This window comes from Pseudoalteromonas sp. ATL1, from assembly GCF_058933015.1.
The window spans coordinates 807,400-865,070 of the sequence record NZ_JBZYXL010000002.1 but is presented as its reverse complement, the minus strand read 5'-3'; the positions used below and the strand labels follow the sequence as shown (position 1 = coordinate 865,070).

Annotated in this window: 45 protein-coding genes and 1 CRISPR repeat array (2 of these 46 only partly in view); of the genes, 17 read left to right on the top strand and 28 right to left on the bottom strand. The window is 42.9% G+C overall.

What is annotated here, in order from left to right; genetic code table 11:
* On the top strand, positions 1 to 319 hold the 3' portion of the coding sequence (locus AC5FX4_RS21790; RefSeq protein WP_493608518.1) for a GFA family protein. Its footprint begins 83 nt before the window's first position; only the last 319 of its 402 coding nucleotides appear in the window; the start codon falls outside the window, past its left edge; the stop codon is at positions 317 to 319.
* Between the two features lie 194 nt (positions 320 to 513).
* On the opposite strand, the gene AC5FX4_RS21785 is transcribed toward AC5FX4_RS21790, so the two are convergent.
* Both AC5FX4_RS21785 and AC5FX4_RS21780 read right to left on the bottom strand, forming a co-directional pair.
* Entirely contained in the window at positions 514 to 1,293 is a 780-nt protein-coding gene (locus tag AC5FX4_RS21785; RefSeq protein ID WP_493608517.1) for a helix-turn-helix domain-containing protein, read from the bottom strand.
* A gap of 26 nt (positions 1,294 to 1,319) precedes the next feature.
* Positions 1,320 to 1,769 carry a carboxymuconolactone decarboxylase family protein gene (locus tag AC5FX4_RS21780; RefSeq protein ID WP_493608516.1) on the bottom strand — a complete coding sequence of 150 codons (450 nt, stop codon included), beginning with the start codon at positions 1,767 to 1,769 and terminating at the stop codon, positions 1,320 to 1,322.
* A 145-nt stretch (positions 1,770 to 1,914) separates the two neighbouring features.
* Here AC5FX4_RS21780 and AC5FX4_RS21775 point away from each other — a divergent pair, with 145 nt between their 5' ends.
* Positions 1,915 to 2,526: a hypothetical protein gene (locus AC5FX4_RS21775; RefSeq protein ID WP_493608515.1), complete on the top strand. Its 612-nt coding sequence runs from the start codon at positions 1,915 to 1,917 to the stop codon at positions 2,524 to 2,526.
* A gap of 24 nt (positions 2,527 to 2,550) precedes the next feature.
* Here AC5FX4_RS21775 and AC5FX4_RS21770 read toward each other — a convergent pair whose 3' ends face one another.
* The 3 genes from AC5FX4_RS21770 to AC5FX4_RS21760 form a co-directional block, all read right to left on the bottom strand.
* Positions 2,551 to 4,251, bottom strand: coding sequence for an alkaline phosphatase D family protein (locus AC5FX4_RS21770; RefSeq protein WP_493608514.1), 1,701 nt, complete (start codon positions 4,249 to 4,251; stop codon positions 2,551 to 2,553).
* Positions 4,252 to 4,621: 370 nt separating this feature from the next.
* Positions 4,622 to 5,719, bottom strand: a complete 1,098-nt coding sequence (locus AC5FX4_RS21765; RefSeq protein WP_493608513.1) for a Fic family protein — start codon at positions 5,717 to 5,719, stop codon at positions 4,622 to 4,624.
* A 71-nt stretch (positions 5,720 to 5,790) separates the two neighbouring features.
* The gene (locus tag AC5FX4_RS21760; RefSeq protein ID WP_493608512.1) at positions 5,791 to 7,944 is read right to left on the bottom strand and encodes a hypothetical protein; all 2,154 of its coding nucleotides are present in this window, start codon (positions 7,942 to 7,944) and stop codon (positions 5,791 to 5,793) included.
* A gap of 221 nt (positions 7,945 to 8,165) precedes the next feature.
* On the opposite strand from AC5FX4_RS21760, the gene AC5FX4_RS21755 reads away from it, so the two are divergent.
* Both AC5FX4_RS21755 and AC5FX4_RS21750 read left to right on the top strand, forming a co-directional pair.
* On the top strand, positions 8,166 to 9,323 hold the full coding sequence (locus tag AC5FX4_RS21755; RefSeq protein ID WP_493608511.1) for a LamG-like jellyroll fold domain-containing protein: 1,158 nt from the start codon (positions 8,166 to 8,168) through the stop codon (positions 9,321 to 9,323).
* A gap of 139 nt (positions 9,324 to 9,462) precedes the next feature.
* Complete coding sequence (locus AC5FX4_RS21750; protein ID WP_493608510.1) at positions 9,463 to 10,362, top strand: hypothetical protein; 900 nt, start codon at positions 9,463 to 9,465, stop codon at positions 10,360 to 10,362.
* On the opposite strand, the gene AC5FX4_RS21745 is transcribed toward AC5FX4_RS21750, so the two are convergent.
* Positions 10,359 to 10,529 (bottom strand): DUF2986 domain-containing protein, encoded by a 171-nt coding sequence (locus AC5FX4_RS21745; protein ID WP_493608509.1) that lies wholly within the window; start codon positions 10,527 to 10,529, stop codon positions 10,359 to 10,361. The two genes, AC5FX4_RS21750 and AC5FX4_RS21745, sit on opposite strands and share 4 nt — an antisense overlap.
* Positions 10,530 to 11,012: 483 nt before the next feature.
* Here AC5FX4_RS21745 and AC5FX4_RS21740 point away from each other — a divergent pair, with 483 nt between their 5' ends.
* The 6 genes from AC5FX4_RS21740 to AC5FX4_RS21715 all read left to right on the top strand — a co-directional run bounded on the left by AC5FX4_RS21740 (position 11,013) and on the right by AC5FX4_RS21715 (position 17,559).
* Positions 11,013 to 12,143 carry a lactonase family protein gene (locus AC5FX4_RS21740; protein WP_493608508.1) on the top strand — a complete coding sequence of 377 codons (1,131 nt, stop codon included), beginning with the start codon at positions 11,013 to 11,015 and terminating at the stop codon, positions 12,141 to 12,143.
* Positions 12,144 to 12,335: 192 nt separating this feature from the next.
* Positions 12,336 to 14,225 carry a DUF885 domain-containing protein gene (locus AC5FX4_RS21735; protein WP_493608507.1) on the top strand — a complete coding sequence of 630 codons (1,890 nt, stop codon included), beginning with the start codon at positions 12,336 to 12,338 and terminating at the stop codon, positions 14,223 to 14,225.
* 102 nt (positions 14,226 to 14,327) lie between these two features.
* Positions 14,328 to 15,818 (top strand): dipeptidase, encoded by a 1,491-nt coding sequence (locus AC5FX4_RS21730; RefSeq protein WP_493608506.1) that lies wholly within the window; start codon positions 14,328 to 14,330, stop codon positions 15,816 to 15,818.
* A 190-nt stretch (positions 15,819 to 16,008) separates the two neighbouring features.
* Positions 16,009 to 16,401: a SpoIIAA family protein gene (locus tag AC5FX4_RS21725; protein ID WP_493608505.1), complete on the top strand. Its 393-nt coding sequence runs from the start codon at positions 16,009 to 16,011 to the stop codon at positions 16,399 to 16,401.
* 214 nt (positions 16,402 to 16,615) lie between these two features.
* Positions 16,616 to 16,957 (top strand): hypothetical protein, encoded by a 342-nt coding sequence (locus tag AC5FX4_RS21720; RefSeq protein WP_493608504.1) that lies wholly within the window; start codon positions 16,616 to 16,618, stop codon positions 16,955 to 16,957.
* Between the two features lie 50 nt (positions 16,958 to 17,007).
* A complete protein-coding gene (locus tag AC5FX4_RS21715) occupies positions 17,008 to 17,559 on the top strand; it encodes a heme-binding protein (protein ID WP_493608503.1) in 552 nt (183 codons plus the stop codon).
* Between the two features lie 73 nt (positions 17,560 to 17,632).
* Here AC5FX4_RS21715 and AC5FX4_RS21710 read toward each other — a convergent pair whose 3' ends face one another.
* The gene (locus tag AC5FX4_RS21710) at positions 17,633 to 18,256 is read right to left on the bottom strand and encodes a hypothetical protein (RefSeq protein WP_493608502.1); all 624 of its coding nucleotides are present in this window, start codon (positions 18,254 to 18,256) and stop codon (positions 17,633 to 17,635) included.
* 241 nt (positions 18,257 to 18,497) lie between these two features.
* Positions 18,498 to 19,019 carry a hypothetical protein gene (locus AC5FX4_RS21705; RefSeq protein WP_493608501.1) on the bottom strand — a complete coding sequence of 174 codons (522 nt, stop codon included), beginning with the start codon at positions 19,017 to 19,019 and terminating at the stop codon, positions 18,498 to 18,500.
* A 581-nt stretch (positions 19,020 to 19,600) separates the two neighbouring features.
* Here AC5FX4_RS21705 and AC5FX4_RS21700 point away from each other — a divergent pair.
* Positions 19,601 to 19,756, top strand: coding sequence for a hypothetical protein (locus AC5FX4_RS21700; protein ID WP_493608500.1), 156 nt, complete (start codon positions 19,601 to 19,603; stop codon positions 19,754 to 19,756).
* Positions 19,757 to 19,964: 208 nt separating this feature from the next.
* Here AC5FX4_RS21700 and AC5FX4_RS21695 read toward each other — a convergent pair whose 3' ends face one another.
* Complete coding sequence (locus tag AC5FX4_RS21695) at positions 19,965 to 20,264, bottom strand: DUF3088 family protein (protein ID WP_493608499.1); 300 nt, start codon at positions 20,262 to 20,264, stop codon at positions 19,965 to 19,967.
* Positions 20,265 to 20,404: 140 nt separating this feature from the next.
* A complete protein-coding gene (locus AC5FX4_RS21690; protein ID WP_493608498.1) occupies positions 20,405 to 20,893 on the bottom strand; it encodes a 2-thiouracil desulfurase family protein in 489 nt (162 codons plus the stop codon).
* Between the two features lie 98 nt (positions 20,894 to 20,991).
* Here AC5FX4_RS21690 and AC5FX4_RS21685 point away from each other — a divergent pair, with 98 nt between their 5' ends.
* Entirely contained in the window at positions 20,992 to 21,123 is a 132-nt protein-coding gene (locus tag AC5FX4_RS21685; RefSeq protein ID WP_493608497.1) for a hypothetical protein, read from the top strand.
* A gap of 112 nt (positions 21,124 to 21,235) precedes the next feature.
* On the opposite strand, the gene AC5FX4_RS21680 is transcribed toward AC5FX4_RS21685, so the two are convergent.
* The 5 genes from AC5FX4_RS21680 to AC5FX4_RS21660 form a co-directional block, all read right to left on the bottom strand.
* Complete coding sequence (locus AC5FX4_RS21680) at positions 21,236 to 22,351, bottom strand: alpha/beta hydrolase (protein ID WP_493608496.1); 1,116 nt, start codon at positions 22,349 to 22,351, stop codon at positions 21,236 to 21,238.
* Between the two features lie 80 nt (positions 22,352 to 22,431).
* The gene (locus AC5FX4_RS21675; protein WP_493608495.1) at positions 22,432 to 22,734 is read right to left on the bottom strand and encodes a YciI family protein; all 303 of its coding nucleotides are present in this window, start codon (positions 22,732 to 22,734) and stop codon (positions 22,432 to 22,434) included.
* Positions 22,735 to 22,957: 223 nt separating this feature from the next.
* Positions 22,958 to 24,760 (bottom strand): alpha-keto acid decarboxylase family protein, encoded by a 1,803-nt coding sequence (locus AC5FX4_RS21670; protein ID WP_493608494.1) that lies wholly within the window; start codon positions 24,758 to 24,760, stop codon positions 22,958 to 22,960.
* Between the two features lie 60 nt (positions 24,761 to 24,820).
* Positions 24,821 to 26,788 carry an FAD-dependent L-amino acid oxidase gene (locus tag AC5FX4_RS21665; RefSeq protein ID WP_493608493.1) on the bottom strand — a complete coding sequence of 656 codons (1,968 nt, stop codon included), beginning with the start codon at positions 26,786 to 26,788 and terminating at the stop codon, positions 24,821 to 24,823.
* Positions 26,789 to 27,172: 384 nt separating this feature from the next.
* The gene (locus AC5FX4_RS21660; RefSeq protein ID WP_493608492.1) at positions 27,173 to 27,958 is read right to left on the bottom strand and encodes a hypothetical protein; all 786 of its coding nucleotides are present in this window, start codon (positions 27,956 to 27,958) and stop codon (positions 27,173 to 27,175) included.
* Positions 27,959 to 28,478: 520 nt separating this feature from the next.
* On the opposite strand from AC5FX4_RS21660, the gene AC5FX4_RS21655 reads away from it, so the two are divergent.
* Positions 28,479 to 29,267, top strand: coding sequence for a PhzF family phenazine biosynthesis protein (locus AC5FX4_RS21655; protein WP_493608491.1), 789 nt, complete (start codon positions 28,479 to 28,481; stop codon positions 29,265 to 29,267).
* A 115-nt stretch (positions 29,268 to 29,382) separates the two neighbouring features.
* Here AC5FX4_RS21655 and AC5FX4_RS21650 read toward each other — a convergent pair whose 3' ends face one another.
* The 7 genes from AC5FX4_RS21650 to AC5FX4_RS21620 form a co-directional block, all read right to left on the bottom strand.
* Positions 29,383 to 30,480: an ISAs1 family transposase gene (locus tag AC5FX4_RS21650; RefSeq protein ID WP_493608490.1), complete on the bottom strand. Its 1,098-nt coding sequence runs from the start codon at positions 30,478 to 30,480 to the stop codon at positions 29,383 to 29,385.
* A gap of 277 nt (positions 30,481 to 30,757) precedes the next feature.
* Entirely contained in the window at positions 30,758 to 31,129 is a 372-nt protein-coding gene (locus AC5FX4_RS21645; protein ID WP_493608489.1) for a hypothetical protein, read from the bottom strand.
* A gap of 556 nt (positions 31,130 to 31,685) precedes the next feature.
* Positions 31,686 to 34,286, bottom strand: coding sequence for an ExeM/NucH family extracellular endonuclease (locus AC5FX4_RS21640; protein WP_493608488.1), 2,601 nt, complete (start codon positions 34,284 to 34,286; stop codon positions 31,686 to 31,688).
* 275 nt (positions 34,287 to 34,561) lie between these two features.
* On the bottom strand, positions 34,562 to 35,362 hold the full coding sequence (locus AC5FX4_RS21635) for a putative porin (RefSeq protein ID WP_493608487.1): 801 nt from the start codon (positions 35,360 to 35,362) through the stop codon (positions 34,562 to 34,564).
* 327 nt (positions 35,363 to 35,689) lie between these two features.
* Positions 35,690 to 36,520 (bottom strand): putative porin, encoded by an 831-nt coding sequence (locus tag AC5FX4_RS21630; protein ID WP_493608486.1) that lies wholly within the window; start codon positions 36,518 to 36,520, stop codon positions 35,690 to 35,692.
* 145 nt (positions 36,521 to 36,665) lie between these two features.
* Positions 36,666 to 37,871, bottom strand: a complete 1,206-nt coding sequence (locus AC5FX4_RS21625; RefSeq protein WP_493608485.1) for a hypothetical protein — start codon at positions 37,869 to 37,871, stop codon at positions 36,666 to 36,668.
* An 87-nt stretch (positions 37,872 to 37,958) separates the two neighbouring features.
* The gene (locus AC5FX4_RS21620) at positions 37,959 to 39,608 is read right to left on the bottom strand and encodes a trypsin-like serine protease (protein WP_493608484.1); all 1,650 of its coding nucleotides are present in this window, start codon (positions 39,606 to 39,608) and stop codon (positions 37,959 to 37,961) included.
* A 341-nt stretch (positions 39,609 to 39,949) separates the two neighbouring features.
* Here AC5FX4_RS21620 and phnW point away from each other — a divergent pair, with 341 nt between their 5' ends.
* Entirely contained in the window at positions 39,950 to 41,047 is a 1,098-nt protein-coding gene (gene phnW / locus AC5FX4_RS21615; RefSeq protein ID WP_493608483.1) for a 2-aminoethylphosphonate--pyruvate transaminase, read from the top strand.
* Between the two features lie 70 nt (positions 41,048 to 41,117).
* Here phnW and AC5FX4_RS21610 read toward each other — a convergent pair whose 3' ends face one another.
* The 6 genes from AC5FX4_RS21610 to AC5FX4_RS21585 all read right to left on the bottom strand — a co-directional run bounded on the left by AC5FX4_RS21610 (position 41,118) and on the right by AC5FX4_RS21585 (position 52,457).
* Positions 41,118 to 41,804 (bottom strand): UTRA domain-containing protein, encoded by a 687-nt coding sequence (locus tag AC5FX4_RS21610; protein WP_493608482.1) that lies wholly within the window; start codon positions 41,802 to 41,804, stop codon positions 41,118 to 41,120.
* A 121-nt stretch (positions 41,805 to 41,925) separates the two neighbouring features.
* Entirely contained in the window at positions 41,926 to 43,353 is a 1,428-nt protein-coding gene (locus AC5FX4_RS21605) for an FAD-dependent oxidoreductase (RefSeq protein WP_493608481.1), read from the bottom strand.
* The gene (phnX, locus tag AC5FX4_RS21600) at positions 43,353 to 44,162 is read right to left on the bottom strand and encodes a phosphonoacetaldehyde hydrolase (protein WP_493608480.1); all 810 of its coding nucleotides are present in this window, start codon (positions 44,160 to 44,162) and stop codon (positions 43,353 to 43,355) included. Before phnX ends, AC5FX4_RS21605 begins: the two co-directional genes overlap by 1 nt.
* Positions 44,163 to 44,183: 21 nt before the next feature.
* Positions 44,184 to 45,491: a DUF5690 family protein gene (locus AC5FX4_RS21595; protein WP_493608479.1), complete on the bottom strand. Its 1,308-nt coding sequence runs from the start codon at positions 45,489 to 45,491 to the stop codon at positions 44,184 to 44,186.
* 72 nt (positions 45,492 to 45,563) lie between these two features.
* A complete protein-coding gene (locus AC5FX4_RS21590; protein WP_493608478.1) occupies positions 45,564 to 48,362 on the bottom strand; it encodes a TonB-dependent receptor in 2,799 nt (932 codons plus the stop codon).
* 372 nt (positions 48,363 to 48,734) lie between these two features.
* Positions 48,735 to 50,837: a CRISPR direct-repeat array (repeat unit 29 nt; unit sequence GTGTTCCCCGTACTCACGGGGCTAAACCG).
* A gap of 264 nt (positions 50,838 to 51,101) precedes the next feature.
* The gene (locus AC5FX4_RS21585; protein ID WP_493608477.1) at positions 51,102 to 52,457 is read right to left on the bottom strand and encodes an alkaline phosphatase family protein; all 1,356 of its coding nucleotides are present in this window, start codon (positions 52,455 to 52,457) and stop codon (positions 51,102 to 51,104) included.
* 565 nt (positions 52,458 to 53,022) lie between these two features.
* On the opposite strand from AC5FX4_RS21585, the gene AC5FX4_RS21580 reads away from it, so the two are divergent.
* The 3 genes in view from AC5FX4_RS21580 to AC5FX4_RS21570 are tightly spaced (each overlapping or abutting the next) and all read left to right on the top strand, a layout consistent with a single transcriptional unit that may run on beyond the window.
* Positions 53,023 to 54,555, top strand: coding sequence for a tyrosine-type recombinase/integrase (locus AC5FX4_RS21580; RefSeq protein ID WP_493608476.1), 1,533 nt, complete (start codon positions 53,023 to 53,025; stop codon positions 54,553 to 54,555).
* Positions 54,552 to 56,396 (top strand): hypothetical protein, encoded by a 1,845-nt coding sequence (locus tag AC5FX4_RS21575; protein ID WP_493608475.1) that lies wholly within the window; start codon positions 54,552 to 54,554, stop codon positions 56,394 to 56,396. The genes AC5FX4_RS21580 and AC5FX4_RS21575 overlap by 4 nt, the downstream gene beginning before the upstream one ends.
* A protein-coding gene (locus AC5FX4_RS21570) for a hypothetical protein (protein ID WP_493608474.1) crosses the window boundary here: on the top strand, positions 56,393 to 57,671 show its 5' portion. Its footprint extends 713 nt past the window's final position; 1,279 of the gene's 1,992 nt are visible here — the first part of the coding sequence; it begins with the start codon at positions 56,393 to 56,395; its stop codon lies off the right edge, out of view. The genes AC5FX4_RS21575 and AC5FX4_RS21570 overlap by 4 nt, the downstream gene beginning before the upstream one ends.

Here is a 57,671-nt window from a genome sequence, read left to right as displayed (position 1 = left end):
AATTTGCCAAAGTGTCAGTGGCGCTGCGGTGGTTATTGTGGCAAAAGACTTATTTAATTGGGTGAAAGGAGTGGAGATGCTTCGCCATTGGCGAAAGCCTCAGCACGATTGGCATTGCTATTTTTGCGAAATATGTGGCACCCCAATGCCCGGTGAAAATGACGAGCAGCGTATGTATATCCCTGTGGGCTCAATTGTTCATGGGGGTGAAAATCTCAAAGTGGCTCATCACTTGTTTGTTGATTCAAAAGCACCTTGGGATGAAATTGGTGATGCAGGGGTTCGGCACCCCAATGAGTTTGGCAGTGGTGATGAGTAAATTAATGTATTGACTTAGGAATTCAATAAGTCCTTATTTATAAATGCACTTTTGGTTTTGTGGTACCGCATCGCAGCATCTTATAGATGGCATTGCTCATATGCCCTAAAACTAAGTGCGTTTTTATTGCCTTTTCGACACAAGAGGCACCATGCCAAATATATAAATTACCAAAATACAATGAGTTAAGTTGGCTAGCTATTATGACTTAACGAGCGATACTGCTTAGGTGTAATTTGTGCGATTTGCTTAAGTTCTCGGGTCATATGAGCTTGGTCGGTAAAGCCATGTAAGTTGGCAACATGGGCGAGTGACAAAGCAGGAAATTGCCGCAATGAAATGAGCGTATGATGTACGCGTATGACTCTTTGAAAATGTTTTGGGGTGATCCCCAACCACTTTTTAAATTGCCTTTCTAGTTGTCGCTGACTAATCGACGAATCTGTACCGAGTATTTCGTTATGGATAGATGTTTGTATTGCTTCAATCGCTTGTGTGAGGGAGCGGGGTAATGAATTGAACAGCGTGAGATTATCCGATAACCATCGGTACGTTGTGGCTATCTGTGCATATGGCTGAGTAATTTGTTTGAGTGTGTTATAGAGTGTTCCAAAAATTTGGTTTTGCTCTAACGTGGGGTCAATTTTAGTGGGTTGTTGGTAGTGATTACCAACAATGGCGTGGCCGATTGCTGGATGAAACCGAATACCAACGACACAACACTTTGCAGGCACAAGAATAGACTCAGTTTTAGTACTAATGGGTTGAGCGATGACCCCACCAGGTAGACTGTTTTCACTAAGTTGGATTGGACCGCTAAGGTTAAAGAGTAACCCTGTACAGCCGTCACTATTGAGGTAGCGATGTATAGGCTCAGCAATTGTTTCGTTGGTGCGCACAACCCAAATGGCTTGTATATAGTCTGCTAACCGCCTTTTAGGTTTGAATATTTTGAAATTAAACCCTGAGCCCACTTAATTATCCTTTTAATCAGCGCATTTTACTTGGTAATACCTGGGTTAAATGCTCTAGTCATTCGGTTCCAACTATTGATCGCATTTACGGCAATTGTCAAATTCACAAGGTCTTTCTCAGACAGAATTTTTCTGGCATTTTCAAACTCTTGCTCACCGACGTGTTGTTCCAAAGTCAGTAACTCCGCCCATGAAAGCGCGCAGCGTTCAACTTCGTTATACAATGGCATACCACGCCATGCACTTAACCCTATGATCCGTTCTGCACTTTCACCTTGTGCCATCGCATCTTTACTATGCATATTGATGCAAAAGGCACATTGATTGATTTGCGAAACACGCAGTTTAACCAGTTCAAGTAACGTCAATGACAAAGTTTCACTGCTCTCAAATTGTGCTTTCAAATAACTCTCTTGGGTCATTAAAATATCCATCGCACCCGGTACAAGGTCAAAGTAATTTATACGTGTGGTCATCGTGTTTCTCCTTTTGTGTTAACCACATCAGTCTAGGGTTTTTGCCCATAAAAATTATTGAAAAAAAACGACATGTTTTAAATAAAATCGGTTTTATGAACAATTTTGTTAGTATGCCAATCGTTTTATTTAAAGGGATAAATAAATGTTGTATGTGGTTTTGACGCTGGTGTTGGTGATAAGTGGTGGTTTTGCTTTTTTACCTCGTTTTTCAAAAGTCATTGAGCGTCACAATGTGGGGGTTAATTATGTGTTGACCTTACTGGCGACGTTAGTCGGGGTGCTCGTTGCGATTAGCATTAGTAACTATCACGCACAGCAAGCTGAAAAGGCTGATGTCATTAAGTTGCTCAATGCCGCACAAGAAACAGTGGACACCAGTTTTGATTACTCAAAAGGGCTGTTGGATTATATTGTTACTTTGCAAGCGAAAACGGAAGTACAAAGCGCCTATAAAAATAATCCTCCCCCTATGCCGACATACCTTGATGAAATCATTGTGATGCCCATTGTGAGTAAGAACATTTCATCGGACAGTTTGAGTAAAATAGCTAATTTAAGCATTGTTGCTCAAAGTCTCTCAAAAAATTCGGGTAGTCTTGCAGGTTACGTCGCAACCTTATCGACATTAAAACAGGTACTGACACTGGAAATTGCGTTTCAAAAAGGTTTGTTGATGGAGAAACAGCTCGACGCCCAATTGGATGAACTGATGGCTGAGTTAAATACTATACTGCGTGGTAAAAGGGAGCCTTAATTAAGGCTCCTAAGAGTTCTTTAATTAGAACGTAATAATGGTTGAAACCGCTTCTTCATCAGCCGTTTCAATCGACATTTTTATGGTGCGGTTTTTCCAGTCAATATCTAACATGCCATAGTTGCTACCAGACTTATTGATTAAGTGACGGTTGCTGGTCGTTAGATTACGCATATCTGCACTGACTTTGCCTACGTACCCAGTCGGGATCTTAGCGCCATCTGCTGCGCAGTTACCCCATTGACCTGCAACGCCTTTGCCATTTTCGTCCACTTCCGTGTAGCACCATGGTTTGTCGTGATCGCGTGTGATACAGCCTTGATAAGTGACCCCTGCATAACTGAATGGTAATTTACACTGCTGGGTAAATTTTCCATCGCCCTTGGTATCGGCGTAAACGGGTAAACGCAGTGGGTTTTCAATGTGATAAGGCCAATTTTGACCAAAGCCTGAGGCGGTGATTTCATAAACAGTGGCTTGCTTACCAAACTCGCTGCTTGCAGGAATGTCTTTTTGCAATAGTTCACCCCAATGCTGATCGCCAGATAAGAAGATCACCGCTTTGGTCTTACCCGAATTGATAGACTTTTGCACCATGCGCAGCAGACGTTCTCTTTCGCTTGGGATCTCCGCCCATGACTCATAACTGGTGCCCGACATATCGGCTTCATCTAGAGACTCGATGGCTTGTGTGAATGTTTTACCGTCACCATAAGCACAGTAGCTTGACATGCTGCGCCCTTGATAAAGAGGAGGGAGCACTTGGATACCGCTGGCAATCAGCTTGATCTCAGATGGCTTTGCAAGCTCCTTTTCAAGCCATTGCCATTGTGTTTCACCTAACATGGTACTCTGATCGCCTTCACATTTACCGTAGTTATCAAATGTTGGTGAGCGGAAGTAACGCGCATCTAGCGTGATCACATGGGTTTGCTCACCTGCTCGGCCTAACATTTTGGCTTCGTAAATACCGGCTTGACCATTTAAACGCGGGTCATTCTGTGGCACGTCAAAATGACGCAAATACTCTTTTTGTGCGTTTTCGCGTTCAGGGTAATGTTTTCCATCGTTGTTGCGACCATAGTCATGATCGTCCCAAGTCGCCATTACAGGGATCTTAGCTTCGAGGAAGGCATGATAATCTTCGTTCTGCTTTTTCTCGTTATACTTTCTGCGCATAATACCCATGTCCGTGGTATCCGCGTAGATATTGTCACCTAGCCATAAGAATAAATCCGGTTGCTGACCAATTAAGCGAGCAAGCGCCTCGGGCATATCGCCTTTGGTTTTAAAACATGAACCGAGCGCAACTCTATCTAACCGCTTAGTAGGGTTTGGATGAGTGTGGCTTAGCATTTCAGCGGGTTCAACAACGTCACATTCTTCCCACTCGCTTTCGCTTGTATAACACCATGGGGTAGTGTGATTACGCGAGCTACAGCCATAAAACTGCTCACCTTGATAGCTCGATGGTGCGCGACAGGTTTTACCGCTTTTGGTTTTAAATTCAGGAATGGTTTCTACTTTAACGTTACCCCAGTAGTTGCCTGCTTGTGCGTTTTTAAGGTAACACCACTGACTACCGTCGTTATTTTTATTGGTTGTCCCTTGATAATCAGCACCTAAGTAATTAAAGCTTGTTTTACATTGTTCGTAATGCACATCGACTTGCGCTGTGGCTATTATTGGCAATATAGCCAAAAGAATACCGCTAAGATTTTTCATGTTTATTCCCAAATAGTAACAAACCTGAACTTGATTGAACCGCCACCTTTTTTAAGTCTTAAAAATAAAGTCAGTGAACCGATTTGGCATTTTCTAGTTTTAAAAACACGCGCACTAGCTAACGCCAAGTTCAGGCAAAAAGTTCATCCTGATAAGTCATATCTTCCAAGCTGAAGGCGATATCTTAGAGTGATGGTGTGATCGAATGCTTGCAGAACTATTTCAGGTACATGACTTGAGTCGTATATTTGTCATGTCTGTAAAGTAAGCGGATGAATGTGGGCGGATTGTCATCGTTTAATGTAGACGTTGACCGGTAGTGAAGCAATGAGAGACCACTAATCAGATAGTTGCATATAGGCGAGCGTGCTTACGCAGGCTCGCTTGCTAACAAAATATCTTCCCACCGTTGCCAAAGCTTAAATACGAGCGGGCATTCAAGCACCGGCATGTTGTTCATGGCGTGCACGTGCTTCACCACAAGCAAACCCGATTGCAACATCATTGTTGCTGCATCTAGGTGTTGATGTGCGGTTTCCAAACGAATTATCGGTGTACTGAAAAGTTGTTGCATAAGCTTATCCCAACCGATTGGTTTTAAACTACAAGCAAGTGCATTTTGAAATTGTTGCTCGCACTGTGCTAGCGCGAAATGAATTTGTTGCTGTTTTTTAAAGAGCCACTCGAACGCGCTTTCCCAGTACAGTAACCAAGGTTCTAATTCATCGCGTTCAAAAGCATTGTGCGCATCAATATACTGCTTAGAGGAATTTGCTAAACGGTAAAATAATGGGTGTAACCAGTACTCATTTCGTAACTGAGAAAGTGCCGCTTCCATAAACACACGCGATACTCGACCATTTCCGTCGCTAAATGGGTGTATGACTAAAAATTGATCATATAACATCAATGTTTTTTCAATGCTCATTGGTGATTGCGATTTAAGCGCCATAAGCCAGTCAGCCATTAATGTCTTAAAATGGCTGACATCAGCGGCAACAAAGCGCGCTTCGGTGGGCGTTTTTCCGCCAATCCAACAGGCGGACTTTCGAAATCGGCCCCTGTTGGTCACCTCTGGCGCGAGGATCTTGTGTAGAGGGTAAAGAAAGCTTTCAGCCGTGCAGTCTGGGTTAGACAGTTGTGTGGCTGCAAAATGACAGCCACGTTGAAAGTTGTATATTTGTGACCAGAGTTGTTGAATGACCGGTTTATCTGATGGTATCGCAATGGAGCACAGCGCTAGTTGCTTATGAGAGACCTGTGTACCTTCCCTTAAGCTGACATTACCAGCTAGATAGCGCGTAAAAAATCGTGTGTGTACTTGTGGTATCGCGTATTGGTTCAATGTAGAAACCATAGCGTGTAGATTTATTGATGTAAAATGCGGCTTATCATGCATTAAATCAGGTACATATGATTGATATGGTTTGTTATCAGCATGCCATACACGCGTTTCGAAAGTGGCCATGGGTTAGTCCTTTTGTAAAAAAGGACAAATAGCGTAGTGCTCTTTGTCCTGTGTGGCTAGATTGGGGGTTACTATCGATATGGCACTCGATGGGTAAATTCAAATCCGTGAACAGAAAGGTCGCCACGATATCTTGATGTGTTTTTCCACAGAGCTTTCGATACTAGTTCTGCAGTGAGGCGAGCACATTGTTTGCCGCTTAGCTTAAATTGGTCAGTTTTAACCCAGTTTACATACCAGCTATCGTACTCAGTGATGGATAAGCCTTCAGCAATTCGTTGATATGGCCCGATAGGTTTAGAATCATGATTGACTCGATAATCAAGAATGTATTCGGGCGAGTTTAGGCAGGTTTCTTCCCAGAAAGTTTCTATACAATCAGAAGTCGCGCCACAGCTACCTTTATTTGCATTCAAAGTCTTAATCGATTTTACAGGTGTCCATTGATGGATATCCATCGCGTAATCAACACAGTTTTTGCTGCCTATCTTACAATTACTAGCGCTAGGTCCAGAGACGCAAGAGTGCCATGCGCTTTGTGCCAAGCAGTGGCTGTACTCTTTTTGGATAGTGTTACGCACCGTATTACATAAGTCATATTGTGTGCGTTTAAGTCCATCTCGATAAAGTTTGCCGACATCACTACTGATTTTTTTGCCTGAAGCGGTGACATAATCATAACCTTCACCGTAAATTTCGCAGCGGTCTTCAACTTGCCCATTAAACAAAGACCAATCCGCTATATTATCTAAAATAGGTATATAATCTAAGAATACTTCTCGAAGTGGCTTGTGCGCCAACGGCGCAGGTATTGGATAGTCTTGTGTGGTTAATCCTACAGCGGTGTAGTTGGCAGCACTCGAATTCAGGTCAGAAAATTGCTCAAGACTACTTAAAAATGACTCTAAAGAGCTATGTGCTGTTACTACGCCTGCAATATTTGCTCCTGCAGAAACTGATCGAATTTCGAGTTCAAAATGGCCAAACTCACTCAGTAGTGTTTGTTTTTTATCACTGGTAAACCCTAAGTTAATTAACTCTTTGAGCTTCAGTTCAAAATTAGTGTTGATGTCTTCTTGAGATAAGTTATACCCCTTTGTATCTAAGATACGAATGTAGTAGTAAATCTCCTTGCCTAAGTCGATAGACGAAATGTACTTGTCGCCACAGTTGCTTCTAAAGCTGGTCTTATTACCATCTACTAGCATCTGATAATATTGGTTTTTAAGATTTAACTCACTGTTTGGGCGAGAGACAAGTGTTTTATTGATGTGTTTAAAGAAACCCATAAATAGTGACTTATCGCGCTTTTTCATTGCAGATTGGTAGAGCTTATTTTTATAGTAATTGCCTTGGGAGTTGATTAGGCCAAATGCCAATGAGCCTTTTAATGTGTTCTTTTTATCGAGCATCTCGATTGCTAAATCACGAGATTTTATGAATTTAAAATCTTGCTCGACTTTCGTTCTAGTGACAAATGTATGGTTTTCACCTGGTGGCGTTGTAAAGCAATGAGCATTTATCTTTATGCCATCGCTGACCATGTCAAAGCCTTTTTCTAGCAGCTCGCTGACGCCGGTAATTCTAGACGTAGATGAGTAGGTAGGAATTTGAGCTTGAATGATGTCGGTCGGGCCTTGCTGTTGAGAGGTAGGCACTTTATACGTGATACCCGCGCTTATCTTATCATCACAAACCATAGTGCCATTGGCATCGATGACACAGGGTTCAACAGCAAATTCAGCATGGTCGGAAATAGAAATATCTTCTAAATCAATTTCGCCCGTACTATTGACGGTAGCGATGGTGCGCCAACCATTGTTATCTTCATTAACGAACACATTGAACCGTTGGTTTGGTGTACTGTTCGCATTAATGATCATATTCATTTCGGTTAATGTTTGATCATTAAAGAATTGATTGATCTCAACATGCGACACTTTAGGTGGTGTGGTATTTTGAGTGGCGTTCGAGTCCTCCCCGCCTCCGTCATCCGTGTTATCAACAATACTAAAGGCACCAGCTTTATCATCTTTGCTGGATGATTTTACTTTTTGCTCCCATCCCCATCCATTTAAGTTTTTATTCTTTTTATAATCAGCATCTTGTTCAATTGCGCTGACCGGTTGTTGCTCAACGAGCTTCTCAAAGGCAGCTAGTTGACCACTGGTTACACTCAGTGCAACGCCCAGCAACGCGGCGTTTTTTGCTTGTTGCAAATTCATATATTCATTCCTTTAAATTCTGTGTGACGTGAAGTCGCAGATAATTGAGTTTTGTTAGCACACCCAAATCTGGATGGCGGGGAAAGTGTGCTTTTGATTGTTCGATTTTTACTAGTAAAACTCAGTGAAATTTCGGTAAAACCTGATTTTACTTATTGATTGTATGGTAAAAATAGGTAAATAATTGGTTATGGTTGGGTTTCTAAAAGGTGGACAGGGTTGTGCTTAATGTATCTAAAAAGGATCGCTCAGGGGCTGGTAAAAATCCAAGTGATTGTCATATAAGCGTAAATTTTTTGGATTTATGTGTTTGCTTTGAGACAAACAAAGTATATCGCGGTGATCTGGACTTGGGACTATCAGAGCTATCCTTTCGTTTACTCGTCGCCTTGCTTGATAACGCTCCCAAGCCATTGCAAAGTGCGCAATTACTTAAGCTAGTGTGGCAAGACATTGTCACAGGAGACGAAAATGTAAAGCAGCGCATTTTTATGTTGCGATTAGCATTAGGTCAAAGCCAAGAATACAGCTACATAAAAAACTTGCGAGGTAAAGGTTATTTCATCGATGCGCCATTAAAGTGGCAAGAGCGCAAAGAGAAGCGTATATCAAAAGAAAAATTGATCACGTGTTTATGTATGATTATATTCATGTTATTCGCCGTATGGGTTATTCCGCCAACTGAAAACATCGAAGAAGTGCAGGCGCACAAAGTGGCCTTGAGTAAAGAGCAATCTATTCGACTTAGTAAAGAAGTACCTGATCTGGCATTTTGCTTGGATGGTTATGATGATTACGTTGAAATTGACGATGATGATGCGTTGGATGTGACGTTAGGGGATTTTTCTTTAACAGCATGGATCCGCACAACCGCGATGGGACAACGTGTAATAGTCGACAAGCGCTATGAGAATCAGATGGAAAATGTGCAAGGGTATGTTTTGTTTATAGATGAAGGGAACCTTGGTTTTCAACTCGCCGACGGCAATGGTAGCTGGTACTGTGAACAAGAAGGCGCTTCATGCACCACATACTATGCACAAAAAAATATCGCTGATGGACTTTGGCACCATGTTGCTGTTGCGGTAGATAGGGATGATGCCAGTGGCATACGATTTTACATTGATGGAGCGAAAGTGTGCAGTCACGATCCTACAGTTCGAAAGGGATCATTAGCCAATGACATGCCTTTGCGAATTGGTAGCCGCTCGTCTTATCAAACGGGGTTATTTCAAGGCGCAATAGGTGAAATTGCGTTACATCATCGCATGTTGAGCCACGATGACATCCAGCAAGAGTACAGGCGAGGCAATCAGCGTCATTGTTACAGTATTGCCACCAAGGGGGGAACCACAGTAACAGTGACTGATAACAAATAGATAGCATGTAGTGTTTGAGAAGCCGAACTCTCAAACTATATTGTTCACATTGGCTGTTTGACTTCGATGACGTGTACCCTGATCTTCAGTTCAGGTATACTCACTTTTCTTTAAAAATCCGCTTTTCATAGGAATGATCATGTCCAATCGAACTTATTACTCGACAATATTTTTCTCGGTTAGTGCTTTAGTATTGTCATTGTATAACTTCGTTCAAGACCCTCCACAAAGGCAAGAGCACGTCGAAACTGAGGCTGCTCAAAATAGTTCATTGCCAGACAATAACCGTGATAACTCATCCAAGGTTTTAGAGTTGAATGAGCATATTGCACGTCTGGAACAGCGTATTTTTGAATTAGAGCAGCAAGCATTAGAAAGTCCAGCTGTGAGTAGTGGCAATAACCCTGATCTTAGGCAGCTAGTACTCAACGTTATTGAGCAAAAAGAAGCGCAAGAACGTGAAAAAATGCGCAATCAAGATCCTGCTTACGCATTTTATGAGAGCTTACCGCAAGATTATGAAATCAAATTAAAAACAGACCCAGAGTATGCAGAGCAAGTGAACAAATCGTTGAGTGCAAAGGTGTTAAATAGTGGTTTGTCGGCGGTGGAGCGATTATCTGCAATGGGGCAGTTACAGATGAATATGTATGTGCTGAATAAAACGCAAATGAGCCATTACAACTACGATACGGTGGATGCCATATTAAAAATTGCACAGCACAGTACCGATGAAAAAGTGAAAGTGCAGGCGTTGGAAGTCATCACAAATACACCGCTGGCGGATGCCCGTATCGCAGATAGTTTCGTCTCTATCATGGAGAAGGAACAAAATGAATACGTGCGTAGCATGGCTGCAGATGGCCTCATGTTGCAGTATTATCAGTCAAAGTCTGCGAAATTAGACCTTCAACGACAGTTAGCACAACAAATTTTAGCGGTTTACAACAATGCGGACCAAAAGCTAAAAAATTTGTTGAAGAACAATACCTTTAATGACGATGTGTTGGCTGAACTGACGCAAAATGCAGGCAATTAATGGCTGGTGTTTTCGTCAGTTAATTCTTCGTTGACTGATTGCTGAGCAGCCATTTTTTCGCGTTCAGCTTTTGAGATATAGCGGGGCTTATTGCTCTTATGGAGTTTGGCGTTAGCGCGCTTGTCTTTTTTCTTTAAGGTTTCGTAAATTTTCTTTTTGCGGTTCATTTTCAAAGCTCATTATAAATGAGGCGCTAGTTTACCCTAGTACAAGTTAGAACAACACTGAAAAACGTTTTAGCACTGAACTAAGCATATGAGCAATACTACTTGGGGTTACAAGAGGTACGATGAGAACTGTGCTTGTAGTTGTTTTGTTGCCAGGGTGTGATGTTGGTGTTATGTTAGTTCCTGTTTTAGGTGGTAAGTGGATAGCCTTGAAGCAAGAAAAAGTATTTTAAAGCTTCTCATTGTGGGTATTTATAGACACGCTCAACATAACAGTTGGCTGAGCACTTATGCACTATAAAACGATTAATCTCAAATACCAGCGGTTGGTATATGGATGTGCGACCGCTCCATCTCTTTGTATTTTATAATATACTCATTTTTTTCAATCGTTAACTTATTACTCAACCCATATTTTTCAATTAAGTTCGGACTCATTATTATATGTTCAGTAGATGCCTTACCCTATGTCTTATCTTGTTTTTGACACTGCCATTAGCAAATGCCCATAGCTCAGAAGTGTCGATGCTTGAGGTGCTACAAAGCTTAACCGATGGCGTAGATGATGTTGATGGCCTAGATAACCCAAGAGCTATTGTGCTTTCTAAAAGTAGTGACAAGGCTTATGTACTCAGTGGTGATGATAATTCCCTCGCGGTTTTTAACGTGAATCAACAGGGTTATTTAACCCCTTGGCAGGTTATAAAAAGTAGCAAAGACAAAGGGTTATATCTTGAAGGCGCAGCCAGCCTCATTGAGTTAAGTCATTTACAGCGTTTGGCAATGGTGAGCTTTTATGACGGTGCGTTGAGTGTTTTTGCCAGTGATAAGGCTAAAAAGTGGCAGCAAGTCCAAGTGATAAGTAATTTCTTGCCCTTTGAACAAGTATTTAAATCAGATCATGACTTTAAACGTGCCGATACATACGGATTATTGGGAGCTTGGCAAATCGCAAAGTCATTGGACGAAAAAGATATTTTTGTCGCAAGTTATAAAAGTGACGCGGTTGCTAGGTTCAGGTTGCAAGACAATAAACTGGTGTTTGTGTCAAAGCTGCCAGTACACAAACAACCATTCGGTAATCCAGTTGGTGTAGTTATATCACCAGAAAACAACTACTTATTTGTGCTTGGATTTGAAGGTAATCGATTGACTATTTATCGCAGAGATACACAGGGGGAGTTCACTTTTTTACAGCAAATTGGCAATCGAGATACAGCACAGCCTCTATTCGCAAACCCACAAAAAATGATATTATCAGCCGATGCAAACACCCTATACGTGGCGAATTCCGCCAATGCATCAATCAGTGTATTTACCCTGCGAGCGGATCGTTATGAGCCTATTCAAACGGTGACTAGCGACGCATTAAAGGGCGCAAGTAGCTTGCTGTTATCTAGCGACAAAACGACATTGTTTGCCGCTGGAGAGCAAGGTGAGGGGATTGTTCAGTTTAATATTGCTAAGGATGGACAATTAAGCGTCAAGCAAACACTGAATACCATCGACAAGCAAATCAAAAATGTCAGCTCAGTTGCATTGGGTAAACGACCAGATACGCTTTTGATCACGCTTGCTAAATCAGACACCATTTTGTTAGTAAAAACGCCATAAACAGGCTTAAACCTTATAGGCGCGTTTATAGCTAAACCTTTTTTATTAATGCGCCAAATAATATGAGTTGTTAAGCGCATCCTACTGTATATTTTACGCAAAAAATGCTATTGCTTTGCTAAAAGCATCACAACCGCACAACACCTATCAAAATAAGACGGTTGACGTTCACGTTACTTATGGAGTCATATCATGAAAAATGCAGGTTTTCTTAAGCCTAGCCTAGCGAGTCTCGCTGTTATTGTTGCGTTAACAGGTTGCTCATCAGAGAGCACAACATCCGTTTCTAATTCTTCGGCCTCAAAAGCAATAACTGCAGATGCAAAATTGCAGTCGGTCGATACTGTGGTGGATAACTACACAAAAGCATTCATTGCTCACGAACCTGCGCTTGCAACTTCATTGAAGCTACCAGTTGAACAATACGGAGAGTACGCTGCCAAGTTACCTAACTACTCGTTAGCGGGTATGCAGGCCTTACAAATTGAAATGAGTAAAGCGGCGGAGCAGCTCAAGCAGTTACAACAATCACAATTAAGTGATGAGCAGCGACTGCATGTTGAAGTGAATGAAGTTTTAGCTCGTTACTATGCAGGTGACAGTCAGTTTTCTGCCGGTTACATCGATACGTGGGGTGGTCACCTACCTTATATCGTCAATCAATTATCAGGTCCGTTGGTAGATATTCCAAATGTATTGAAAGATCAGCATGGAGTAGAGTCGGAAAAGGATGCTGAAAATTATTTAAAACGCTTAGATGTATTTGCCACTATGGTTGAGCAAGTTCGTTCGAAAGTCGCAGCGGATGCGCAAAAAGGGGTGATCTTACCTAAGCCATTATTCGCTAATACATTGGGGTATTTGAATAACTTTACAGCGCCAAGTGCAAATGAGCACCCGTTGGTGAGTTCATTTGCTGAAAAACTAGCGTCGGTTGATGCCATGTCAGATGAGCAAAAAGCAACGATGGTGCGCGAAGCGGCGAGTTTAGTGGCTGATAAAATTTATCCGGCTTTTGCAAAAGTGACAGCAGATATGCAAGCGCTTGAAGAGAAAGCACCAACAGATGTAGGCGTTTGGGCACAACCCAATGGTGAAGCATTCTATCAACATTCAATCACCTACTTAGCTGACTCAGATATGAGCGCAGAGCAGATCCACAATATTGGCTTGCAAGAAGTTGAACGTATCACCAAACGTATGGACGAAATTCTAAAAGCGAATGGCTACAGCGAAGGTAGCGTTGGTGACAGAATGAAGCAGCTGAATGAAGAAGCGCGTTTTTTGTATGAAGACAGTGATGAAGGACGTGAAAAGTTATTGGCATTCTTACGCGGTGAAATTGAAACCATTAACAAGAAAGCGACTTCATTGTTTTCAACTTTGCCGCCTCAAAAAGTAGAAGTTAAACGTATCCCGAAAGCGGTTGAAGCAGGCGCGCCAGGTGGTTATTACAATGGTCCATCGCTAGATGGTAGCCGCCCGGGTATTTTTGCTATTAACCTTAAAGACATGAAGGCAGTACCGAGCTTTGGATTAAAAACACTGACTTATCATGAAGCTGTACCAGGGCACCACTTCCAAATTGCACTTAACCTATTGCAAACTGATATTGGACTCATGCGTCAAAACGCGTCTTTCAACGCGTATATTGAAGGGTGGGCGCTATACTCTGAGCTGGTTGCCTATGAAATGGGTATGTACGAAAACGACCCATTTGGTGATTTAGGACGTTTACAAGCGGAAGTGTATCGTGCTGCACGTTTAGTGGTAGATACAGGTCTACATCATAAAAAATGGACTCGTCAGCAAGCGATTGAGTATTTTGCGCAAGCGACGGGCACAGCAATGAGCGATGTAACTGCCGCGATTGACCGTTATATCGCATGGCCTGGACAAGCACTTGGGTACAAACTAGGCATGCTTAAGCTGGTTGAGTTGCGTACTATGGCGCAAAAAGCGCTTGGCGATAAGTTTGATATTAAGGCATTCCACGACCTCGTTTTACTTAAAGGTGCACGTCCGTTAGTGATTGTGGAGCAAGATGTGAAAAACTGGGTAAGTGAGCTGAAAAAAGCCTAGCCCCAAAGGTTTTTCGGTTTTTACATTGGGGTATTAGCCCCTTTGTTGTTTTATGACGATGAATTCGTCATTGGCTAGATGTTCAACATGACAGGAACAAATATGAAACAACTCTCTTTGCTTAGTGCACTTTTTATGGCGATGAGCAGCCATGCCAATCTTGATCAAACGAGCGTGAGTGTTGCTCAGTATGCGGTGGATAATTACCAACAAGCGCAAATTCATACCTTGGCAAACTTAGTGTCGTTTCCAACTGTGAATCAAGAAGGGCTAGATACACGAGAAAATCCGGCATTTATTGGTTTTAAGCACTTATTGCGTATCAAGGCGGCGCAACTTGGCTTAGATTATCAAGACAAGGGCCATACCGTGCTAATCGGTCTAGGTGAACAACGGGATAAAGTTACGGTAGTAACACATGGTGATGTTCAGCCTGCCGATGCCAGTAAATGGCAAAAAAGTCCGTTTATGTTAGACGCAAGCTCTGAGCCCGGTAAGCTGATCGCCCGTGGTACTGAAGATGATAAAGGCCCCATTGCCACCGCTCTCTATGCAATGAAAGCGATTAAAGATCAGGGCGTTGTATTGAACAACCGCATAGAGCTGATGATCTATTTAGCCGAAGAGTCGGACTGGGAGCCGCTCAAAGCGTTTATGAAAACTTATGAGCAGCCTAAGTATGCGATCACCATCGATGCAAGTTACCCCGTTGTGGTGGCAGAAAAAGGTTGGAGTTTAGTTGAGCCAACTTTTACTGGCGAGTCAGCGCATACCGGTGTGTATGTGAGCGACTTAAAAGGCGGCGCATTTAAAAGCCAAATACCTGAAGATGCCAGCGTTGTGCTGCACAATGCCTCGTCAACCTTACTGGCTCAAATCAAAGCAAGCGCACAACAGTTGAACCAAGTGAAGGTTGAATTTATGCCTAAACAAGGTGCAGTAGAAGTTAAAGTAAAAGGAGTGTCTGCTCACTCTTCCGAGCCAGAGTCAGGGGTGAACGCAATTGCTTATCTCGCTGAGTTGTTTAAGGGTGTGAAGCTTGAGAGCAATGCCGATGGACAAGCACTACAGTTTATAAACCAACTCATTGGCACAGGCCTCTATGGTGAGCAGTTTGGCGATATTGCGTATAGTCATGACTTTATGGGCCCTATGACTGTTGCACCTACGTTGCTCGCACGAGATAACGGTTCTATCACTTTATCGGTGAATTTACGCAGGCCAGTAGGGAAAGAGGCACAACTGCTAGAGTCGCAAATTGGTGAAGCAATTAAAACATGGCAAAGTGACAATCAATTCAACTTGGTAGGGGTTAAAGTGGATATTGGCGAGCCCATGCTATTAGATGGTGCACCACACGCGCAAAAACTCTTAGATATTTTTAAGCATTACACCCAAGATGAGAGCGCAGGGTTTGTTTCAATTGGCGGCGGCACCAATGCTAAACTGTTTGATAATGCAGTCAGTTTTGGCCCGTCGATGCCGGGCAAAAAGTATACGGGCCACTCGGAGCATGAGTTCATTACGCCTGAGCAACTTCAGCTCAACTTACACATGTATACGGCGATGATGATTGAGCTTGGTAACATGTAATTTGTACTTCATAGCCTCGCGTTCATGCGAGGCTTTCTTACTATTTGTTCTTTTCACTCTCTTTTTAACGTAAAACTTGTCTAAAGTTTGTGCTATGTCAACGTTGTGTGCGTTATGACTTGTGCAACTCTGCGCGCTTGTCTACCTAAAACGCAGATTCACTAACTGGTATTTAAATCGGAGAAACTTTATGTCTCAGCAGCACGGATTTTCCTTAGGTATTGAGCGTATATATGATGACTTTTTAATGCATATCAAGGCGTTTGGTAAGTTGACACATGAAGACTACCAAACCATGACGCCTATTATAGATGCCACTTTTGCGCACGTTAAACACCCGCGTATCAAAGTGTTGGCCGATGTGACTAAGCTAGACGGTTGGGAGCTTCAAGCTGCTTGGGATGACTTAAAGTTGGGCGTTAAATATGGCGCAAATTTTGAGCGTGTCGCAGTAGTTGGCTCAAAAGGCTGGCAAGAATTGTTGATGAAGGTGGCAGGATGGTTTATTGGGGCAGAAGTTGAGACTTTTACCGAAATCAACGAAGCAAAAACGTGGTTATTAGGGCGTCCAGCAAAAGACTAACGGGTATTGAACAACACCTCATATGTGCCTACCTAGCGGTGGGCATTTTTATGCCTTATTCACAAAATACGCATTTATCACGATGCCCAGCGACACAAAATATGACATATCGATGAAGTATCCAATTTGTAACGCCACGTAATTCGCAATCCTCCACTTTTCGACTACACCTAAAGGGCCTATGTAGCAAGACGCACTTTTATTAGAAGGGAACATGTCTAACGCAGGTAAAATAGAACAAAAAGTTTCAAAACGTGCTTTTGAGATTGCATCTACCACCGAGCCCGTATTGGGCCCCTTGGCACAGTTACCAGGAGTATGGGAAAACACCGGGCAGTTTAAAGGCCATGGCTGGAATATGATAGCTTTACCTTTTCCAACCGGCGCTCACGACTATCGCCTTTTAAACAACCAATACAATGAAGTGTTAACATTCCAATTGGTTGATAAGAATGTACCAAACCGAGGCCTCAACGGCGACCAAGAAGTATTTACGGTTGATTATGTACAAGCTATTGACCAAATTGCTGCTGCCGTTCACCAGAGTCAGGTTTAGCAGGTGGTGCGGGTTTAGCGATTCACCATGAGCCTGGTCTATGGCTTCATATGAAAGATCACATTACAGGGGACTTGGATATTGCCCGTTTATCGAGCATTCCACATGGTGACTCTGTGATGGCATTGGGCCACAGTGCTAAAAGTAAAACAGGGTTTGATATTCCAAATATCAGCGGTTTACCAATCGGTGTTAATCAGGATCTTGCTAATCCTTACTTACATCCATATTTACATTTTCATGAGCACCCATTTCAAAATGTGTTTGACCCGACCAAACCAAATGACCTTTTAAAGCAGGCGATCATGCCATTTTACCAACAAGGTAAAATCGCCAATGTCACCCAGCTTAAAGTAGATTCTGCGCTGGCAAGTGGTGGTGTAAACAACATTCCATTTGTAACCAGACAAGCAAATGCGACTGAAGTAAGCTCTATTTTCTGGATCTACGAGTTAAATGAAAAGCTACCCAATGGTGAGCCAAAGATGCTGCTGCAATACACGCAAACTGTAATGTTAGAGTTCTTTGACAGACCTGACGGCCAAGGTTTGATCAAATGGCCACACATCAGTATCAATACGCTTGAAAAGCAATCAAGCTAACGGATTAATAAACACAAAAAAGGCAGCGTTAAGCTGCCTTGCCTTATTTTAAATACTCATTTAAAGCCCGGCTTTATTTTTCGACTTGACCCATTGGTGAAAGGAAATTCCCTTCAGGATCAGTGGGCTGATCTAAGTTTCGGTATTTCTCAAGTGCTTGCTCGGATAATTGCAAACCGATGTCGTCATCATATGATTCACCGCTTGCCTGCATCGTTGACTTACCACTTTGACGGCTGATACTACAATAGCCTTTACGCTCAAAATGGGCATTACCAAAGTACCAAAAACTGCCAAATTTGGTGTTTTCTACCCACTCATGCCAATGACCAGCGCCCATTTCAGCGCGGTTATCCCTGACTTGAGTCACCATTTCCCACTCCATGCCATCATGGCCTCTTTCATTCCAAAAGTCGCCGTACATGAAGACTTGGTCGCCCTCTTTTTCTGCAACACCATTCCAATTTGGATAGGTATTTGATACCCAGCGATAGACTTCGTGGGTGCCATTCATGCCTACGTAGTAGAAGCATATGCCTTGAGTTGCCCATCGGGCATGATTAGACGCGCGATCATCATGAAAGGTGATCAGCCATTGGTTACCTTCTTGGGTTAAAGTCGGTTTGTATATTTGCGCTTGAACAGCCGATGCAGATAGTGCGCATGCCGCTAAGCAAAAAGTTAATACATGTTTCATAACGTTATTCTCCTTATACCTGTAAATAAACCTCCTTGATGGAGTCCTGTGTGCTTAAAGTTGCGCTTAAAAGCACAGGCTAAGTATGGTGAGAACGACCCAATTTGATGTATGAGGCTGCATGTACTTTTATCGGAAATATGTCGAAATGGGCAATAATCTTTACTCGATAACGAGCGTGCATGTGCGTTCGTGCAAAGCGGCAAAAGTTTAAAATTAGTTATTGGCGCCATAGCCTCTGTTATGCACGTGAAAAACCGCTTTCAGTTCGTTTTTTTACTAATACATCCCAAATAACCTTGTCTTTAGTTTTCTTATGAAGAACATCAGGAAAAGAAAGCTCACTCCCAACCTTATGAAACCCATACACATTAGTATTAAAGCTATATGATTTTTTAAACTTTGAGTCGACTATGCAAAAAATTTGAGTTATTCCTCTTTTTTCTAGTTCCTTAAACACCAAATCGATAAGCGTTATTGCTTCAGTCGTTTCTTGATAAAGAAAATTGTTAATTTCACAAACTTCAGCAGATATTGGAATAATTGATTCGTTGCCTTTATCTATAGGTATAGCATGAGGTCCTTTGTATGTTACACGACAAAATACATTCTTATCCGGTAAACAAAACCAATCTGAGTTTTTGTCAAACTGCTTATCAAACTCATCACACCAGCCAATATACCGCCTATTAAAATAAGTACTTGTGTAAAGTTCTCTTAATCTTTGTATCTCTGCAGTGTTCTTTATCAAACAAATATCCATGTATAATTACTCCGTAAAAAGGGTCTAACTATTCAAGAAGGGTTGCTGTTTACTGCATCCCACTCAGTTGATTTTTATAGCTATTATCTCCTCTATTCGTCTAGTCCCATATTAATCACTACCAGCCCAATTTTGGGGTGAATCGTAATAGAACCGAGCATTGAGGTAGATTCTTTCTTTAAAGTCCCGCTTATAGGATACAGATAACCGTTAGGAAGAATATATGTACCCCAAAACTTTCCTTTTGGTCAAATGAAACCATCAATGAAGAGCATCATGGTAGGTCGTGATAAGCGAAGCGCCATCCGAAAGTGATGAGTCATATCGTGAAAAATCAACACGTAAAGTAAGGCGGCCTAAAAAACCTGATGGTTGGATATGTGGCAGAAGCGGGTTTTCAATGCGTGCGCCTGACACACTGTAGGATGGCGCCTTCGGCTTAACCAACCTACATTTTGAAGTTGGTCGGCATAAGGCGCGCTGCGCTGTTTTTTAATGCTTACTTTGTTTGAATTTTATTCATTTTATGAAAAGCGTCATTTTTCTTAAGATGGGTTTTCAACAAGTCAAAGGAGAGAAAAATGAACATAAAACTAAAGAAAAAAGCAGTCAAAGCGCTAAGCAATAAAGCAAATCTACCTGTAGTTCAAACACCTCAAGTCGGAGGTGGATACACAGCGCCATGGATGTGTCAGTACAGCTATCCTGTTTGTTATACCGAGCAGGTTTGTCCGTAAAATAAATCGAGGAAGTAAGCCCCAAGGGTTTACTTCCCATGTAACTTTTAATAACTCAATTTTGAATAGACCAAACGACCCAAAACAACTTCAAGTGCTCGTGTAAATGCTGTTTGCATAATGTAGGGCGTGATAAGCGAAGCGTCATCCGACAAGACGCAACCCGACTTACCTCGTTTACGACCCTGCTAGGCTCACTTTACTCGAACTACGGGTGTGCTGCGGCCCCACCAAATTCATTTGCTAAATAGTTAATAATTTCCACAGGTTCAGTGATCGTCTTATTATTTTCGAGTATAAGTACAGGAAGCCATTGGTTATCTTCACCCAATATATCCACTACTTCTTTTCTTGGTTTTGGAAACTCTACACGGCGAACTTCCACCATATCCTCCCAGTGCGTGTTTACTGACAATGCACCTTCAATAAGTGCACAGTGTGAACAGATCCACATTTTTCCGGGACCATCTTCAAATGGCATTTTTAAAACAAATAATTTAGGTTTCACCAATTACTACTCCATGTTGATATGCACAAATTTTCTGAAAGCTTAACGCAGACCGCTGAGCGCAAAGCATTGTACCGTAAACGCTTAACCTGAATAAAACTGAAATCGCCAAGCGTTTTGAATCCGTCTAGAACGCCTTGTTAGCTATTTTTTTCCAACGCTTTTCGGAGTTTAGCTATCGTATTCTGACTGTAGACTTTAATGTCATTGCGCTCTAACAATGCAGTAGCTACTCCTGAGCCATCGATTTTAACCCCGTTGAATGTGCCATTGTAAATTTTTGAACTACCGCAGGAAGGACTGCCCTCTGCGAGTACTGCGTACTTTATTTGCTGTTTTTTGCATAGTTCCAAAGCTCTCTCTGCACCATTTACAAATTGTTTAGTAACATCAACGCCATCATTTGTGACAATATTTGCCAAACCATCTAGTACATCAACACCGTTCCCTCTGATGATTTCAGCAGGTGCCCTTGGAATAGGCAGACCTGCTGACACCTCGGGGCAAAAGATCACGAGTTCTGTATTTGACTTAAGCCAAAGCAACTCAGACTCTGGCATTGATAAACAACTCGCATTGTATCTAACGTTGTTTCCAACCAAACACGAACTGACGAGAACTTTTACCACCGAAACTCCTTTATATACCAGAAATAGCTAACAGATAATTAGACTCCCTCCTTCCTGCTACGCTTATTAGAGCTAGCTTTTATGATTGGAGCCATACAATGATGAACAATACTACAGTGACCGATGTTGATTTGGCAAAAGATGTTTTGCAGGTTTACGTGCACGCAAACAATCAGGTGCGTTCAAGAAAACAACGGGTGTCAGGTTTTGCATTTCGTACATTGATATAAATTTTATCAAAGCCCAATCCTCACTCATACCTGCCTATCATCTTGAGCAATACAACTCATCAACACGATAAAAGCAGATATGAGCGACGACATTAAAAACTATCTTCTATTTTCAGTCACTTAACAATTTTTTGGTGAGCTGTTTGTTTTGGCTAAGTATTTCATTTAAAAACATCGATGAATTTACTTTGGCGAGCTTCACGGCTGTTTTGGATGCGTCTAATGCCTGCTGGTGTTGTTTGTTTAGGGTGTATGCGGTTGCTAAGCTGTCCCATAGAATTTCAGATTTATTAAACACTTGTACACCTTTTTCTAAAATTTCGACACCCCATTGTGTTTTTCCTTCGTACGCGGCTTTTAGTCCGTATACGTTGTATTGGTGTACACCTAGGGGCATGTTGTAGCCATATTGTTGGCTTTTTTGCTGATAAAACGTGTGTATCTGGCTGAGTGACATCACGTCTATTTCAGGTACTGCATTCCAATCACTAAAGAGGGTTTTTAGTGCGCTCATATTGGCGGGTAATGGCGTACTATCGTGCGTGTCATGAACAAAGCGTTCAGTGTGCCAAGTCAGATTGGCAAGTGATTTAGCATTTAACGCGTCAAGCATTTTAGTGTAGTTATCAATCATCTCTCCTGGCTCGCTTGCCATGCTAAAAAACCATGAGCGAGCAGTATTAAAATGTTTATTGGGCAGCGTTTTATAGTCTTTAATCAGACTGCCATCACCCCACCAAAAGCTCGGACTGGTTGATATATAGTTATGAAAAATGGCATCTTTTTGAAGTGCCAGATAGCTGGTAAACAGCCCGCCTAGCGAGTGGCCAGAAATGCTGTAATAGGGCGCTATGCGATATTTTTCTTTGAGTTTGGGGATCAGTTCTTGCTGCAAAAATGCTTTGAATAAATGCGCTTGGCCGGATCGGCCAATAAACTGTTCATGCTCTGTCGGCGTGAAATATTGCATGCGCTTCAGTACGCTGACCCCAACCGTGATCATCTCAGGCGTGATGGCGTAACTGCTTAAGAACTGATTGCTTGCGGTAATATGGTTAAATTGCATTGACCCATCGAGGGTTAACAGCAAAGGGTATTTAAAAGAATCTGAATGGTGGTAGGTGTCAGGTAAGGATATTTGTACGGTAACGGTTTCGTCGATAAACTTTGAGGAAAAAGACAATCTCTCGGTATCTGCGTAAGAAAAATGTGCAAAAACTAAAAACATTAAAGAGGCTATTCTCATGACAATCCTGTTTTAACTGCGTTGAGTGTTGAAAATAATAATGGGTTGTTACATCTAATTTCTTAAAATTTAAATTCTTCTACCGGCACTAAACGCGCTTCACTCACTTCTATTTTTCCCCAAACTTGGTTGGTGACATAAGGATCGCTGTCAAGCCATGCGTTCAGTACAGCCCTATTTTCAAATTCGACATGAACGGAAGAACCAATCATCTTGCCGTTGCTATCAAGCATGGCGCCACCGCTTAAAAATGAGCCGTTTTTGACCATCCTCTTAATGCCAGCCATGTGTTCTTCTCTGCACGCTAAGCGTCTGTTTATCGCATCTTCGTCCGTGTAGTCATAAGCGGTGATGATAAATTGCATATTACATCCTTTATTTTGTTTGAAACATAGAAGTTAGCTCTTTGATATTACAAATAATTTATATCACACAATGGCATTGAGATATAGCAAGAGCAGTGGTTTATAGACTGGTTTGACGGAAGATGATTTGAGTATTGGTGTGTTACTTTAAAGCACACTGGTGTGACGGTGTATAAAAGCCCTGCGTGGTGAGCAGGGCTATGAAAGCTTAAAATAAATGTGGCTAAAATTTTCCCGCTGGTGGCCAGTTTGGATTGTCAATTTCATCCTCGCCCACGGCGGTGCCGGCTTCTTGCGCGATAGATGAAGGAACATTCTCCTTCGGAATACAGACTTCAACCAAATAGTTTGTATCTGGATTACAGCGAATTTCTTCCATCACCGCAAGTAGTTCACTCATATGTTGAACCTTGCGCCCAACACCACCAAAGGCGTCGGTTAGCTTGGAAATGTTCCAGCTCGGTAACTCGTTGTAAGCATAAACGCTGTCGAGAAGTGGATCTTGATAGTCAACGGGTGGTGTTCTGAATGGATTTGGATTAACCAGATATTGCTCGATACCGTAAATGCCGTTGGCAATTACAAATACCACCGTATTTTGCCCATAAGCATGTTGATCGGCGACCGCTTGGCAGGTTTCGTGGAATGCACCATCACCCACAACGACGATTGAACGTTTGTCTGGGTAAGCACATTTTACCCCTGTGCCAGCAGCGACAGAGTATCCGATTGAAAGCCATGCAGCTTGTGCCACAAAGCCATTGCGGCTTGGGATCTTAACACCTTGTGCTCCAATCAGTGGAAAACCAGCATCAACAACCATCACATCATCTTCGGTTAGCCATTGGCTCATTGTATGGAAGAAGTTGTCATACCCTAAAGTGCTATCAGAATTAGGTACTGTACAGGCTCTTAATTGGAGTTGTTTGGTTAAACGCAGCCCCTGCATTTGAGCAGGGTTGGTTTTTGCTAGTTCGGCAAACTGTGCGATAAGTTGATCCAAGTAATCTTTTAGATGCACCGATGGGTAAAAGTTAGCGCCAACAAACACGCCATCATGAGCGGCTAGCACGGTTTTATCACTGCGGATGTCTTCGTTCCCGGTATCCTTGCCTGTTGTCCACGCACCAATACCAATAAGTGCGCCATCATCACCCACCAATGCATCAATCTCTTCGTTTTTGAGTGTTACACAACCTTCGAACCAAGGGTGTGTTTCTTCAATAACCGACTTGCTCAATGCTGAAGTAACAAAGTGAATATGTTGGTTTGGTAGTGTGTGTGAATGATTAAGTAAAGCGAGTAGTTCTAAGAATTTATCTTGTAAGCCAAATCGCTGTAATTCAATACCAGCCCAAAATATACTGTTCGGTTTGCTTAGCATAAGGTCGATAGTCGCCTTAGCCGCATTTTTTGCTTCACTGACCGTGATTGTAGCGTCGATACCTGACTTGAGTTTGCCATGAGGCTTTTCACACGGTGTACGCCATACATCCTCTGCCACTTCAAAATAAATGGGGCGCTTTTGAGTCAGCATCGCCGTGATGGCTGAATCAATTTGAAAAGGGGCTTGCTGCGCATTGGTGATACGCTCTGCTGCAACCGTGATTGGTTTAAACATGTGAATATCAACAAAATCATAACCTGTTGTATGTGAGTAAAGCAGGCCAGCTTGCTTTGAGATCTGATCTTCTTTATTCGTTGGCGCGCCGTTTATTAAAATCACAGGTACTTGCTCAACAAACGAACCTGCAATGGTATTGAGTAAGCTAAATGCGCCCACACTGTAGGTTACGTAAAGTGCGCTTACGCCTTTTAAGCGAGCATACGCGTCTGCTGCAAACCCTGCGCAAATCTCATTAGCATTACCTGAAATTTTGATGGGTGAATTGTCGTCAGACAAGATCACGTCAAGTAATGCAGCGGTATAATTGCCCGCAACGCCAAACAGTTGTTCTACGCCAATTTCTTCTAGTCGTGCTTTCAAATAGTCAGCAACGCAATATTCATTTATGACACTGTTCATAATTTTTCTCGGAATGTTGAAACTGAGAAGGAGGTGCAATGCACCTCCATGAGGGAGAAGTTAAGCTTTATCGAAGTACGTTAAGTTAACACCCAGCACGCTGGTTAGATCGCGTGTTTTGTCGATTGGCGCGTCACTTAGGCTTAACTGTGGATCAATATATTCATTGATAAGCTTGGTGGCGTTTTCTTCGTAAACGGCTTTAATGGCAATTGAAGGCGCTACACCGGTTTGTTGTTGGTAAACTTCGTTCATAGGTTCTAAACCAAAGCCTTGTTTTAATACAAGGTCTGTAGAGCGTAATGCACCTTCAACCCAGCCTTGGTAATCAGAGAATGCTTCACCACAAGTGAACAGGTTAGGGAGTGGCTCTGTCAACTCTGCCATGACTTCTCTATCGTCAGCACCCACCGCCCACTGGTGTACGCCATAACCAAACTGCTGGCTCGCAGGCAGACTAAAGTCAACGCTGCCTTCCCAAATACGTGCGCTGGTAAGCACGGGTTGCGGTACATAATGCGTGTCAAAGATATTTTTGAAAAAAGCAGTTGCTTGTTCAACCACCGCTTCTGATGCTGGGTAAATATCAGAAGGCACACTTTCAACATATTTATCTTGATGCGGGTTGTGATATAGCTCTCCCTTGTTCTGCAAAGCACTCCAGAAATTAATATTGAGATAGTCACAGTAAATTGTGAGCGCGGCAGGGCGATCATATTTTTGCGCATCAATTATATCGAGCTTTGCTTGTGTTTCTTTGCTTGGTTGTGTTTTGCGCTCTTCATACATAAGCGCCGCAACCAGTGGTTCGTTTACCGCATAGAATGGATAAACTGAACCGGTTGGTAAATCCGCAAAGTTAGGGCCAAACTCGACAGAAGGACGGCCTGTAATACCCGTTGCCCACCAAGCTGAATCATAATACAAATTGATTTTTAGAAGTGGCTGGTTGGTCGCAGTTTGTAATGTGTTCCAAATTTTTTCAGACTCTGGTTTCGGCAAGCGCTGGAAAGCATTCGAGCCAATGAACAAGCGCTCAAGTGCGATTCTTGGTAAGCCTAAGATCACTTTATCAGCATGCACGTGGCCGCGATGTTCTTTGTTATTTTCGTCAATGTGAGTGTAGCGAAGAATGTATTTTTTGTGCTCTTCGTCGTAGTCGATTGCTTCAATTTCCGTTTGTAAGTGGATTTTGTCAGTACCAATTTGTTCTACTAATGCATTAGGCAAGGTACTGAAACCATCTTTGAAAGTACGGAAGTTTGCGTCTGCAGGGAAGTCTTCTAGTAGTTGATATGCGACCCCAGCATTCATTTTTGATAAGAACGTACCATTGAAGCCCAGTGCGCGATACAGCATGGAAATACATTCTTGCGAGTAGCCCATATCTGAGTAGAGATCCCACAATGTCCATTCGTTTAGCGCTTTGCCTTTCCATTGGCAATCTAAGCGGAATGCCTGCCAAAACTCAGGACCTTTCACTTCTGGGCGGCTATTAAATTGTGGGTTGGCTTGTAAAATACGGTTGAATACCACATTCACAATTTCAGTTGGGTTCATACCTTGCTCTGATTGATCAAGGTTATATAGCTGTGACCAAATAGCAAAGTTGTCTTGTGATGCTTGGCTTACCGAGAAGCTTTCACCACGGAAGAATAATCGGTTGTTACCGCCTCTGTTCATTGGAAAAGGCACGATTTGATCTTGAAGATCAAGCTTTAAGAACAGTGCCATTAAGTCATCCATACCATCAAATAAGAAACGCATACCACCTTGTTCTTCTTTTACTGTGATGGTTTGTGGTTGCTCTGGTCCCGACTTTTGGTTTTTAAAATTAATTAGATCTGAATCCAAGCGACCGCCAGTGCGGTTAGCACGCTCGAAAATGGCGAAATTTTGAGTACAGGTTTCATTTTGTAAGCGCCAAGCACTGTAAAGACCTGACATGCCAGCACCAACAATCGCAACTTCAACATGGTGTGGGAGGGATTTACTCTTAATCTCATTGCCAAACTTATAATGGGTCATGATAATTCCTTGATCTAGTTGCCGCTTCATACAAGAAGGAAAGTAAACTCACTTGAAGTTGCCACGAGTGCCTTCCTTGCTTGCGATGCGAATAAAAGTTTTTTGCTTGTTTACGTACTTTGGTTAGCGACAGTTGTTAGTGTCGTCGAACTTGAGTGACGCTCAACATAGTCTGCAAAGCACATTCAATTAAATGTAGCAGATGTGTAAATTAATGTGTGTTACAACGCATTACAGATTGGAGTTTGGCCGCAGAAGAAAGTTTAGCGTATGAAATAAAAGACTTTTTATTTCGATATTTTTTGAAAATGGTAATTACAAGCATGAAATAAAAAAGCCCTCCAAACAGGAAGGCTTCGTGATGTAAACAATACTATTTAGTGCTTATTTTATGATTAACTCATCTTCTAATGCATAGATGGTATCTGGGTTAGTCAACGTAAGCACTTTTACTGCCAGTGTTTTACCAGCCGCATTTGAGCATTCGATGATTTGATAAAGCACAGGTTGTCCCGCTTGAGAGTTGTCAACGGTAGTGTCAGTCATGAATACATCAGAATGGAAAGGACCTTTTCTACCTTCACCGTGGAATAATCCAAGCTCAACGCCACGATTTGATAAAGTAACACAGCGACCGCTATTACTTTGATTATTAACTCTTAAATGACTCGTAACTTGATATGCACTGTGATAACCGTAAGTATTTGGGCGGTGTACAAATTCACCACGCGGTTCAGCCGTTAACTCCCATTCAACGATAGGTGCACCAGGTATATTAACTAATACGTCGTAGTCTTCACCTTCAACCGTCGTACACGATACTTTTAAACGTTTATTTGTGGTGAGGTACTGCTCAGGGATCTCAGCATCAGCCTGCTGAATGAAAACTTGAGCGGGTACTTCTGATATATAAGCATGTGCTATCTGTTCACCTGTTTCATGGCTGTACACGTTACCATAACTACATGAGTCACCTTTAGCGCGTGGGTGTAGGTAAACGTTAAGATGATGTGCAAACTCGCTGGTGATAATAGAGGTTGCGATTGGACCTTGACTATACTCCGTAACACGCTCAAAACCATCAGTATCAAATGCTTGGTTAGGTAATGCCATGCTGTTGGTAGAAGCGAGTACTGTTACTAAAGATAAAGCCATATTGAACTTTTTCATTACAAATTGTCCTTTTGTTTTCATTTAAAGTTGACTAGTAAATGCGGAAATGGGCCCTTCCTTGCTAGCGAGTTGACAATATCTATCAATGACAGCGTTGTTAAAGTCATTTTTGTGAATTTTGATGATTTAAATCAATAAATTGTTTTAAACTAGATTTTGTGAATTTTTACGATCTAATAATATGAATTATAAGCTAGTAAAGTTTGATTAAGATCAATATTGTTTATTTCAAATAGCTGTTAATCATTGTTAAATTGTCTAAAATATAAAGTTCACCAAAATATTATGGCTTCACTTACAAAGTTAATGTTTCAATGATGTTTGTTGCATTTGAAAAATATTCAAGTTATTAATAATTATAAAAATAAGTTGCTTATCGATGCTTTGTGTTGATTTGTGTGAATAAGGCACAAAGCGTGTTTGTAGGAAAAGCCTGAAATCAGCGTGGGAATACCAATTAGCTATTTGTTTTATAAATGGTTAAATTATCAATTCACATTAAAACTCAGGAGCTTCAATGAAATTACCCATTTATCAAATCGACGCATTTGCCAGTGCGACTTTTCAAGGTAACCCTGCAGCCGTTGTACCTTTGCCCTATTGGTTAGACGACGCGCTACTACAAAAAATTGCTCAAGAGAATAATTTGTCGGAAACGGCGTTTTTTGTAAAAGGCACAGATGGGTATGAGCTTCGTTGGTTTACACCGATGGATGAGGTGGACTTATGTGGACATGCAACTTTGGCAACCGCCCATGTGCTGTACAAACATCTGGGTTATGCGCAACCCAATGTGCAGTTCCAAACTAGAAGTGGCGCTTTAATCGTCACGCAACAAGATGATGTGTTTGTTATGGACTTTCCTGCATCAGTACTAGAGGAGATCCCAGCGCCATTGGCTTTGTTGGGTGGATTGAAGGATATGGAGCCGCAACTGGTGTTAGCTGCTTTTGATTATGTTGCTGTGTTGGAAAATGAAGCGCAAGTTCGTGCGTTGCAACCTGACTTTTCAGCTTGGCGTAAGCTAGATAAAAGAGGGGTGGTGGTCACCGCCAAAGGAGAGCATACGGATTTTGTTAGCCGCTGTTTCTTTCCTAAATTGAGTGTGGATGAGGATCCAGTCACTGGATCTGCGCATTGTGAACTCGCCCCTTATTGGGCGAAGCGGCTTAACAAAAGTAGCTTGGTCGCGCAGCAGTTGTCTACACGCAGTGGTACAGTTTTGTGCGACGTACATGAGCATCGTGTGCTGTTGAAAGGCGCTGCGGCAGATTATATGAAGGGAGAAATTACGGTCAGTGAATGACAAGTCATGCACTTGTCTGTGGCTTATTGTGTATAAGTTAGCTGCTTTTAAGCTATCGAAAATCACCTTGTGGCTATATCTATGTCAGGGTGAGAGCATACTTCGTTAACAACCATTAACCGAAGATAAGCTCTGCCCTAAATTCATCGTCAAAACTAGCCCGAACGCATTTACCACGTATCGAATCTTTACGGCCTGTGTGCTGTTTTACCAGATTGCGAACAACCCGTCTGAATAGCGCCATATTTTCCGCAGAAATCGGCTCACTTATCTGACAGGCATCTTCTTTAAACACCACGTCCAACACCCAGTGCTGTTGGTTCTCGATGTGCCAATGATGGTGGATGGCTTTTTGCAACATCTGCGCATCTGGCTCGACAGAAGTAACATAAAAGTGCGTATCTATTTTTGTTGTTGAGCCGGACTTGTTGTGTCTTTCAACCGCAACCAGTGAAGTGAGTCCAGGCCATTTTGCTTTTATCTCTTCAGGCAGTTTATCTGCTTTCAGTGCATAAGTGATGCGCGTTTCCTGACGCCCATGACCACTGCTGACTTGTACATCTTCAGGTAAATTCTCCTCTTGGGCAAAGGCAGTTTCAAAACACGAAGTGACTGCTTTATAGAGTGTTTTCTGGTTTGCTTTAACCTGAACCAGATAATCAGCCCCTCGTGAGGTAAGTTTTGATAGCATCGCTTTTTGACAATGCAACGCATCCAATGTGACGATTGAATCTGAAATATCTAGTACATCCAATAGTACTCTGACTGCGGGAATTTCATTGGATTTATTCTCAACCGTGCGCTGGTATAAGGTTAGGCCGGACTCACAATCAAAGGCGGACACCAAGTGTAAGTTATCCTCACGTTTTTTACTGGCACCGCGCAAGGTTTTACCATCAAACGCAATGATTGGCTTATCAGATTGAGACCGTTGCTCGTTGACCCAACTGAACAAGGCCAAAACCAATGAATCAGTCTCCACTGTTTTAAGAATTCGTGCAATGCTATGTCGCGTTGGAATACCGTGTTTAAAGGCTCTGAACTGTCTGAGCCAAGGGAGTTTACTGTGCCCGAACACTTCAATATCTTTCCAGCCCTCACAACCGGATAAAACCGCCGAGATGATAAGAAACAAAACATCAGTAAGATCATGATGTTGATTGATAGAAGAACGCTTATCTTCAACAAGTTCAAGGTGGCTAAATAACGACATAATTAACAAGTAGATAGTGACAATGTGGGCGTTATTAGATCAGAAAAGAGGCGGGTGTTAAAGCCTTTTTACAAAGTGCGATCCCGCCGTGATATCTATGTGAAGAGATAACATAAGAGGTGGTTTAAATTTCTAGCTCAAATATGCTTATTTAGTTTGCAATGTCTGAATTCAGATAATAAATAAAGTGGATTCTAAATGCGGATACCTGCTTATTGCTGCGCACAGATATCCACTTTTACTGGCTCAAAAAATACTTTTTGAGTGGGGGCTTAAATTAGTAGCCTGTTTCGTAATCCATTGTTGCAGAGACGTGCTCTATCGAGCCGTCTTTGTAATGGATGTAAGCTTCGCCACGATCCACACTGTAAGCGCGAACAGTCACATTACATGAAGTGCCAGAAGTACAACCATCAATCCAGCGGATTGAGTTATAAGGCTTTGAAATGTTCTTGATCGTGTAGCTACCTGTTGTTGAGTTGCTAAAGCTAAAATCAAACGCACTACAGTTTGACGTGCCATTGCCCCATGTTTGCCCACCTCTTTTAGCTGAAATATGACAAACCATATCCGCAGCCATTGCAGGAGTAGCGATTACAGCACCTAAGGCAAGTGATACAGGAAGGGCGAGTTTTTTTATTAGTTTCATAATACATTCCTTTTTTAGTTCCTAATAATTTTTTATTTTTATTACAGCAACATGGTAATGAGTAATTACCTTGCCAAAAAGAGGCTACCATTATAATTTAAAATTGTAAAATATTATTTTTTCTAGAGTGTGTGTGCTTTTGGGTGTGCGGTGATAAGTATATTTTTCAATATGTTGTAAAATTTAAAGGGGTATTTTAAGACTTGATTATTCGATTAATTGCCATAATAAAAGAAGTTTTGGTCGCTTAAATTGAGCATTAAATTAAGGACTAAAGTAGTTAGAATATTCAATAATATCTAGTCGATTCTTAATATGGACGTTATGGTGCACAGGCTTTACTATCCTGGGTGTTTCCCAAAGTGCGATCCCGCCGTGAGTGGGCTGGAGTATTCAGGTAATTATAGATTTAGGTTTATTAAAATCGGATATATCAATGTAATTTTGTATCAACGAGTCGTTAAAAGTTATTTACTTTAACTAGGCTGAACTGTCAAAGCGTCATATATTAATAGAATAACCGCCAGGAATACTGGCGGTTATTTTTAAAAGCAGTTTACTTAGTTGCTTTGTACTTTAAGGTTACATTTGCATAGGGCAAAATGCCACGAACGCCAAAGTGCCAAGTACCTGCCTGAGGATTGTCTAGAGAACATTGCTCTTCACTACCCCAAAGGTATGGACGGCAGTCATATTTAAAGAAGCTTGTCTTTTTATCATGACGTACATAAAGGTCAGCTTCACCTTCACCGCTGATGCTTACTTCAAGCTTGTTATAGCCTTCTGGTAAGTCGATTGAAAAACGTTGCCACCAAAACCAACCAGATAGACCAGTGAACTCGCCTTCTATCACTTCTTCCTTTGCTTTGGTTTTTAGCTCAATGACGATTGGATCGTGATCTGAAGCACGGTAGGCGTTATCAGCATATAGGCTGGCTAGGTGCTTGTCAGACTTGTATTCAATGTTGTAATCAAGTGCAACTGGCTCATCAGCATTGATGTGCCAATCGGCGATATCAACCACTTTTTCCATCATAGACTCACTGGCAAACGCGTGGTCAAGGCTACCAATGCGGCCTTGGTAAACGTATGAGTAGTCAGTGGTCGTTTGATGAAGTTGCTTCTTGATATCTTGATAACCTTGTTCAACATAGGTTCTGATAGGGTCTTCTTGACCGTATGCATTCATGTCGCCAAGTATAATTGTGTCAGGATCTTGTTGGCCTGTTGGTGATGTTGCGATCCAGCTAGATAGCGCTTTAACCGCATTTACACGGGTTAAGTTCCAACAACCTTGACCATCTTTTTGGTCCTGATCTAAACCTTCAGCCTTGGTACAGCTACCTTTTGAACGAAGGTGTGCAACGACGAGATTGAATGTTTCATCACTTTGTAAATCAGTAAACGTTTGCATGACTGGCGGGCGGTTACCGTAATCAAATGGTACCGTTTCAGTGAATGCGGCCGTACCGACTTCTTTTACTTTGTTGCTACGATAGATGATAGCCGACATGATGGCATCACCACCTACTTTGTCAGTACCTAGGTTCACGTATGCATAAGTGTTATTAGCATCTTGTGCATTCAATGCTGCTGTTAAATCAGCCAGCGCACTAAGCTCACTAAAGCCATCGTTTTCCATCTCCAAAATACCGAACAGGTCGGCATCTAGCTTAAGCATGGCTGCAACTGTTTTTGCTTTTTGACGTTCAAATTCTGCTTGTGTATCCGCACCTCGAGGTGTTGGGTAGCCCGCACCTTGGCCATCACCGTTAAAGTAATTTAAAACGTTGAAGCTAGCGATACGTAAATCACCACGGGTTGTCACCTCTGGTGCGTCAGTACGAACGTTTGTCGCGATAAAGTTAGGTTGAGTCGTTGGGTGAATGCGGAACTGGCTATAACCGTAGCCTAATACACCTTGTACACCTGTGACCGTATCACCTAAACGTAATGTGTTGTAAGCATCAAGTTCAGGGCTTGGGTATGGGATCACGTCAGGGTTTTGCGCAGAAGAACCATCATCCAGTAAAATTTCTTTTTGCTTGTTTTGTGCTTCTACTGCGTTCGCAGCTTCACCAGGCAGTGCAACTTGAGTAGATTGATATAGGCGCTCAGTACCTAGGCGTAACTCGCCATAGCGTGTAAGGCCATAGGTATCGTTAACTACGAGGCTATTGCTGACTTCTACAAGCATACCTTCAACTGATTCAAGGCCCGCTTCTACTGGCAGAGTAATTGTTGTGGCAGGAACAGACGCTGATGTACCACACACTTTAACCGCACTGACGGAAGTTAGCTGTGTTTGACCGTATTTTTCTTCTACTTTACCTGCAACTTTAACGATATCACCGTTGTTAACTTGGGTGTTTTTGAAGTATACAAAAATACCTTCCGAAGTCATTGGATCGTTATCTTGATCCGTTAACTCTTCTTGCAAGAAGAAGCCTTTTAATTGGTCATCGCCTTGCAATGAAGAAGTGACGACACCCTGGATCTCAGCCACTTGACCTGCCAGCGGGCTCGCATCGCCAGCACCTTGTACTTGGCTGATCAATACGTTGTTGGCATCACATACTAAATCTTCTGGCTCTGGCGGTAACTCGTCTGAGTGTTTGCCAATGTTTGAAAAATCATCTTTGGCATTTGCAAGCCATTGTGTGGAAGGTAAAAATTCATCGCTCGCGTTTGCATCACCGACCATAAACTGAGGTTTACGAACTAAGCTTTTGTCTTTAGTATCGGTTTCATCGTCAGCCCAGCTAGTACCAGGATCTACACCGATTTGGCCTAAGCTATCAATGATAGTGTCAGCTTTGAGTAGTGCAATCGCGTCGTCGCCATTAAACCAACTGCCGCTTGATAAAAGCTGTGCTTTTGCTGTCAGCTCTTCGCTTGCGCTTGAGTGTGCAATAACGAAAGTTGATTTTGGCTCTAAACTGCCTTCAAGCGTAATTGTACGACCGGCCTCTGTGTTACCGTTAAAGTAAAAAGTCACTGCATAGTCAGACAAGTTAACTGCTTGTTCGCCAGTATTGTAAAGTTCTACAGCTTTGTTATAGCTGCTGCCTTCTACATACTCAGAAATGATTAGCTCTGCATGAGCTGGTATGCAAGCCGCTGAGATCAGGGTTGCAAGAATTGTTTTTTTTAACATTTTATTATAGTTCCCGTGTTTAGCACTAATCTAACTCTTTGGCTAGATTTGGATATTCTACCCTAAAAAAATTACATTTGTGTTTAAAAAATTTCAACAACGGTAGGTATTCGATGAATGAATGTAAATATGAAGGTTTCTTATTTGGGAATACAATTAATTAGAGTTTTTAAGTAAATTATGATTTGTGTAACTTATTTGCAAATTGTTTAACATTTATTCGGTGCTGCAACCAATAAAAAAGGCGGGGTATGCTGCCCGCCTAGCGTTATTAATTAAAAGTTCGCGTGGAAGGAAATAGATGCCGTATCACCGTGGTCATCGTCTTGGTAACTTGCTCGATAATAGTATTTATCAGACAGGAAAAACTTGGCTTCTAGCTCTATGTCTGAATCATTTGAGCCAACACCAAATGCCCAATTTTCATTGACATAGTAGCTTACCTTAGCGCGAGTGAACGAGCCTCGGTCATGTGCGAAGTCATCGTGGCTTATGTCAAGTGCAAGGTACTGACCTCCCTCAAGCTTTCTGAAGTATCGACCTGAAATTGACCAGTCATCGGGGTTATCTTGGAGGCTGACAGATACACCTAAATAATCAGATTCATTTATTTGGTGATTATAAGATGCACCAACTACTACGTCATCGGAGCGATTATCGTGACGAAAACTGGTTACCGAGACTTTTAAGCTGTCATTGTATAAGTAACCGAAGCCAATACTGTGATTGTCTTCGTGGCTTAGGTCACTGACACTGGCATTAACAAACCAGTTGTTTAAAAATGCCTCACCTGACACGCTAAAAGCATTGTTGTGATCAGAGTCGTGATAACCGACTGATATTTTTGAGTCTGTATCTAAGTAGCCGTAGTCGTCCCACACACCTGTACTTTGTTGTGGTGCAAAGTAGTAGGTGCTCGATAGGTCCATTGTGTTATAGCTTTTGTTGCCATAAGGATGGTAGTCAAGCTCTTGGTGCATATAACGTGCGGCATTAAACCATTGTTTATCAGCCGAATCATTTGCAAATGAAGTTAAGGGAAGCATGAATGCTAAACACGGAATCAAATAACGCATATTGAGTGTTCCTTACACAGTTAGTCTAGGGGGGCGGTCCCGCCAGTCCTAGGTTGTCATTTGCGCACAAGGTACTGTTTATAAAATATTTCTGCAATACAGAAAGTGTAAAAGAATGTATATAAATAGAATTTTAACTCAAGCTAGCTGTGCTCAAAGTAAATACGATAAGTTGCAGACCAAATTGGGAAGTCTGGTATGCGCTCAGTCCACATACCTCCCACATTGAGGTGTATTTGAACAAATTAATACAAGTGCACGATAAAAAAGGCCAGCTAAAAGTACAGGCCTAAAAGCCGTTGCCAACTTACCTCCAATACGGGTTAATTAAAAGTTCGCGTTGAAAGTAATACCAGTTATCTGGGAAGAATCACCGTCATCATAAGATGCTACAACATAGTACTTGTCAGAGAAAAAGAATTTGGCTTCAAACTCTAAGCTAGAATCGCCGGGGCTAACTGCAAATCCCCAACTCTCATTGATATAGTAACTGACCGTTACTTGTGTGGAGGAGTCTTGAGCGTGTGCAATGTAAGCGTGAGCGACATCAATAGCAACGTGTTGACCACCCTCTAACTTTTTAAAATAGCGCCCCGAGATTGACCAATCATCGGCGTTATCGTCTAGGCTTACTGACACTCCAAAATAATCGAAGTTGTTGATTTGGTGATTATAGGATGCACCGACCGACACATCATCTGAACGGTGGCTAGAACGCTGGCTTGTCATAGAGACTTGTAAGCTGTCATTGTACGAGTAGCCAAAACCAATAGCATGATAGCCTGTTCTGCTTAAATCATAGACATGAGCACTGACAAACCAATCATTTACATGTGCTCTGCCTCCAATGCTAAGCACATTGTCTGTATAAGAATCTGCATAGTTGATGGATACATTTGAGTCTGTAGTCAAATAGCCGTAGTCATCCCATACCCCTGTACTTTGCTGTGGTGCGAAGTAGTAAGTGCTTGAAAAACCTTTAGAGTGATAAGTTTTCTTAGGGAAATGTAAACTTTCAATGCCTTCGACATCTAAGCGAAAAGCTTTTTGACTTAGGTAACTGTAACCGGCCGAATTGAACCACTGTTTACCTGAAGCATCACTTGCAAATGAATTGAATGGGAGCACTAATGCTAAACACGGAAATATATACTGCATATTTCGCATTCCTTATGGAATTTAATAGATGGACGGCGTTCTTGCTTATCCGAGATTTTTGGAGGTGCATAAGGTACAGGTTGTGAGAAACGACTGCAACATAGGTGATGCAGTTTAATGTTTATCTGTCGGATTTATGTGCATATTAGCTGTGCTCAAAGTAAATGCGATAAGTTGCAGACCAAATTGGGAAATCGACATCCATCAAATAACAGATAAAATCGTCCGACTTTAGCTGGGCATAATTGAGTAAGTAATTAACTTTAGCGAGCATTGTGGGTGTTTGACTCAGAATATTGTGTGGGTTTTGCATACTCACTACACGAAGTTCAGGAAAATCCGGTAAGCGTTCAGTCCACATATCTCCGGCATTGAGTTTACCTTCTTCTACTTTTTGATTGCCATGGTAACAGCCTACATTGACATTTGAACTTCTATCAATGGCTTTATCTACCATCACCAGCAACGTCAGTCTTTTTGTTGGGTTTTTAATAGAGATACTAGTTGAACTGCATTGACTCTTATGTGTGAGTGGGTTGACGAGTTCATCAGGGTTATTGAAAACAAAAGTAGCATCAAAACTAGATTCGTCGGGTAAGTCGTCAAACACGATCCCTGAATTACTCGGTGAATAGCTACTGTATGCCTGATCTAGTCCCGATGTTGAAAATGCGTCAGCAATGCCTATGGAAAACTTATTGGGCTCTACTTTACTGGCATGAGTGAGTAACTCTGGACGAGTAAAATCACTGGGGTGGGGGTGAGTATAAAACTGCACAAACGGGGGGGCCCCACGTTGACGCTTAATTCCCGATTTACTGATCAAGGCCACTTCTTGCAAAAAGTCAGCTTTTTCGTGCTGCCTAGTGAGTATATAGGTGCAGAAAATCTCCTCTACACTAAACCCCAATAAAGACTTGGCCGCATAGTATAGTTGCGCGCGCTTGTCTTGTTGATGGGGCGTTTCATCAACATTGGGTGTATTGAGTTGTTGCAACTGACGTTTAAGATCGGCATGACTGCTTGCATGTTGTTTGACATTCTTGGCAAACAATAGAGCGGCCTGTTGTAACTGCTGATGACTTTGCGCTGAGATATGCCTTTGCAGTTTATCCGCAAACTCCTCCAGCGCTTTCGCACCCGGTAATTGCAACAGTACTTGATCGCCCGTCGCGGCTTTTTTAGCGTTGAAGATCCGTTGGCAGTTTGACCTATGGTAATTTAAAAATTTGGTTAGACCATTGATGGTATGTGCACTGGCGGGAAGCTCAGAAAATACAGCGTTTAGATTTTTTTTAATTCGCTCACCAAGTCGGGTGAGTTCACTGACGCTTTGCTGATTAAGTCCCATGTTATCAAGTCATTATTTAGTCATAAAAGTTAGATTACATGGGACTTAGCTATTTTTAAAGTCCGGTTGAGAAATTAAAAACTGTGATTACTGACAGCTACCCACGCGAGACCATGGACCCCAAGGACCTGAACTTTGTGGATTTTCACCTTGTACCCACCAGTTTGCTCGGTAAACTACACCTTCAACTTGAGCAAGATCACCTTGCTGATACACGGTTTGTGCAGACCATGCCTGAACGCCGTTACAGTTACCAGTACCGCCATCGGTAACCGTTACTGACTTAGACACAGATACAGACTGATTATTATTATCTACAACAGTCAGGGTGACTTGGTAGCTGCCCGCTTGTGCATATGTGTGGCTAGGAGCGTATGCAGAGCTTGTAGATCCGTCACCAAAGTTCCATTGCACAGCTGAGATGTTACCCGTACTGTTGTTGCTAAAGTTTACGGTTAAGCCACTTGCCGCTGCGCTGAAATCAGCAACCGGTACAGATGTGTCACCACATGCATTGCCTTTTTGCCATACGCTTGGGTATAAATCTGGCTGTGCACCTTGTGACCACCAAATTGCAGTGTACTCATAGCCATTAAAGCTTACTTTGTCATTGAGTGCATATGACTTAGACGCACTCCAAGCATCAACACCGTCACAGCCAATTGGGCCTGAACCGTCAGTTACTTTAACTTGCTTAGAAGTGGTATTTGTTTGACCTTTCGTGTCAGTTACAGTCAGTTGTACGTTGTAAGTACCCGACTCACTGAAACGATAAGTTGGGTTAGCTTGGTTTGATGTACCGCCTTGGCTATCACCAAACTTCCAGCTATGGCTCTGAACACCTTTGTCATCGGTAGAGCGGTCAGAGAATGTTACCGATAAACCATCTGCGCTAAAGTCAAAGTTAGCGACAGGTGCTCTATCATCTGGATCTGTTGTACCTACACCTGTTTTTGCTTTAATCCAGTTTAGGTAGCTTGTTGTTCTTGTGAATGCCGATGCACCTTGACATGCAATCCCCCAGCTCACGGTACCAATGCTGTAAAAATCATTGCCAACACGCACAGCGAACGGGCCACCACTGTCGCCATTACATGCTGAACGACCACCTTGGCCGCCACCACAAATCACAGAGCTTGGGATGTTATAGCTTAATTGACTGCTACAGCTTGAGTTTGTAATAACAGGCAAAGCCACTTCTCGTAACGTGTCACTCGCGCTACCTCTGTTTGAGGTTAAACCCCAACCAGATACAGTGACATAGTCGCCAATATCTGCATATTGCTGTTCAATTTCAGCGGTAGCCAACTTAGCTGGGGTGTATTGACTGCTTGCTGGTGACGCTAAACGCAGTACCGCAATATCGTAGCCAGAACGAATACTATTCGCACCACGCCATTGTTCGTGGCTAATAATCTGAGATACACGTAACGTTTGGCCGTCGTTTCTACTCATTGAGTGTGCACCCACACGTACAGTAAGGCTACTTGTTGAAGCGTTATCAACACAGTGTGCTGCCGTAAGAACCCAATCTTGACTGATCAACGTACCGCCACAGCCTTGGCGACCATTCATCAGTAGTGCTACTTGGTAAGGTCTTGATTGTGGTTGTGATTCTGAACCACCCACAATAGCAATGTCTACATCAGGTGCCGTTGAAGTCTTGGCTGCTAAAAGCGGTGAAGCCAGTGTGCCCAAAACCGTCAAAGCGATAGTTGTCATTTTATTCTTGTACATGTTGTATCCTTGTTGTTACTCGTTAGTGAGTAATCTAGGAATAATCTGAGATATATTTTAGATCAATAGGTAGATTAAGGTTTGTTCAAGGTCAGACCAGTTCAATTTGCACGCATAGTACAAATAAAAGTCAAAAAATTAGTAAGTTACGCGTATTGAATAATTTACAAACGCAATGTAAATGGATGTAAATGCGGTGGTGTTAATGTAACTTTTTTGTGGTTAAAGTGGTTCGCTGAGTATTTTTTGGTCAATCGTCTTTATATGTAATCTAACGTTCATAAATCTGGCTCTATTTTATGGTTTAATCCTTCTGGTCTATACCAGATTGAGAGTGAACTATGGAAAATTATTTATTATTGACACCCGGCCCACTGACAACATCGAAAACCGTCAAAGAAGCCATGCTGAAAGATTGGTGTACATGGGATGACGATTACAATCAGCAGATAGTACAAGCTATCAGAACGCAATTGGTTGAACTTGCAACTGCCAGCAACAGCTATACAAGCGTACTGATGCAAGGTAGTGGCACCGCAAGCGTTGAGGCTGCACTGGGGAGTCTAGTGACTGAGCGAGATTGTGTGTTGATCATAGATAACGGCGCTTATGGTAAGCGCATGGCACAAATAGCTCACGTACTGAATATCAACCATCAGGTACTCAAATTTGCCGAAACTCAGCTCCCTGACTTGGCGTTGATAGAGCAAGCGATTAATGACAATCCAGCCATTAGCCATATTGCGATGGTACATTGCGAAACAACCACAGGCATGTTGAATCCTGCTTATCAAGTCGGTCAAATCGCAAAGCGACATAACAAGTTGTTTATGCTTGATGCAATGAGCAGTTTTGGCGGCATTGAAATGGATATTGCCGAGTACGGCATAGACATATTAATCAGCTCAGCCAACAAGTGTATTCAAGGTGTGCCTGGTTTTGGCTTTGTGATATTGAAAAAGCACATCATCGAAAGTAGTCAAGGTTACGCTCGCTCACTGAGTTTAGATTTGTATGATCAATGGCAAACAATGGAGCGATACAACGGGAAGTGGCGCTTTACGTCACCCACTCATGTGGTACGGGCATTTTACCAAGCATTGGTTGAGCTGCACCAAGAAGGTGGTGTGTTACAGCGTCATCAGCGCTACGCACAAAATCAAAAAGCGTTAGTGCAGGGCATGCGTGAACTCGGTTTTACAACTTTACTGGCTGATGACTTGCAGTCACCGATCATCACGTCATTTTATTCACCACAAGCAAGCCGTTATAACTTTGAGCTGTTTTATTCTGTGTTAAAAGAACAAGGTTTTGTGATTTACCCGGGGAAAGTCTCAGACGCAGAATGCTTTAGAATTGGTAATATTGGCGAGGTCTATTTGCACGATATTCAAAGGTTACTTGCAGCGATTGAACGAAGCCGATTTTGGCTAGATTAAAATCTGAGATAAACCATTAAATATTGAGGCGTTCAATAGGAACGCCTTGAAATATAGGGATAAAGTTCTTTTAGCGTCCTTCCATGACCATCTCAATTGCATCATGTAACCAGTACTCAATATTGTAGTCGGCTAATTTACCATTACTCTCGTAACGCTTACGGATCACTTTAAGACACGGTGCACCACTATTTTTTTCAAGCAATATAGCCACGTCATCGGGTAATACGGTAACACTAATCGTGCAATGCTCATTACTGACTTGCACGTTATACTGCTGCGCCATAACTTGGGTAATTGAGCCATCTAGCGGCATTTGCTGCAGTTGTTCGAATCGGGTGGCATCGCAAAAAATATCTTCATACATGACGAGCCGTTCGTCCAAGCTTCTTACACGGGTTAGGTGAAATAGTTGGGCGCTGTCAAAATACGGTGCCAATGATTGTGCGCTTTCGCGACCAATGCTGATAACCTTGGTGCTTGGCGTAAAACCTTGCTCTGTAGCAAGTTCATTAAAGTTGACCTTGGTGGCAGGGTGCCACTTAAGCTTTTTAGCGGTAACAAACCAACCTCGACGCTTTTGACTATACACCAACCCTTCAGCTTCAAGGCGAATTAAGGCTTCTCGAACGGTAATACGGGTTGAGCTAAAATGCTCTTGCAAGGTTCGCTCTGAAGGGAGTTTTGAGCCAGCCGTCAACTGCCCTTCAGCAATAAGCGTTTGGATATAGTTTCTTATTTTTTGATATAACAACATAGTAATCTGTTCGCACTCGCGGTGCACACTCGTGTATTAATGTGATTGCTGGCATAGCCTAGCAAGTTATACGGCATTAAGCTCTAGCATCTGCAAATAATACAATATGCAAAAAGCAACATTATGACAGTGTGTCAGCTTTGCCAGCCGCGCCCGACAATCTGGCTAAGTATGCATCGAGTTTGTTTACTGAGCGGTTGTTATCTTCTCGGTGTTCTTTTCTGCGAATGGCGTTTCTGACCACATACGCGCCGAGTGTGCGAATGGGCTCAACGGGAAATTGTGCTAAGCGTTGATTGACTAAACCACTGTTTTGCCATCTGTCTTGTTTATTTAGTAGTAGTGAACTCAATATTTTACCGCCTAGGTAAGACTGCACCACGCCATTGCCTGAATAACCAGAGCCATAGAAAACTTGGCTTTGGGTCGACATTTCACCAAAAAAAGGAAAGCCGCTCACGCTTCTATCCGAGGGGCCCGTCCAGGTGCGTTCAATGTCGATTTGATTGCGGCCAAAAAAGTACGCGAGCGAGTTACTTAGAATTGTTTGGTAGCTGCTTGGGGCATCAAATTTTTGGCGTACTTTATTGGCAAAACTGAAGAAGTTTCCACCTTTGCCTAGCATCAAACGACCATCTGATGTGGTTCGATAGTAGTTAACGAAGATGCGAGAATCAATCACTGACGCACCGTGGTTCAAGCCTAATTCTTCGAGTCGTTCGGGAATAGGGCGCGTGATCATCATATCCGATGAAACAAGCACTACATTACGGTTAAATGCGGGCAGCAGAGTGGGGAGCCAAGCGTTCACAGCAAAGACGAGTTGATTGCACAATAAGGTGCCTTGCATGCCTAGATGTTCAAAATTCAAGGTGATGGGTGCACTGCCTTGATGGTTTAAATATTGGCAATGTTCGAAAACCTCAACGCCCATTCCTTGCGCAACGCGATTTAAGCCTCTCACTAATTGGGCTGGCTGTACACTCCCAGCATGCGGTGAATACAGCGCAGTAAGATGTTGCCTTGAGCCTGTTCGCCGCATTTGCTCAGGTGGCACGTGGCGCCAATGATTTAGGTTAGCTTTGGTGAGCGCTTGCATACATGGTTCAAGAATACCCAGTTGCGCACGATTTGATGCGCTCATATACACCCCATCAACGCGTAAATCACAATCAATATTATGCGTTTTAGTGAACGCTTGGATGTCATGCACTGCTTGCTCTGATGCTTGCACTAAAAATGCGGCTTGGTCGTCGCCAAAGCGCTGTTTTAGGCTTAGATATTTACTCGACCAAGTTAACATCGCACCGCCATTTCGCCCTGAGGCGCCTTGACCACACAAATCTTTTTCGATGATGGCAATACGTTTTTCTGGACACTGTTGTTTGACTTGGATGGCGGTCCACAGTCCAGTGAAGCCACCACCTACAATGACAATATCAAACTGCTTGCCACTAGGAGAACGAGTATCATGTGATGGCTTATGTTGAGCGCCTAATTGGCGCTCATGCTGCATGGCTTGATCAAACCAAAATGGTTGAAAAGACATTATGGACGTTCACCACGTGTTAATCGCGCATTGATTTCATTAAGCACAGGCTCAATATCCGCGAGGCTGTCTATCACGAAATGTGCACCGGCTTGAGATAAGTGTGCGTAAGCTTCACGTTTAAGTATTGTTTGTTGTTCAGTAGATAAGAGTGACCAATCTTCTTTACTTAGTCCTACGGCGTTGCCACTGAGTGCCACACCCACGGTCCACATGCCTGCATTTAAGCCTTCGAAAATGCCCGGTGTTGAATCATCCACTTTGACACAAGCTGCGACGTTAGAAATACCCAGTTTTATCACATTCTCAAGCGCCATCCAGGGGCCTGGGCGCGAGCCTGCGGCAAGCTCATCACTGGCAACACTGTGATCTGGGTGATAGCCATAGTCAGCGGCAGCGCGTTCTAACTCTTCCATCACAGTGCGCGGGTAACCAGAGCAACTGCCAATTTTAACGCCTTGTTTTTGAAGACGTTCGATTACTTCTAAAACGCCGTCAATTGGCATTGCACGCTCTGCGACTTTGGCTTTTTGGAGTGGCATAAAGGTTTGATAGATGTGATCAATTTGCTCATTGCTCATTGGCTCACCAAATTGCGCACACCAACGCTGGTTTACTTTTTTTAGCTTGCCCAGTGCTTCAATGTGTTCCCACTTACCCATGCCCATTGGAATACGCGCTTCCTCGAGGGTAATATCAAAATCATAAGCGGCTTTAAAGGCTTCAACAAAAATGCTGGTGGGTGCAATGGAGCCATAGTCGACGACTGTGCCAGCCCAATCTAAAATAAGTGCTTGAATATGTTGCATAGTTTTTCCTTAGTAGAGTAATTAGTAACTGGTAGCGAGTGTTTTGCTGCGCATTTTGGGTGATAAAACGGTGTGAAAGTACACCGCTGAACTGGCGACGAGACCGGCCGCTATGATGCTCACCCAATAACTGGTCGCGATAAAGAAGTTCAGCCAAGACAGGTCGGGTTGTGCAAAGGTGCGATAAAGTAAAATGCTAACCGAGCCGATGTAACCGGCAGAATCAGCAAGGTACAGCAAGAACCCGACATTGGCTGTGCCACCGACGACGGCAACCATGCGATCGAATAAAAAGCAATTGTAGGGAATATAGGCAATGTACAGGCCAGCCCCCAAGGTCACCATCCAAGTCTTGGCATCGATAAATTGTGATTCGAAAGCATAAGTGCTGAGTCCCAGCAGCAGTGCGCCAAATAGAATAAAACCATGGTTTACAAAAAAGGCTTTTTTGTTATTTTTGACCAACACCATGGCGGCCAAGGCCAGCAGCACAAAAAATGCGATGCGAATACCTGCATAGGCGAAAATACTCGGCTCTGAACCATACCCGAGCGCTTGCCACAGTTCGGCAGAAAAGTTATCTCTAAAGTCTCTAAATCCCGTGAACAGTAAAAAGCTGAGTAATAGCGCACAAATGCCAAACCAGTAGCGTGTAAAAAACTGCCAGCGGGCCTTGCCATCCATTGGCACACGTACTTTACGCTGAGCAATATCCTGCGCATTAGGTTCTGGTAATAAAGCTAAGCAATATACGCTGATGAATAACAGGGGTAAGAATAGGGCTCCCGTGGCGGCTGGCATCCATAATTCATGAACAGCAAATGCATCCATGAGGTAACGGCCTACCGTTTTGACAATACCTGACGCCAAAATAAAGGTAATACACAGTATCGCGCCGAGGATCTCGGTAGTGCGTCTGCCTTCGAGAAAGCTAAATACCACGCCCCAGATCATGCCAAGAGATAAGCCATTTAAGAATAAGCACACCACATTAAGGCCGACGGGCAGTAGCGCAAAAAGTACGAGTGACAACTGGGCTAGCAGTATCATCAAAATAATGGCGTGTGCGCGTTTATCGTGATGCATTTCGGAAATCACTTTGACGCCGATAAATTTCGCCAACATATACCCCAGCACTTGGCTCAAAACCAGCGCGACCTTGTAACTGACTAGCCAATCAAAGGTGTCGATGTCGGCATAGCTGACGGCAGAAAATGGTTTTCGAAATGCATACATACAAAAGTAAGTGATAAATGCACTGGTTGCGGCGAACAAGACAAAAGCGGGCCCTTGTGCTTTATTCAGCCAATGCGATGAAGATAACGACATAGATTTACTCATTCAGTAGAACTCAGTGTTGGGTGCACCACGAATAATCATATTCGTGGTGCAATGTGCTGATTAAAAGCGGTAATTCAATCCAATCATGCCGCGAATACCGTAGTATTCCACTTGCAGCGGTCGGTTTTCGTTGCCTTGGTAATACTTCAGCGGTTCGTTGGTGAGGTTATTTAGCTCTAAGTAAACTAGCGCATGGTCGTTAAGCTGATATGACGTGGTAAAATCTACGCTGGTGTTGTCACCGTAGTAACGGTCTTGTTGTGCGGTTTTGCCATGCTCTTCAATGTATTCTCCTTTGTGGTTAAGGGCTAAGCGCGCGGCAAATACCGTGTTGTCAAAATACAAGGTCATGTTATACAGCGCATCCGCTTGACGAGGAATTGCAACATCGGCTCTGTCAGGCGTAGTCATTTTTGAGTCCATAAAGGTGGCGTTTGCCATTACCCCAAAATATTTCAACGACGGCGCGATAAACCCTAAATCTCGGTTAAAGGCGACTTCTAAGCCGACGAGTGAGGCATTTTCGCCATTTTCAGGGCGGAGCAGGTTAACGCCTTGTTTATTGCCGTAGCTACCCACCGAGCTGTTTTGAAAGATAGGGTCTTCAATATCTTTATAAAACACACCGGCAGAGAACAAGCCAACGCGCTCAAAGTAGTGCTCATACATTAGATCAATATTATTCGAATAGGTTGGTTCTAGGTCTGGGTTACCTGAGTGCAGTTTGTTTTCTATTTCTAAGTAAGTGGCACCCGGCGACAAAGAGCCAAAATCAGGGCGTGCGAATGTACGCGTCAGTGCCAAACGCACGTTGTTCATATCATCAAAGCGATAGGTGGCATGCAGTGCAGGGAGTACCGATAGATAGTCATTTTCAGCATGATTGCTCACTACACGTTTTTCGTCTTTTAAATAGGTGTAACCATCTACTTTTGTGTCGGTGCGTGTCAGCCTCACCCCGCCGAGTATTTCTAGTTGGTTACTGGCTTGATAAGTTGCCATGGCATAGGCGCTGGCATGTTGCTCTTCAACATTAAAATTACGACCGAGTGCGCCGCCATTGCTCACCAAAGCAGATTCATCTTCAACCAGTCTAAATTTATGCTTATTCTGCGTCCAAAACTGGGTTAGTTCATCAGTGCTGGCAACTTGCGAAAATTGGCTGTGGTAATCGATATTCAGTTCGCTTAAATAATCATTTCGACCCGGTTGAGCAGAGAGCTTAAAGTTAGCTAGAGTAGGGGCATCACCATAATTTGTAGCATTCCACTCATAAAACTCATCGGCAAAGCTTGCTTGGCGCACTTTGTCACGGTATTTCACGCCAAATTTCACCGTCAAGCTGTCATCAAGCTGCCAGTCTAAATCGGCAGAAAATACCGCGCGGTCTTTTTCATTTACGAATACTTTGTATAGTTCAACCCACGCGAGTTTGGTTTTAGACGGGTCCATACGAAAGTCGCTGGGTAAGTGATTGCTGATGGCATTCCAAGGATCAGCGCCGCCGTCTATTTTGTTATATGCGTAATTTTTCCCGGTTTTTCTATCTTCTAAACCGATGTAGCCAACATTCTTTTGATCAAAACGAACCACAAAATAACTGTTGTCTTCGGTATTGGGCATATCGCCATAGCGGAACTCGTTGTCGTAACTGGCTAACGACCAAGAGAGTGTTTTATCAAAACCCAAATAGTGCTCGCCAGCCAGTTCAAAACCTTGCATCTCGGTGATAAGTTCGTTGCGAATGTGTTGCACTTCAACGCGGTCTTTATCAAAACGCATGCGATGTTTATAGTGAGTCTCATCATCTATTAGGGTGCCATACATGGCGCTTGCACTGAGGGTGCCTTGCTCTAGGCGATACTCAACTGAACCATTTAGACCATAGGTTTCACGCGTACCGGTGTAATCACGCAGCTCTAAACGGTGAATACCTATGCCATCATTACCGCGACGTGGTTCATAGTTATCGGTGGCCCAATCACGCTGCCAAGCGGTTGCGTTGATTAAAAACCCCAACTTGTCGTTAAGCAAGCGGTCGCCATATAGAATACTGGCAGAGTAATTTTCACCATCCGATAGCTCATTGGTTCCCACGGCAAAGTTGGTGTTCAATACAAACTCATCAGGCGCTTTTTTGGTAATGAAATTGACGTTACCGCCAATGGCATCGCCTTCTAAATCTGGGGTAATGGCTTTAGATACTTCAACAAATTCAATTAATTCACTCGGAAAAAAGTCGAACGCAGTGGCACGGCTGGTAGTTTCCTCTTCGGCCGTTGGCAGGCGATTACCATTGATTGACGCTGAGCTCCACTGTGAAGGTAGGCCACGTACAGCCACAAAACGCCCTTCGCCTTGATCTCGTTCTATCGATACACCGGGAATGCGCTGCACCGCTTCGGCGGCATTGCGGTCTGGTAGTTTACCTATGCCATCGGCTGAGATCACATTAATGATGTTGCTGGCATTTTTTTGCGTATTGGCAGCGGCCATTTCGCCGCGTTGAATTTGGCCAACGGCAACCACTTCTTCAATGCCGCTTTCTACCTGCGCATTTAGTACAATTGGCGTAAGTGCTTTACGCTCGTCATCCGTTACGGTGATGCTCAGTGTTTTGGATTGATAACCCATGTAGTTCACTTCAAGCTGATACGTGCCAGCGGGGAGTGTGGGTAATTCAAAGCGGCCATTAAAGTCAGTGACTGCGCTTTTGTTACTACCAAGCACTTTGATCAGTGCGCCGGATAAGGTATGTTGCTGATCTTTTACGATACCGGATAGTTTTGCGTCCCCCGCAAGTAAGTGGGGGCTGGTCAGTAATAAAACGCTGCTCGCTAAGATAGAAAGTTTATTCATTGTCGGTTTCTCAGTTGGGTTTATTCTGGTCTAGACCAATTTATTTGAAACCTATAATAGAGACGCTTTTTTACAAAACCGTGACGTTAAGATGAAACCAGCATGATCGTACTGATTTTTTAAATAGTAACTGTCACTGATCTTCGAGTGAAAAGATGTGTTAACTTAATGCAGCTACAATGAACCGCTCATTCGGTCAAAGCAGTTTGAATGGGCATAAAAATAAGTTAAGTTTTTTACTTAATTTTGGCTCCTTAACAATATGGATGACGTGCCGGCTTGCTCTTCAGAGTAGAGTATTTTGTACCCAATATTTTTGGTGGATTTTTGATGTGCTTTTTTCTTTAATAAAAACAAGTGTATACTTTAAGAGTGTTCCCCGTACTCACGGGGCTAAACCGGCGGAATCGGTAACATTGAACCCTACGTTGTTGTGTTCCCCGTACTCACGGGGCTAAACCGTATATGAGACTGACCGTAAATCTTGTCGTTAAGTGTTCCCCGTACTCACGGGGCTAAACCGCAGTTGGTGCTGAATTGGATCAGCGGATAACGGTGTTCCCCGTACTCACGGGGCTAAACCGGAAACCAGAATAGGGAAACCCGCGAGTTGCCGGTGTTCCCCGTACTCACGGGGCTAAACCGATAAAAACGCACGTGGTATCTTGTCAAGTAATGTGTTCCCCGTACTCACGGGGCTAAACCGTTGACTAAAAATATTCAGGATATGCGACTACGGTGTTCCCCGTACTCACGGGGCTAAACCGGCTAAAAAGCTAGATGACAGTGTGGCTGATATGTGTTCCCCGTACTCACGGGGCTAAACCGCTGAAAAGAACATGTCAGTTAATAACCTGCGTGTGTTCCCCGTACTCACGGGGCTAAACCGTGATTGGCTATTGCTATGGCGTCATCTTTATCGTGTTCCCCGTACTCACGGGGCTAAACCGGTTTCCGATTTTTAAATAGTTCTCGCCTGTAAGTGTTCCCCGTACTCACGGGGCTAAACCGTACAACACCGTATCTAAACACTGGAGTAAACAGTGTTCCCCGTACTCACGGGGCTAAACCGATGCGAATGTGAAATTAAACAAATGGTCGAGTGTGTTCCCCGTACTCACGGGGCTAAACCGAACTAGACTCTAAATGTATAGAGGTAAACAAGGTGTTCCCCGTACTCACGGGGCTAAACCGTCGAGTTCGTGCTCCCCTTCCCATTCAATATCGTGTTCCCCGTACTCACGGGGCTAAACCGAATTTATTTTACGGGCAGAGCTTAGATTCTAAGTGTTCCCCGTACTCACGGGGCTAAACCGCCATACGGTTTGCATCTGCATCTGACTCTTGAGTGTTCCCCGTACTCACGGGGCTAAACCGTCATGGATGCTGCTATTCCTGACGTGGAACTGGTGTTCCCCGTACTCACGGGGCTAAACCGCTGAAAAGAACATGTCAGTTAATAACCTGCGTGTGTTCCCCGTACTCACGGGGCTAAACCGTGATTGGCTATTGCTATGGCGTCATCTTTATCGTGTTCCCCGTACTCACGGGGCTAAACCGGTTTCCGATTTTTAAATAGTTCTCGCCTGTAAGTGTTCCCCGTACTCACGGGGCTAAACCGTACAACACCGTATCTAAACACTGGAGTAAACAGTGTTCCCCGTACTCACGGGGCTAAACCGATGCGAATGTGAAATTAAACAAATGATCGAGTGTGTTCCCCGTACTCACGGGGCTAAACCGAACTAGACTCTAAATGTATAGAGGTAAACAAGGTGTTCCCCGTACTCACGGGGCTAAACCGGTAAACTGTTTCTATTCTTAGCATTTCTTACCGTGTTCCCCGTACTCACGGGGCTAAACCGCCATGAGCCAGAAATAAGCGAGATGGGCCTAGGTGTTCCCCGTACTCACGGGGCTAAACCGTCGAGTTCGTGCTCCCCTTCCCATTCAATATCGTGTTCCCCGTACTCACGGGGCTAAACCGAATTTATTTTACGGGCAGAGCTTAGATTCTAAGTGTTCCCCGTACTCACGGGGCTAAACCGCCATACGGTTTGCATCTGCATCTGACTCTTGAGTGTTCCCCGTACTCACGGGGCTAAACCGTCATGGATGCTGCTATTCCTGACGTGGAACTGGTGTTCCCCGTACTCTCGGGGCTAAACCGCGTAGGATAACAATATCCCCCTGCTTTGATTTGTGTTCCCCGTACTCACGGGGCTAAACCGCCAATGCAACAAGTACCAGATACTCGCTTTACGTGTTCCCCGTACTCACGGGGCTAAACCGCAGGGGCATTTGTATAACTTGTCGTTTGATGGGTGTTCCCCGTACTCACGGGGCTAAACCGCCTCACGTTAGATTCTGTAGGTGACAACCCCAGTGTTCCCCGTACTCACGGGGCTAAACCGCCAGACGGCAAATAAAACAAAACCCGCATCAAGTGTTCCCCGTACTCTCGGGGCTAAACCGTGTGTTTATTCTGGTTTTGTAGTTCAAGTTCATCCCTGAAGCGGCTTTCTTCGGTCATCCATGACCTCACCTCAACAAGCTGCGAAACGGTGTTTCGGTCTTGTTTCGCCCTCGTACACACGGGGCTAAACCATACATTTCATCGTTGCTGTTCTAATAAGTACAAGATAGGGAAATATTTAATATATTTAGTGGGTTAGTATGTAAAGGTGAAAATAAAAAACGCATGACGAAAGCCATGCGTTATTTTTAAATGTTTATGTGTTAGTTGGCTGGAACAGAGCTAATCGGATCTGCTGTGCCACCGCAATCAAACTTGGCAACATGCTCATTGCTGCCGATGGTGCTAGGTGTGCCAGTGGACGAATCCCATTCTAAACCGCAATTTTTGCCACTGATGGTGGTGTAGATTGTGTTGCTGGATATACGAACAGGATCGGCTTTGTCGCTGCAGTCGAACTTAGCGAGGTGTTCATTACTGTCTAAAACTGATGGTACACCGTCGCTTGCATGCCATTGTAAGCCACAAGATGAGCCATAAATATTGGCATAAATGATGTCATTCATTACCAATAAAGGATCGGCTGAACCACCGCAATCAAACTTTGCAACATGCTCTGAGCTTTGCAAAATTGAAGGTGAGTCCACATCCGCGTCCCACTCAAAACCACAATTACGACCAGAAATAGCGCTGTACAGCTTATTGTGATCTTGATGGCTTAGCAAAGAAAGGCCATCAAGCGATGGGTCAAAGGATAGCTGCATAAAGTCCATGATGGTCGGGACGATTGAGGTTTGTGCAGGCTTATTGTATAGGCCTGAGAAATCCTGATTGGCGACAGAAATATAGCGTAGATTTCGCATCGGCAATGACTTATTGCTGGCTATAAAGATGGTTTTTTCGCTGAGCGTTTGATTACCGTGACCATAGCCATTGCTCCCATTTCGGCCGTGATCTGTGGTCACAAGCACCAACCAATCTTCACCAGTACGTTGCTGACGTTGTTCAACCGCATCTAACATTTGGCCAAGGCGTCTATCACTATCGATAATGGATTTATCGTATTGAGACCCCCAACCATGGCCGTGACCGGCACCATCAGGCTCATCTAAATGTACAAAGATAAAGTCAGGTTTAGCGCTTTGCAAAGTATCAATAACCCGTTGTGTACTACTCTCATCACTGCCTCCTTGTGAGTGCGCGCTCAGTAGTGGCATATCTTGAGAAACGATTTGTGAATTAATTGTCCCCCATGTGGAGAAAGAGTAGATCTCAGCACTCGCATCATGCTGGTGGATACGCCTAAAAATACTTGGCCAGTTAGCATTGATGGGCCCCGTGTAATTATCAGGTATTTGGTGCTTATTTACCCATACGCCAGTCAAGATGGTTGCCCAACCCGGACCACTGCTGGTTTTTTGTTGTGAAAAACGGCCATTTACGCCACCAGCATACGCTTTGGTAAGGTTGAGCCTGTCAAATGCGGGGGTAGGCAAGCGTTGAATATGCTCAAGTTGCGTGCCATCAATACCCACTAAAAGAACGTTTTTGTCAGTTTGAGCTGCCATGCTGGCAAAACTTGGCAGTAGCGCAAGCGCGCCTAGTAGTACTTTTTTCATTTTAGATTTTTCCTCATTTCCAGTTTAAATGTGTCTCACTTGGACTCTGGTATAGTCCAGATTTTGTGTGATTTTTTAGTGACAGACACAAGAAAGATCAGAGCGATTTTTATGACTTTGGTCATAAATTAGCCGTATTGACGTAAGCTGGCGCGATTAATAAGTTTGTAATACCGCGTAATCGACTAATTTATCGGTTGTTTTTACTCTTATTAGTGAATGTATGGTTGCCTTGCTTATGTGAATGTAAGTGGGCCACTGTGCAGAGATAAAACTCTATGCGTATCAAAGTGGGTTTATACGCAGAACCTACCTTTTAAAGGAACGATGATGAATAAGCTAACCAAACTGTCGTATTTATGCGCATCTTTGCTTGTTGCAGGATGTAATTCCACACCCCAAACCGTTGTACCAGAGCCAATTGAAAATGACTCAAGAGAAGCTGTTTTGGTTTTTTATAATGGCCACCCATACACTTTCTTTTCCACTTAGTAACTGAACACATTTCACAGGTTGAGAATTATCATCACTGAATCTACAAAATTAATGGTCAAACTATCACGACATGGCAATCACCTACGAGATCAAAACAACAGAAATAAAACCGTACACGTATAGAACCCCTTTAATTACTCCAGATGAAAATGGCGAACTTGCTGTGGAATATTCTCGTCAACAGCCAAAGCATATAAAGAAACTTGTTCTACTAAATTTAGTCGGAAGAAACTGCGACGGGGAGATCGTCTCTTACGAACCCCTTGAACAAGTTAACCGATTTTTACTAGCGCACCACATTGATGACAACAAACAAGAGTCAGAGCAATACAGCAAGGGACTAGTTCACTACTTTTCATTCTTAATTGAGTTACAGCGCTTATGGGATTCTGAATATGATGAAGAACTTCACGACGAACTGATTGACCTACCTAGGCCTAGCTGGGACACGTTCCCATTTAGAAAAAGTGATAAAGCTACGTATCAGTATCGAGAAGCTTTAAGAAAGGCTGTGTTAGAGCCGAACGAACCTAGCCAAGCAATAGCCAGGACTACCGCGACAGCATACATGAGCGCTGTTGTGAAATTTTACTCTTTCCATATTCGAAACGGCTTTGCATTTAATAACCCTCCCTTTGAGCATGAGGTCATTTCTATAAAATATCAGGCAGACAGCTCGAACATTAGAGCTTACTTAACTAAAGATGTGCACACTACAGATTTACGATTGAATCTAGGCAGATCTAGGCGCAATGAAGGTGGCTCATTACCTTCTAGTCGAAGAGATCTGAAACCGTTAACAAACAACGAATGGAAAGCCGTAGAAGACATTCTCACCAATACACACCGCATAATTAAAAACGTTGGTGGTCATCTAACAACAGCCAAGCTATCAATTGAATACTGTTTGTTTTTTCTCGTTGCCCGGTACACAGGACTTAGAAAAGAAGAGGTGGCCAGTCTTCACAAAGGACAAGTGTTAAAGCCGGATGAAATAAAAAAAGCAATGAGGTTTGGTGTTGGAGGTCAATACGGCTCCTTAACAAAGACTGGTGGTTCAGGTAACAAAGCTCGACAGACAATTATTCCAACTCGCATCATGCAGTTATTGTACGAATATACAAGAAGTGACCGATACAACAAGCGCATCTCAAAATACAAAGAACTTTGCAAGCATAAGCGAGATCAAGGCGAGTTATGTTATTTTGATGGAGAAGATGGTGTCGATGAATCAAAAGAGTATTTATTCATTAGCCAAACTGGTGTGCCATTCTTCACCAAATCCTCAGAAGCGAATGCAAGATGGAATGAAATTAGAGCAACAGTAAAGGCGACCTCAGAACTTGAGGTTGAGGGAACTATACACAATCTTCGCGCAACATTTGCCGTTTCACTTTTTAGACTTCTATTAAAACATGTGACTCCTGATGAAGCACTAGCTCTTGTTTCAGAGTGTCTAGGGCATGAGGAACAGTCAGTTACGCTGATGTACCTTAAGATTGCTCAAGATGAGCCGACAGGCGATGAAGCTTATGAAGACATCCTTGAATTCATAGGTGCTTTCGAAGAAACAGACAAAGTACTGACAGAGAAAGAACAATGACCCAAGGAAGAAATAAGCGAAAATCTCTCCGACCAAATAGGAGCCGTGTTAAAGGCAATGCAGAAGTACAAACTCTTCATCTAACCGATATGGTCATCACGGTAAATAACAGCACTCTGCGCTTCGAAAGATTTGCCTATAAGCATTGCCCGCCACTTTTCCACGGGACGCATAAAATTGACAGCAATGAGCATGTTGATATGCAAAGAGGAAAATTTGTTCGCCAACTTTTTTCAATTTTTAATGAGAATGTAACCGCAACCACAGCTTCAAGGTATGAGACGCTAATTAGATACGTTCGGTGGATGGATGAACACAACCACAGCGCAATCCATGACGATATGCTCCACTGGGAGTTAATCGAAGGATTTATGAGTTGGTGTGGCCTTCAAAATAGCAAAGGCACTATATCTCGCCCTCTTTGGGGGCGATATAGAACAAACATCTCCTGGCTATTAAAGCGCCTAAATAGAGAAAGCGAAGCGAGAAATCTACCTACAGTAAAAAATGTAGTGGCCCACACGACACCTCACAGCAGTCTTGACATAGAGCATGAGCTTAAACCAATCACAAAGAGGCTTTTTAACGCCTATTTTAAGATGCTGGAACATTATAAGTCTGGTACTAAACCAGATAGGCACCCTCTTTACGATAAAGAGCTATTGACTCGCATAGCAAATAAAAGAGGACTAAAAGGTAGCGGTAGAACCCACCACTACGCGGCGTTTAGTAAGGCAGTAAACCCCAAATTTGGCCACCCCAACAACGTTATTACAAAGATAGCCATGATGCTTTGCTATTTATTTACCGGAAAGAACACCACACCTTTAGCTAATATGAAAATTTCTGACGTCAGATTCAGAGAGGTGCAAGGCGGAAAGTACATTCTAGATTCAGTGAAAGGTAGGGCCAATCATCAAGAGCAAGACAACGCCCTTGGTTTTAGCAAGCATGCAAAGAACTTTATGGAAAGCTGGTTAGCTGTTGCAACAGACATGGCTCTCGGCGACTCTAACGCCCCTCTTTTTCCGTATTATATGAAAAATGGTGAAGTGAGAACCTATACAGAAAAAAATTCCACACCTCACCAGAGTATTAACAAGCTTTTAGCCAGGCTAGAGTTACCTAAAATAACCCCTTCAATACTTAGAAAAACTAAAATGGACGCACTTTTCCAGGCTACAGAATCAGTGTACCTGGTCTCGATGTCCGCAAACAACAATATAAAAGTAACTGCGTCAAAGTACTTAAATGGCACAACTGGCGAACACGAAAGCAAATTAAAAGCTGCTATGGACGCAAAGTTTTCTAACGCTAAAGGAATTGATATTAATACTGCTGTTAGCGATGCAAAACTCAAACACGCCCACATTCTTGACCATTATGAGTACGAAAAACTTAGAGAAGGTGCGAATAGGCGTAATGAATCAAGAACGCCGACAGGTGTAAGATGTAAAGATAACAAACAAGGTGCGGCTCAAACCATAAACAAAATGCTAAAACGTATTGGGGTCAACATCCATGTGGATGAGCAAGCTTGCACTAGTTTCCTTGATTGCTTTGAATGCGAACAACACTCACTGGTTTCTGATGTTACTGACATTTGGCTGATGATGTCATTTAGAGAGACACTGCAACAACTTAAACTGACACCTGCGATCAACTCGATGCCGCCTGCAAAAATGAAATCACTTTTCAATACTATTGAAAGCATCTTGGAAGGATTTAAAGAAAAATCGTCAGAAAATTACATGGAGGCATTAGAGCTTCAGAAGAAATCCCCACACCCTCTATATTCAAATGTTTACAGCCTACATGATTTACAGGAGGTGTTTTCATGAACTCAGCGATAGAAATTAATTTAACTTCAGTTCCTCAATATCATAAAGATAAACCTGTAAGCCTGCACAGTGACGGTAGCGTGGAAAGCTATATTTTTGATAACACCTGGAGATTTACAGGTACTATAAACACCGGTGTAGGCAAACCAATAGCAGTCAGTTTTGCCAAAATTGATATTAAATACCGAAAAGGCATTCAGTCTACACTTGCATATTTCATTGACACACATAAACAAAAAGACAAAACACACCCTACAATCGGCCAAATTCAACATTGGAAGCAAGGACTTTACCTCATTGCCCAATGTCTGAAAGCGTGCAACTGGGGCTTAATGACAGACGATAACTTGTTCTCAGAATTCAAAAAATCATTAAGAAAAATTGTTATTGAAAGAGTTCTTTCCCAAACACAAATTAACAACTTGGTAACCACTTTGAATCGTCTGAATAGGCTCAAACTGTGTCAAAGATTTTGCACGATTGAAGGTCTGAATGTTACAAGCCCTAAGGGGGTAAAACAGCATATTGCAATGCCCGCAAACATGTACCAACAAATACTAAGCGAAGCTGTATCGACCGTTGAGACATATCATCCCCATCGCCATGAAATTTCAAGGCTGATGCGCAGGGTTCAAGAGATATATCAAGAAGAAAAACATCGAACAGGCTGCTCCTCAACTCCAGGCCAAATAAATGACAGAACTAGCAAAAGGGTGCGAGAGATAAAGCACAATATTCCAAATTTTAAACTTACCCGTGATGGGACATACATAACAAACATTCTAGTTCCGTGTGCCGTAGTTATATTAGCATTTAGCGGTGTAAGAGTTGGGGAGTTGCGAAACTTCTCCAAAAACAGCTATGAAGAAAGAAGTGGGACAAGCAATATTGCCATTAGCTTATTAAGGGGCGAAACCACGAAAGCCGTAAATGGCATACCTAAAAAAGAAATATGGCAAACCCACCCCATCTCAAGAGATGCGCTTGAATTGGCCTATGAATGTACTGAATACCTTCGAGAAGCCTTTAAGGCAGAAGTGAATAATAAATACAACAAAAATGCCATAACTACAGATGAATACAACAGAGTTATTAGGGCACTTGAAAGCGCTTTTCTGCCAACACAGCCACAGCACAACTCAATTAAAAACTATCAATCAACAGCGACAGGTTCAAAAAGGATTTTCAGTTACATACAGAGCTTAAATATCAAAGCCACAAAAGAAGATGTCGAGTCATTCAACCTTCTCAACCCAACATGGTACGGAGAACTTA

What these genes read in the sequence shown, in the direction of transcription:
- AC5FX4_RS21780 (WP_493608516.1), bottom strand. Translation starts at nt 1,769, where the DNA reads ATGACCACACGTATAAATTACTTTGACCTTGTACCGGGTGCGATGGAT.
- AC5FX4_RS21775 (WP_493608515.1), top strand. Translation starts at nt 1,915, where the DNA reads ATGTTGTATGTGGTTTTGACGCTGGTGTTGGTGATAAGTGGTGGTTTT.
- AC5FX4_RS21770 (WP_493608514.1), bottom strand. Translation starts at nt 4,251, where the DNA reads ATGAAAAATCTTAGCGGTATTCTTTTGGCTATATTGCCAATAATAGCC.
- AC5FX4_RS21765 (WP_493608513.1), bottom strand. Translation starts at nt 5,719, where the DNA reads ATGGCCACTTTCGAAACGCGTGTATGGCATGCTGATAACAAACCATAT.
- AC5FX4_RS21760 (WP_493608512.1), bottom strand. Translation starts at nt 7,944, where the DNA reads ATGAATTTGCAACAAGCAAAAAACGCCGCGTTGCTGGGCGTTGCACTG.
- AC5FX4_RS21750 (WP_493608510.1), top strand. Translation starts at nt 9,463, where the DNA reads ATGTCCAATCGAACTTATTACTCGACAATATTTTTCTCGGTTAGTGCT.
- AC5FX4_RS21745 (WP_493608509.1), bottom strand. Translation starts at nt 10,529, where the DNA reads ATGAACCGCAAAAAGAAAATTTACGAAACCTTAAAGAAAAAAGACAAG.
- AC5FX4_RS21735 (WP_493608507.1), top strand. Translation starts at nt 12,336, where the DNA reads ATGAAAAATGCAGGTTTTCTTAAGCCTAGCCTAGCGAGTCTCGCTGTT.
- AC5FX4_RS21730 (WP_493608506.1), top strand. Translation starts at nt 14,328, where the DNA reads ATGAAACAACTCTCTTTGCTTAGTGCACTTTTTATGGCGATGAGCAGC.
- AC5FX4_RS21725 (WP_493608505.1), top strand. Translation starts at nt 16,009, where the DNA reads ATGTCTCAGCAGCACGGATTTTCCTTAGGTATTGAGCGTATATATGAT.
- AC5FX4_RS21720 (WP_493608504.1), top strand. Translation starts at nt 16,616, where the DNA reads ATGTCTAACGCAGGTAAAATAGAACAAAAAGTTTCAAAACGTGCTTTT.
- AC5FX4_RS21715 (WP_493608503.1), top strand. Translation starts at nt 17,008, where the DNA reads ATGAAAGATCACATTACAGGGGACTTGGATATTGCCCGTTTATCGAGC.
- AC5FX4_RS21710 (WP_493608502.1), bottom strand. Translation starts at nt 18,256, where the DNA reads ATGAAACATGTATTAACTTTTTGCTTAGCGGCATGCGCACTATCTGCA.
- AC5FX4_RS21705 (WP_493608501.1), bottom strand. Translation starts at nt 19,019, where the DNA reads ATGGATATTTGTTTGATAAAGAACACTGCAGAGATACAAAGATTAAGA.
- AC5FX4_RS21700 (WP_493608500.1), top strand. Translation starts at nt 19,601, where the DNA reads ATGAACATAAAACTAAAGAAAAAAGCAGTCAAAGCGCTAAGCAATAAA.
- AC5FX4_RS21685 (WP_493608497.1), top strand. Translation starts at nt 20,992, where the DNA reads ATGATGAACAATACTACAGTGACCGATGTTGATTTGGCAAAAGATGTT.
- AC5FX4_RS21680 (WP_493608496.1), bottom strand. Translation starts at nt 22,351, where the DNA reads ATGTTTTTAGTTTTTGCACATTTTTCTTACGCAGATACCGAGAGATTG.
- AC5FX4_RS21675 (WP_493608495.1), bottom strand. Translation starts at nt 22,734, where the DNA reads ATGCAATTTATCATCACCGCTTATGACTACACGGACGAAGATGCGATA.
- AC5FX4_RS21670 (WP_493608494.1), bottom strand. Translation starts at nt 24,760, where the DNA reads ATGAACAGTGTCATAAATGAATATTGCGTTGCTGACTATTTGAAAGCA.
- AC5FX4_RS21665 (WP_493608493.1), bottom strand. Translation starts at nt 26,788, where the DNA reads ATGACCCATTATAAGTTTGGCAATGAGATTAAGAGTAAATCCCTCCCA.
- AC5FX4_RS21660 (WP_493608492.1), bottom strand. Translation starts at nt 27,958, where the DNA reads ATGAAAAAGTTCAATATGGCTTTATCTTTAGTAACAGTACTCGCTTCT.
- AC5FX4_RS21655 (WP_493608491.1), top strand. Translation starts at nt 28,479, where the DNA reads ATGAAATTACCCATTTATCAAATCGACGCATTTGCCAGTGCGACTTTT.
- AC5FX4_RS21650 (WP_493608490.1), bottom strand. Translation starts at nt 30,480, where the DNA reads ATGTCGTTATTTAGCCACCTTGAACTTGTTGAAGATAAGCGTTCTTCT.
- AC5FX4_RS21645 (WP_493608489.1), bottom strand. Translation starts at nt 31,129, where the DNA reads ATGAAACTAATAAAAAAACTCGCCCTTCCTGTATCACTTGCCTTAGGT.
- AC5FX4_RS21640 (WP_493608488.1), bottom strand. Translation starts at nt 34,286, where the DNA reads ATGTTAAAAAAAACAATTCTTGCAACCCTGATCTCAGCGGCTTGCATA.
- AC5FX4_RS21635 (WP_493608487.1), bottom strand. Translation starts at nt 35,362, where the DNA reads ATGCGTTATTTGATTCCGTGTTTAGCATTCATGCTTCCCTTAACTTCA.
- AC5FX4_RS21630 (WP_493608486.1), bottom strand. Translation starts at nt 36,520, where the DNA reads ATGCAGTATATATTTCCGTGTTTAGCATTAGTGCTCCCATTCAATTCA.
- AC5FX4_RS21625 (WP_493608485.1), bottom strand. Translation starts at nt 37,871, where the DNA reads ATGGGACTTAATCAGCAAAGCGTCAGTGAACTCACCCGACTTGGTGAG.
- AC5FX4_RS21620 (WP_493608484.1), bottom strand. Translation starts at nt 39,608, where the DNA reads ATGTACAAGAATAAAATGACAACTATCGCTTTGACGGTTTTGGGCACA.
- phnW (WP_493608483.1), top strand. Translation starts at nt 39,950, where the DNA reads ATGGAAAATTATTTATTATTGACACCCGGCCCACTGACAACATCGAAA.
- AC5FX4_RS21610 (WP_493608482.1), bottom strand. Translation starts at nt 41,804, where the DNA reads ATGTTGTTATATCAAAAAATAAGAAACTATATCCAAACGCTTATTGCT.
- AC5FX4_RS21605 (WP_493608481.1), bottom strand. Translation starts at nt 43,353, where the DNA reads ATGTCTTTTCAACCATTTTGGTTTGATCAAGCCATGCAGCATGAGCGC.
- phnX (WP_493608480.1), bottom strand. Translation starts at nt 44,162, where the DNA reads ATGCAACATATTCAAGCACTTATTTTAGATTGGGCTGGCACAGTCGTC.
- AC5FX4_RS21595 (WP_493608479.1), bottom strand. Translation starts at nt 45,491, where the DNA reads ATGTCGTTATCTTCATCGCATTGGCTGAATAAAGCACAAGGGCCCGCT.
- AC5FX4_RS21590 (WP_493608478.1), bottom strand. Translation starts at nt 48,362, where the DNA reads ATGAATAAACTTTCTATCTTAGCGAGCAGCGTTTTATTACTGACCAGC.
- AC5FX4_RS21585 (WP_493608477.1), bottom strand. Translation starts at nt 52,457, where the DNA reads ATGAAAAAAGTACTACTAGGCGCGCTTGCGCTACTGCCAAGTTTTGCC.
- AC5FX4_RS21580 (WP_493608476.1), top strand. Translation starts at nt 53,023, where the DNA reads ATGGCAATCACCTACGAGATCAAAACAACAGAAATAAAACCGTACACG.
- AC5FX4_RS21575 (WP_493608475.1), top strand. Translation starts at nt 54,552, where the DNA reads ATGACCCAAGGAAGAAATAAGCGAAAATCTCTCCGACCAAATAGGAGC.